Source organism: Streptomyces hydrogenans (assembly GCF_014656075.1).
In the GTDB taxonomy this organism is placed as follows: domain Bacteria; phylum Actinomycetota; class Actinomycetes; order Streptomycetales; family Streptomycetaceae; genus Streptomyces; species Streptomyces hydrogenans.
In genome coordinates this window covers 1-54,827 of the sequence record NZ_BNBS01000038.1, presented here as the reverse complement: position 1 = coordinate 54,827, position 54,827 = coordinate 1, and the positions used below count along the sequence as shown (strand labels likewise).

63 protein-coding genes and 1 pseudogene (1 of these 64 running past the window's edge) are annotated in these 54,827 nt (G+C 70.7%); 42 read left to right on the top strand and 22 right to left on the bottom strand.

Going from position 1 to position 54,827, the window contains the following annotated elements:
* Positions 1-225 carry the 3' end of an NAD(P)-dependent oxidoreductase gene (locus tag IE321_RS18070; protein ID WP_190223676.1) on the top strand. Its footprint begins 615 nt before the window's first position, so 225 of the gene's 840 nt are visible here — the last part of the coding sequence; its start codon lies off the left edge, out of view; the stop codon is at positions 223-225.
* Positions 226-232: 7 nt separating this feature from the next.
* Here IE321_RS18070 and IE321_RS18065 read toward each other — a convergent pair whose 3' ends face one another.
* From IE321_RS18065 to IE321_RS18055, 3 genes are all read right to left on the bottom strand, one after another.
* A complete protein-coding gene (locus tag IE321_RS18065; protein ID WP_190223675.1) occupies positions 233-802 on the bottom strand; it encodes a phosphotransferase-like protein in 570 nt (189 codons plus the stop codon).
* Positions 799-1,836, bottom strand: a complete 1,038-nt coding sequence (locus IE321_RS18060; protein ID WP_190223674.1) for an AAA family ATPase — start codon at positions 1,834-1,836, stop codon at positions 799-801. The genes IE321_RS18065 and IE321_RS18060 overlap by 4 nt, the downstream gene beginning before the upstream one ends.
* A gap of 204 nt (positions 1,837-2,040) precedes the next feature.
* Positions 2,041-2,475, bottom strand: a complete 435-nt coding sequence (locus IE321_RS18055) for a GntR family transcriptional regulator (RefSeq protein WP_190223673.1) — start codon at positions 2,473-2,475, stop codon at positions 2,041-2,043.
* 300 nt (positions 2,476-2,775) lie between these two features.
* Here IE321_RS18055 and IE321_RS18050 point away from each other — a divergent pair, with 300 nt between their 5' ends.
* From IE321_RS18050 to IE321_RS18015, 8 genes are all read left to right on the top strand, one after another.
* Complete coding sequence (locus IE321_RS18050; RefSeq protein ID WP_226651525.1) at positions 2,776-3,636, top strand: hypothetical protein; 861 nt, start codon at positions 2,776-2,778, stop codon at positions 3,634-3,636.
* Positions 3,637-3,744: 108 nt separating this feature from the next.
* Positions 3,745-4,170, top strand: a complete 426-nt coding sequence (locus IE321_RS18045; RefSeq protein ID WP_190223672.1) for a hypothetical protein — start codon at positions 3,745-3,747, stop codon at positions 4,168-4,170.
* 246 nt (positions 4,171-4,416) lie between these two features.
* The gene (locus IE321_RS18040) at positions 4,417-4,683 is read left to right on the top strand and encodes a WhiB family transcriptional regulator (RefSeq protein WP_190223671.1); all 267 of its coding nucleotides are present in this window, start codon (positions 4,417-4,419) and stop codon (positions 4,681-4,683) included.
* Positions 4,684-4,974: 291 nt separating this feature from the next.
* The gene (locus IE321_RS18035; protein WP_190223670.1) at positions 4,975-5,313 is read left to right on the top strand and encodes a hypothetical protein; all 339 of its coding nucleotides are present in this window, start codon (positions 4,975-4,977) and stop codon (positions 5,311-5,313) included.
* Positions 5,314-5,422: 109 nt separating this feature from the next.
* Positions 5,423-5,788 (top strand): hypothetical protein, encoded by a 366-nt coding sequence (locus tag IE321_RS18030; RefSeq protein WP_190223669.1) that lies wholly within the window; start codon positions 5,423-5,425, stop codon positions 5,786-5,788.
* A 68-nt stretch (positions 5,789-5,856) separates the two neighbouring features.
* Positions 5,857-8,124 carry a coiled-coil domain-containing protein gene (locus tag IE321_RS18025; RefSeq protein ID WP_190223668.1) on the top strand — a complete coding sequence of 756 codons (2,268 nt, stop codon included), beginning with the start codon at positions 5,857-5,859 and terminating at the stop codon, positions 8,122-8,124.
* 168 nt (positions 8,125-8,292) lie between these two features.
* Positions 8,293-8,949 (top strand): hypothetical protein, encoded by a 657-nt coding sequence (locus tag IE321_RS18020; RefSeq protein WP_190223667.1) that lies wholly within the window; start codon positions 8,293-8,295, stop codon positions 8,947-8,949.
* Positions 8,950-8,951: 2 nt separating this feature from the next.
* Positions 8,952-9,170, top strand: a complete 219-nt coding sequence (locus IE321_RS18015) for a hypothetical protein (RefSeq protein ID WP_190223666.1) — start codon at positions 8,952-8,954, stop codon at positions 9,168-9,170.
* Positions 9,171-9,553: 383 nt separating this feature from the next.
* Here the strand turns inward: IE321_RS18015 and IE321_RS18010 are convergent, their stop codons facing one another.
* Positions 9,554-9,913, bottom strand: a complete 360-nt coding sequence (locus IE321_RS18010; protein WP_190223665.1) for a hypothetical protein — start codon at positions 9,911-9,913, stop codon at positions 9,554-9,556.
* Between the two features lie 31 nt (positions 9,914-9,944).
* Between IE321_RS18010 and IE321_RS18005 the strand changes: the two genes are divergently transcribed.
* The 19 genes from IE321_RS18005 (at position 9,945) to IE321_RS17915 (ending at position 20,516) form a co-directional block, all read left to right on the top strand.
* A complete protein-coding gene (locus IE321_RS18005; RefSeq protein ID WP_190223664.1) occupies positions 9,945-10,415 on the top strand; it encodes a hypothetical protein in 471 nt (156 codons plus the stop codon).
* 24 nt (positions 10,416-10,439) lie between these two features.
* Positions 10,440-10,832 carry a hypothetical protein gene (locus IE321_RS18000; protein WP_190223663.1) on the top strand — a complete coding sequence of 131 codons (393 nt, stop codon included), beginning with the start codon at positions 10,440-10,442 and terminating at the stop codon, positions 10,830-10,832.
* Between the two features lie 13 nt (positions 10,833-10,845).
* Complete coding sequence (locus IE321_RS17995) at positions 10,846-13,056, top strand: hypothetical protein (protein WP_190223662.1); 2,211 nt, start codon at positions 10,846-10,848, stop codon at positions 13,054-13,056.
* Positions 13,053-13,535, top strand: coding sequence for a DUF6197 family protein (locus tag IE321_RS17990; protein ID WP_226651529.1), 483 nt, complete (start codon positions 13,053-13,055; stop codon positions 13,533-13,535). Before IE321_RS17995 ends, IE321_RS17990 begins: the two co-directional genes overlap by 4 nt.
* A gap of 14 nt (positions 13,536-13,549) precedes the next feature.
* The gene (locus IE321_RS17985) at positions 13,550-13,756 is read left to right on the top strand and encodes a hypothetical protein (protein WP_190223660.1); all 207 of its coding nucleotides are present in this window, start codon (positions 13,550-13,552) and stop codon (positions 13,754-13,756) included.
* A 102-nt stretch (positions 13,757-13,858) separates the two neighbouring features.
* Positions 13,859-14,194, top strand: a complete 336-nt coding sequence (locus IE321_RS17980) for a hypothetical protein (RefSeq protein WP_190223659.1) — start codon at positions 13,859-13,861, stop codon at positions 14,192-14,194.
* A gap of 168 nt (positions 14,195-14,362) precedes the next feature.
* Positions 14,363-14,602 carry a hypothetical protein gene (locus tag IE321_RS17975; RefSeq protein WP_190223658.1) on the top strand — a complete coding sequence of 80 codons (240 nt, stop codon included), beginning with the start codon at positions 14,363-14,365 and terminating at the stop codon, positions 14,600-14,602.
* Between the two features lie 28 nt (positions 14,603-14,630).
* Positions 14,631-15,059 carry an RRQRL motif-containing zinc-binding protein gene (locus IE321_RS17970; protein ID WP_190223657.1) on the top strand — a complete coding sequence of 143 codons (429 nt, stop codon included), beginning with the start codon at positions 14,631-14,633 and terminating at the stop codon, positions 15,057-15,059.
* A gap of 16 nt (positions 15,060-15,075) precedes the next feature.
* Positions 15,076-15,588, top strand: coding sequence for a hypothetical protein (locus IE321_RS17965; protein ID WP_190223656.1), 513 nt, complete (start codon positions 15,076-15,078; stop codon positions 15,586-15,588).
* Between the two features lie 118 nt (positions 15,589-15,706).
* A complete protein-coding gene (locus IE321_RS17960; RefSeq protein WP_190223655.1) occupies positions 15,707-16,363 on the top strand; it encodes a hypothetical protein in 657 nt (218 codons plus the stop codon).
* Between the two features lie 119 nt (positions 16,364-16,482).
* Positions 16,483-16,791, top strand: coding sequence for a hypothetical protein (locus tag IE321_RS17955; protein WP_190223654.1), 309 nt, complete (start codon positions 16,483-16,485; stop codon positions 16,789-16,791).
* 166 nt (positions 16,792-16,957) lie between these two features.
* Positions 16,958-17,338, top strand: a complete 381-nt coding sequence (locus IE321_RS17950; protein WP_190223653.1) for a hypothetical protein — start codon at positions 16,958-16,960, stop codon at positions 17,336-17,338.
* Positions 17,335-17,877 (top strand): hypothetical protein, encoded by a 543-nt coding sequence (locus IE321_RS17945; RefSeq protein ID WP_190223652.1) that lies wholly within the window; start codon positions 17,335-17,337, stop codon positions 17,875-17,877. Before IE321_RS17950 ends, IE321_RS17945 begins: the two co-directional genes overlap by 4 nt.
* Before the next feature lie 168 nt (positions 17,878-18,045).
* Positions 18,046-18,351: a hypothetical protein gene (locus IE321_RS17940; protein WP_190223651.1), complete on the top strand. Its 306-nt coding sequence runs from the start codon at positions 18,046-18,048 to the stop codon at positions 18,349-18,351.
* A 91-nt stretch (positions 18,352-18,442) separates the two neighbouring features.
* Positions 18,443-19,114, top strand: a complete 672-nt coding sequence (locus tag IE321_RS17935) for a GGDEF domain-containing protein (RefSeq protein WP_190223650.1) — start codon at positions 18,443-18,445, stop codon at positions 19,112-19,114.
* Positions 19,111-19,557 (top strand): ASCH domain-containing protein, encoded by a 447-nt coding sequence (locus tag IE321_RS17930; RefSeq protein WP_190223649.1) that lies wholly within the window; start codon positions 19,111-19,113, stop codon positions 19,555-19,557. The genes IE321_RS17935 and IE321_RS17930 overlap by 4 nt, the downstream gene beginning before the upstream one ends.
* A complete protein-coding gene (locus IE321_RS17925; protein WP_190223648.1) occupies positions 19,554-19,811 on the top strand; it encodes a hypothetical protein in 258 nt (85 codons plus the stop codon). The genes IE321_RS17930 and IE321_RS17925 overlap by 4 nt, the downstream gene beginning before the upstream one ends.
* A 25-nt stretch (positions 19,812-19,836) precedes the next feature.
* Positions 19,837-20,040 (top strand): hypothetical protein, encoded by a 204-nt coding sequence (locus tag IE321_RS17920; RefSeq protein ID WP_190223647.1) that lies wholly within the window; start codon positions 19,837-19,839, stop codon positions 20,038-20,040.
* Positions 20,040-20,516 (top strand): hypothetical protein, encoded by a 477-nt coding sequence (locus IE321_RS17915; protein ID WP_190223646.1) that lies wholly within the window; start codon positions 20,040-20,042, stop codon positions 20,514-20,516. Before IE321_RS17920 ends, IE321_RS17915 begins: the two co-directional genes overlap by 1 nt.
* A 67-nt stretch (positions 20,517-20,583) precedes the next feature.
* Here the strand turns inward: IE321_RS17915 and IE321_RS42025 are convergent, their stop codons facing one another.
* Positions 20,584-21,945 carry a hypothetical protein gene (locus IE321_RS42025; RefSeq protein ID WP_226651528.1) on the bottom strand — a complete coding sequence of 454 codons (1,362 nt, stop codon included), beginning with the start codon at positions 21,943-21,945 and terminating at the stop codon, positions 20,584-20,586.
* Positions 21,946-22,126: 181 nt separating this feature from the next.
* Here IE321_RS42025 and IE321_RS17905 point away from each other — a divergent pair, with 181 nt between their 5' ends.
* The 4 genes from IE321_RS17905 to IE321_RS17890 all read left to right on the top strand — a co-directional run bounded on the left by IE321_RS17905 (position 22,127) and on the right by IE321_RS17890 (position 24,173).
* On the top strand, positions 22,127-22,516 hold the full coding sequence (locus IE321_RS17905) for a hypothetical protein (protein ID WP_226651527.1): 390 nt from the start codon (positions 22,127-22,129) through the stop codon (positions 22,514-22,516).
* A 324-nt stretch (positions 22,517-22,840) separates the two neighbouring features.
* Positions 22,841-23,221 carry a hypothetical protein gene (locus IE321_RS17900; protein ID WP_190223645.1) on the top strand — a complete coding sequence of 127 codons (381 nt, stop codon included), beginning with the start codon at positions 22,841-22,843 and terminating at the stop codon, positions 23,219-23,221.
* 59 nt (positions 23,222-23,280) lie between these two features.
* The gene (locus tag IE321_RS17895) at positions 23,281-23,697 is read left to right on the top strand and encodes a hypothetical protein (protein WP_190223644.1); all 417 of its coding nucleotides are present in this window, start codon (positions 23,281-23,283) and stop codon (positions 23,695-23,697) included.
* Between the two features lie 149 nt (positions 23,698-23,846).
* Positions 23,847-24,173, top strand: coding sequence for a hypothetical protein (locus tag IE321_RS17890; RefSeq protein WP_190223643.1), 327 nt, complete (start codon positions 23,847-23,849; stop codon positions 24,171-24,173).
* Between the two features lie 211 nt (positions 24,174-24,384).
* On the opposite strand, the gene IE321_RS17885 is transcribed toward IE321_RS17890, so the two are convergent.
* Entirely contained in the window at positions 24,385-24,756 is a 372-nt protein-coding gene (locus tag IE321_RS17885) for a DUF6193 family natural product biosynthesis protein (RefSeq protein WP_190223642.1), read from the bottom strand.
* Between the two features lie 231 nt (positions 24,757-24,987).
* Between IE321_RS17885 and IE321_RS17880 the strand changes: the two genes are divergently transcribed.
* The gene (locus tag IE321_RS17880; RefSeq protein WP_190223641.1) at positions 24,988-25,317 is read left to right on the top strand and encodes a S1 domain-containing protein; all 330 of its coding nucleotides are present in this window, start codon (positions 24,988-24,990) and stop codon (positions 25,315-25,317) included.
* A 451-nt stretch (positions 25,318-25,768) separates the two neighbouring features.
* Here the strand turns inward: IE321_RS17880 and IE321_RS17875 are convergent, their stop codons facing one another.
* On the bottom strand, positions 25,769-28,366 hold the full coding sequence (locus tag IE321_RS17875; protein WP_190223640.1) for a helix-turn-helix domain-containing protein: 2,598 nt from the start codon (positions 28,364-28,366) through the stop codon (positions 25,769-25,771).
* A 128-nt stretch (positions 28,367-28,494) separates the two neighbouring features.
* Between IE321_RS17875 and IE321_RS17870 the strand changes: the two genes are divergently transcribed.
* The 3 genes from IE321_RS17870 (at position 28,495) to IE321_RS17860 (ending at position 31,098) form a co-directional block, all read left to right on the top strand.
* On the top strand, positions 28,495-28,692 hold the full coding sequence (locus IE321_RS17870; protein WP_190223639.1) for a hypothetical protein: 198 nt from the start codon (positions 28,495-28,497) through the stop codon (positions 28,690-28,692).
* Positions 28,693-29,245: 553 nt separating this feature from the next.
* Entirely contained in the window at positions 29,246-29,980 is a 735-nt protein-coding gene (locus IE321_RS17865; RefSeq protein ID WP_190223638.1) for a ParA family protein, read from the top strand.
* Entirely contained in the window at positions 29,980-31,098 is a 1,119-nt protein-coding gene (locus tag IE321_RS17860) for a ParB/RepB/Spo0J family partition protein (protein WP_190223637.1), read from the top strand. Before IE321_RS17865 ends, IE321_RS17860 begins: the two co-directional genes overlap by 1 nt.
* A 195-nt stretch (positions 31,099-31,293) precedes the next feature.
* On the opposite strand, the gene IE321_RS17855 is transcribed toward IE321_RS17860, so the two are convergent.
* On the bottom strand, positions 31,294-31,590 hold the full coding sequence (locus tag IE321_RS17855; RefSeq protein ID WP_190223636.1) for a hypothetical protein: 297 nt from the start codon (positions 31,588-31,590) through the stop codon (positions 31,294-31,296).
* 250 nt (positions 31,591-31,840) lie between these two features.
* On the opposite strand from IE321_RS17855, the pseudogene IE321_RS17850 reads away from it, so the two are divergent.
* Positions 31,841-32,326: pseudogene (locus IE321_RS17850) on the top strand (GlcG/HbpS family heme-binding protein).
* Positions 32,327-32,401: 75 nt separating this feature from the next.
* On the opposite strand, the gene IE321_RS17845 reads toward IE321_RS17850, so the two are convergent.
* From IE321_RS17845 to IE321_RS17830, 4 genes are all read right to left on the bottom strand, one after another.
* A complete protein-coding gene (locus tag IE321_RS17845; RefSeq protein ID WP_226651942.1) occupies positions 32,402-33,964 on the bottom strand; it encodes a serine/threonine-protein kinase in 1,563 nt (520 codons plus the stop codon).
* Complete coding sequence (locus tag IE321_RS42020) at positions 33,961-35,520, bottom strand: serine/threonine-protein kinase (protein WP_226651513.1); 1,560 nt, start codon at positions 35,518-35,520, stop codon at positions 33,961-33,963. The genes IE321_RS17845 and IE321_RS42020 overlap by 4 nt, the downstream gene beginning before the upstream one ends.
* Before the next feature lie 142 nt (positions 35,521-35,662).
* Positions 35,663-35,815 carry a hypothetical protein gene (locus IE321_RS17835; protein ID WP_190223635.1) on the bottom strand — a complete coding sequence of 51 codons (153 nt, stop codon included), beginning with the start codon at positions 35,813-35,815 and terminating at the stop codon, positions 35,663-35,665.
* A 210-nt stretch (positions 35,816-36,025) separates the two neighbouring features.
* The gene (locus tag IE321_RS17830) at positions 36,026-36,223 is read right to left on the bottom strand and encodes a hypothetical protein (protein ID WP_190223634.1); all 198 of its coding nucleotides are present in this window, start codon (positions 36,221-36,223) and stop codon (positions 36,026-36,028) included.
* A gap of 158 nt (positions 36,224-36,381) precedes the next feature.
* On the opposite strand from IE321_RS17830, the gene mobF reads away from it, so the two are divergent.
* Both mobF and IE321_RS17820 read left to right on the top strand, forming a co-directional pair.
* A complete protein-coding gene (mobF, locus tag IE321_RS17825) occupies positions 36,382-38,205 on the top strand; it encodes a MobF family relaxase (RefSeq protein ID WP_226651512.1) in 1,824 nt (607 codons plus the stop codon).
* Positions 38,202-38,549, top strand: coding sequence for a hypothetical protein (locus tag IE321_RS17820; protein WP_190223633.1), 348 nt, complete (start codon positions 38,202-38,204; stop codon positions 38,547-38,549). The genes mobF and IE321_RS17820 overlap by 4 nt, the downstream gene beginning before the upstream one ends.
* Before the next feature lie 594 nt (positions 38,550-39,143).
* Here IE321_RS17820 and IE321_RS17815 read toward each other — a convergent pair.
* Positions 39,144-39,632 (bottom strand): hypothetical protein, encoded by a 489-nt coding sequence (locus IE321_RS17815; protein ID WP_190223683.1) that lies wholly within the window; start codon positions 39,630-39,632, stop codon positions 39,144-39,146.
* Between the two features lie 245 nt (positions 39,633-39,877).
* Between IE321_RS17815 and IE321_RS17810 the strand changes: the two genes are divergently transcribed.
* Complete coding sequence (locus IE321_RS17810) at positions 39,878-41,350, top strand: replication-relaxation family protein (RefSeq protein ID WP_229916439.1); 1,473 nt, start codon at positions 39,878-39,880, stop codon at positions 41,348-41,350.
* A gap of 847 nt (positions 41,351-42,197) precedes the next feature.
* On the opposite strand, the gene IE321_RS17805 is transcribed toward IE321_RS17810, so the two are convergent.
* The 3 genes from IE321_RS17805 to IE321_RS17795 all read right to left on the bottom strand — a co-directional run bounded on the left by IE321_RS17805 (position 42,198) and on the right by IE321_RS17795 (position 43,874).
* The gene (locus tag IE321_RS17805; RefSeq protein ID WP_190223632.1) at positions 42,198-42,587 is read right to left on the bottom strand and encodes a hypothetical protein; all 390 of its coding nucleotides are present in this window, start codon (positions 42,585-42,587) and stop codon (positions 42,198-42,200) included.
* A gap of 191 nt (positions 42,588-42,778) precedes the next feature.
* The gene (locus IE321_RS17800; RefSeq protein WP_190223631.1) at positions 42,779-43,339 is read right to left on the bottom strand and encodes a hypothetical protein; all 561 of its coding nucleotides are present in this window, start codon (positions 43,337-43,339) and stop codon (positions 42,779-42,781) included.
* A 142-nt stretch (positions 43,340-43,481) separates the two neighbouring features.
* Positions 43,482-43,874, bottom strand: coding sequence for a hypothetical protein (locus tag IE321_RS17795; protein ID WP_190223630.1), 393 nt, complete (start codon positions 43,872-43,874; stop codon positions 43,482-43,484).
* A gap of 404 nt (positions 43,875-44,278) precedes the next feature.
* Here IE321_RS17795 and IE321_RS17790 point away from each other — a divergent pair, with 404 nt between their 5' ends.
* Positions 44,279-44,743, top strand: coding sequence for a hypothetical protein (locus IE321_RS17790; protein ID WP_190223629.1), 465 nt, complete (start codon positions 44,279-44,281; stop codon positions 44,741-44,743).
* Positions 44,744-45,041: 298 nt separating this feature from the next.
* Here IE321_RS17790 and IE321_RS17785 read toward each other — a convergent pair whose 3' ends face one another.
* Positions 45,042-46,346: a hypothetical protein gene (locus IE321_RS17785; protein WP_190223628.1), complete on the bottom strand. Its 1,305-nt coding sequence runs from the start codon at positions 46,344-46,346 to the stop codon at positions 45,042-45,044.
* Between the two features lie 464 nt (positions 46,347-46,810).
* Here IE321_RS17785 and IE321_RS17780 point away from each other — a divergent pair, with 464 nt between their 5' ends.
* The gene (locus IE321_RS17780; protein WP_190223627.1) at positions 46,811-47,131 is read left to right on the top strand and encodes a hypothetical protein; all 321 of its coding nucleotides are present in this window, start codon (positions 46,811-46,813) and stop codon (positions 47,129-47,131) included.
* 79 nt (positions 47,132-47,210) lie between these two features.
* Here the strand turns inward: IE321_RS17780 and IE321_RS17775 are convergent, their stop codons facing one another.
* The 5 genes from IE321_RS17775 to IE321_RS17755 form a co-directional block, all read right to left on the bottom strand.
* Complete coding sequence (locus tag IE321_RS17775; protein WP_226652017.1) at positions 47,211-49,166, bottom strand: DUF3732 domain-containing protein; 1,956 nt, start codon at positions 49,164-49,166, stop codon at positions 47,211-47,213.
* Between the two features lie 20 nt (positions 49,167-49,186).
* Positions 49,187-49,663, bottom strand: a complete 477-nt coding sequence (locus IE321_RS17770) for a three component ABC system middle component (protein ID WP_190223625.1) — start codon at positions 49,661-49,663, stop codon at positions 49,187-49,189.
* Entirely contained in the window at positions 49,656-50,861 is a 1,206-nt protein-coding gene (locus IE321_RS17765) for an ABC-three component system protein (protein ID WP_190223624.1), read from the bottom strand. Before IE321_RS17765 ends, IE321_RS17770 begins: the two co-directional genes overlap by 8 nt.
* A 228-nt stretch (positions 50,862-51,089) precedes the next feature.
* Positions 51,090-53,750, bottom strand: a complete 2,661-nt coding sequence (locus IE321_RS17760; RefSeq protein WP_190223623.1) for a DEAD/DEAH box helicase — start codon at positions 53,748-53,750, stop codon at positions 51,090-51,092.
* A 37-nt stretch (positions 53,751-53,787) separates the two neighbouring features.
* Entirely contained in the window at positions 53,788-54,414 is a 627-nt protein-coding gene (locus IE321_RS17755) for a hypothetical protein (protein ID WP_229916436.1), read from the bottom strand.
* Between the last annotated feature and the right edge of the window lie 413 nt (positions 54,415-54,827).

Here is a 54,827-nt window from a genome sequence, read left to right as displayed (position 1 = left end):
CGCACCGACTCGTACCTCTCCGAGCCGCAGTACGTCGCCAAGACCGCCGCGCGCGCCTGGCGCTGGGGCCCGGAGCTGGAGGAAGCCGCCAACGCACTCGCCACCGCCGGCCTCCCGCCGGAGATGCTGCGCGCGGCCGCGTCCACGCTGGCACGGTGGAACGACGCCAAGGACGACGGCGAGCTCACGCTCATCGACGCCCTGGACCGACTCGCCCGCCCGTAGCCCGCGCTCACGCCGTTGCTACTCCCGCCTGCTGCGCCAGCAGCTGGTCGATGAGCCGCGCAGCGTTCTGCGGCGACGCCACCGTGGTGTCCACGGTAAGGTCCCAGACCATCTCCGGGTGCGCGTCCTGGTCCTCGCGGGTCGCATCCCACGCCGCCAGCCGTGCCGCGGTGTCACCGTCACCGCGTCCCGCCGACCGCTGCTCGGTCGTCGCGCGCGGGCACCACAACAGCACCACTGACCAGTCCGCCGGGTAACCGTCGATCAGCGCTCGGATGCCGTTGACCTGCCCGAGGTGCACCACCGGCACCCCAGCCGCGAACGCGGCGTCGACGCCGGGCCGGTCGATCACGTACGTGTTGCCGTACCGGGCGTTCGCATAGACGACGTCGCCCGTGGCCTCCAGCTGGCGCAGCTGCTCTACAGTGCCCATCCGGTAGCCAGCCGACTTGCCCGACCCGACCTTGAGCCGCGCGAACTGCACGTACTTCGAGTTCAGCTCGGTGAGCGCCGCCGTGACGGTGTCCTTGCCCGAGGCCGGCGGACCGTACAGGAGCACCCCCTGGCGCCCAGTCACGAATACATCGCCCCCATCGCCTGCCGCGCCTGGTCCGCGAGCGTCACGGCCGTCCCCAGCCGGTTGTCGACAACCAGGTGCGGCACCGCCGGGCGCAGTTCGAGGTCGATCGTGGCCATGTACTCGTCCCACCGCTGAAGCTTCCACGCGTCCCGGGCCGCTGAGCGGAATCCGATGTACTCGCGCATCGATTCCTCATCGCAGCGCACCCACACGGGGAAGACATCGACCCCCATCGATCCCGCACGGTTCGTCAGGCGCTGCATCCAGGCCGCGTCCGTCATCTCCGCGATGAACGGCGCGGTTAGCACGGTGGAGATACCGCACTTGATGTTCGCCAGTGCCGACTGCATCAGGCAGTCGTACTCCACCGGTCGGACCTGTTCTCGATAGAGATCAGTGTGCCGGTCGTTGGGGTCGCCGCCGAGCGCGATGAGCAGGCGCTCCACGAGCGGCCGGGTGAGCGGGTCCTTGTCGAGCAGTGGCCAGCCGGTGAGCTGGACAAAGAAGCGTGCGAGCTCTGTCTTGCCGGAGCCCGCGTAGCCGCCGACCAGGATCAGGACAGGACGGTGCGGGTCGCCGCCTGTGTGCCGGCGCTTCCACGCGTCGATGATCCGCTGCTGCAGCGCGAAGTGATCGGCCTCCTCCGAGCCAGGTGCGATGCGGTGGATCGCCCGCTCGACCGCCAGAACATGGGCGCCATTGATGCGGTCGTCGATCGGCGTGAGCTTGAAGGATGTCTCCTCGCCCGGCAGGGCGTTCCGGAATCCGAGGTCCGGCTCGGTCGCCCGGTAGAGGAGGCAGTAGGCGCGCCGGTAGTGCGGGCCGGGGTAGACCTCACCGGTCTCGTGCTGCCACAGCGTCTGGGGATTCGCGGCGGGAATGCCCTTCAGTTTGGCTTGCTCGGCCACTTCGCGGAGCCGCTCGCCGGCCTTCTCCAGAGTCAGGCCGTGCGCCTCACGCTGCTCACGCAGCCGGTCCGGCCGCCACCCCGCTCGCTGCTTTCCCACCCGTTGCCCCTCCGTCATCGTCATGCCTGCGAGCCTAGAGCTCGGGCCCGAAATCCCATGTGTACACGGATGTTGAAAACCCGTGAACGAGCTCATGTACGCGCTTCGACAGCGCGCTGTGATGTCTCTGCCGAAGCACTCGCGGTGTGATTGCTCCAGCAGCGCAGCCGGATAGTGGATGAGGAGGTGCCCGGTGCACAGTCGACTTGCTTCGCGTGCGTGGCGCGATCAGGTCTTCCGCTCTCGCTCAAGTTCTTCGAGTCGAGTAGCCATCGCGTCAAGCCTGGCCTCAAGCCTCTTGACGGTGGCAGAAAGCTCGGCCGTGGAAGGCTGTGCTACGACAGGCGTCGGTCGGGCGCGAACGAATACGCCCTTCCCTGCCTGTCCGTACAGAAGGCCTTCGGCGGTCAGTTCCGTGACGGCGCGCCGGACCACGGTGCTGGAGACGTTGTACTGCGATCCCAGTTTGGCGGTCGAAGGGATCGGGTCTCCGACTGCAAGACGGCCGTCGGCGATCCGTTGGCGGAGGTCCTCCATGACGCGCTGGTACTCCGGCTGACCGTTCCCCACCACTGCTCCTTCCTCATATAGCCGCTTGCTTGAGCTGCTCATAGTGCAGCACACGAGCGTGGTGGGCACTCTGTGCAGGGTCTGGGTCGTCATGGGAACACCTCCTTGACAACCTTATACACATAGTGCACCTTGTACCTAAAGCTCGTGGTCCTCCGGGATCACCGAGTTAGCACCACTGCAGTTTCTGCAGCTCGTCTTTCCGGAGTCGGGCAGGTGGTCGGAGGCGGTAGCACGAACAAACCCCCCGGCTGGCAGGACTGCTGCACGACCTCAGCGCTGATGCGCTGTCTATCCGCCGGGACGCGGGCCGCTGGCTCGTGGACCTGGTGGGTGGAGAAGGCATCCGCCCCCCGTAAGCACCCCTCCCCCTTCTCCCACCGAGGAGTCGCCATGCCCGAGCTCGCCATGCCCAAGGCCGCCAAGCGCCGGGGCCGCACCCGTACCTCCCGCGTCAGCCCCCTCGCCCCGATCGTGCTCTCGACCCTGTCGCCCGGTCACATCGACATGCGGACCGTCGAGTCCACGCAGACCCGCCGCATCTCGCTGGTCTGCCCGGCCTGCAAGACCTGGGTGGCCGTGACCCCCCACCGCGGCACCTACCTGCTCAAGCTCGTCCCGCACCACACCGGCAAGGCCGGCGTCGACGCCGCGATCCGCTGCAGCTCCAGCAACCGACTCGTCGACGTGAACATCACCCCGGACACCTGGAGCCGCCAGTACGAGGAGTGGGCGCGCGAGGAGCGCCTCGCCGTCGACCTCACCCGTCACCGCCGCGCCACCGTCCAGACCCTCAAGGTCGCCCGGCCCCAGGAGCGTCCCGCCGACCGGCGAGCGCAGTGGGAGCGTGGGGTTCCCGCCGCCCGCCAGGCCGACGCCGCCCGCGCGGTTCCTGCCGACGCGCTCCCCACCACGCGTGGTCGGGCCGTCGACGGCCCCGCCGGCGCCCTGCCGGCCATGACCCGGCAGACCGCCGGGGACGGCCGTTCTGTCCGTGCCCTGGCCGCCGGCACCCTGCGCGTCCTGGCCGACGCCGCCCCGGGCCGTTCCGCGAGCGACGTCCTCGAGGAGTACCTCGCTCGCGCCGCCTACACGCACCTGGCCACCATCTGGCGCCGCCCCCTGACCCCGGCCGACCAGCCCGAGCACGCCAAGCTGGTGACCGCGGTCCGGGCCGAGTTGCCCGCCCCGACCCCGGGCGAGACCGCCGCCGCGTACACCGTCCGCTGCCGCAGGCCCGCGCTCGCGGCCTGACCTGCACCACTGTTCCCGGCCCCGGCCTCGGCTCCCGCACCGCGCGGGGGCCGAGGCCGGGGCTGTCTGCTCCCGTCCCTGCCCGCTCACCGCACCCTGGAGGTTCCCATGCCCGTCACCCTGACCCTGACGTCCCACCGGCCCAGCAGCGGCGAGGTGGTCGACGCCGAGACGCTCGCGCTCCTGGACGAGCTCGACGTCCCGCTCCCCGTCGACCTCACCGACGCCGAAGTCGACCTCGACATCGCCTTCGGTACGCCGCTGGAGATGTACGAGCCCGCGGGCACCGCCCGGGAGCTGCGCCGGTACGCGGCCGCGGTCCTGACCGTCCCGCCCGACCGCCGCCACGAGCTCGCCCTCGCGCACGGCGCGGAGATCGCCGCCCGCGTCGACGCCGGCCGCGACATCCTCGCCGCCGACCCCTCGATCACCGCCCGCGTCCGCGAGCGCCTGGTCGACGTCCTTCTTCCCCACGCCGCCCAACTGCGCCGGGCGATCCGTTCCGGCTGCCGCCCCGAGTACGCCGCCGCCTGACCCACCGGCCCCGGACGGACGCCCACGATCAACGGCCACCCCCACTGCGTCGAGGGGTGGCCGCTGGTCGTGGCCGGTCGTACGACCCGCCAACACGACGACAGCCCCGGTGACTTGGAACCCCCCGGGGCTGTCCAGGACCTGTATGGAGGACCTGATGCAGAACAGCATCGCATGGAACAACGGCGACTCCGACACGGACATGGACGAGGCCCTGCGCCGCGTCCGCTCGGGACGGTGACCCCCATGGACTGGCGCCACAACGCGGTCTGCCGCGACGAAGACCCCGACCTGTTCTTCCCTATCGGCACCACCGGCCCGGCCCTGCTGCAGATCGAGGAAGCCAAGTCCGTCTGCCGCCGCTGCCCCGTCATGGAGGCGTGCCTGCAGTGGGCGCTGGAGTCCGGGCAGGACGAGGGCGTCTGGGGCGGCCTGGCGGAGAACGAGCGGCGGGCGATGAAGCGCCGCGCCGCCCGCAACCGGGCCCGCACCGGACAGGGGGCCACGGCATGAAGACCCTCCTGGCCGTCCTGACCGCGCCTCTGCGGCACCTGTGGCAGTGCCCCAACTGCAGCTGCTGGTGGGAGACCGAGTCCTGCCAGAGGTGCTGACCTGACACCGCGCGTCGCTTCGCCGACGGTCGGGCTCCCGGTCACCGTGACCGCCGGCCGGGAGCCCGACTGAGGTTCCCTCCCGCTTGACCGCACGCACTGTGACCGGCCGCCCGCCTGACGGGCTGTCGGCCTTTCGCACGCCCTCTACCGGGCATCGGCTTGGACCGATCCCCTTCGACCAGGAGGCACCATGCGCACCATCCGCCGCGACGGCTGGACCGCCGCCGACTACGACTCCGAGCAGATCCTCCACCAGCTCGGACACCGCGACGCCGCCACCCGGGTCACCCGGGCCCGCCGCGCCCGCCCGCTCCGCCGGGCCTGGCGCACGTTGCGCGCCCAGCTCCACCGGCCCGCCGCCACCGAGGCGCCGACGACGGCGTCGGCGGACATCGACTGGGTCGCGGCCCGGGCGGCGGCCGACGCCGTCAACCGCGGCGACACCGCCACGGCCGACCGCATCGTCCAGGCCACCGCCGACCCGCGCGGCACCGCTTTCGCGGCGTTCCGATTCATCGACGTCCACTGAGCCCTTCCCGCCTGTCGGTTGCCTCCCCCGCCCGTCCCGGCCACGCGCCGGTACGGACGGGGCCGAGGGGAGCCGGACAGCCCGGACCACGACCCGCGAGGAGAGCTGGATGCACGCCAAGGCCCGAAGCACTACTGAGTCGGCCAAGTTCAAGGTGGGCGACCACGTCCTGTTCCGCGACCCGAGCCTGTTCTGGGCGGGCAAGCCGGACCACACCTTCGTCTGCCGCGTCGAGTACGTCTGGCTGAGCGGCGGCTACGACCTGGTCTGCCTAAACACCCGACGCAAGATCTCCCAGGCGGACTCGGACTACATGCGGCTGCTGCCCGCCGTCGACGCGATGCGCGACATCGACACCGCCCCGCTGCACGCCGACGGCGCGGCCAACGACATGACCGCGGCCGCGCTCGCCTGGCTCACCCAGCAGCACGCCACCGCGAACGGCCGGCCGGAGCTGCCCGCCCCGCGCGACTGACCTCACCCACCGAGTACCACCGCCGCCCCGGGCCTCCCGGGGCGGCACCCGACCTGGAAGGAGGCGGCGTGGCCGCCAACCGAACCCGTAAGAGGGCCAACGCCCGCACCAAGACGCCGGCCACGACGGCCGCGCAGCCCGCCGCCTCCACCCTGCCCGCCCCCGCCCCGGCCTCCGAGACGGAGACCGTCTCGGAGACGGCGGCGGTGCCGGAGACGGACTGGGTGGCGCTGGCCCGGGTCACGGACGCCCGCGACCGGGCCGCCGACATCATCGACACCGCCCGCGAGCAGGCCCTCGTCCTCCAGACGCAGGCCGAGGAGCAGGCGGCACGCACCGTCGCCGACACCCACCAGCAGACCACCGCCCTGCTGGCCGACGCGCGCACCCGCGCCGAGGCCGTCACCGCCGGCGCCCAGGAGGAGGCCACCGCCCAGCGGGCGGCGGCCACCGCCCAGGCCGAGACGGTGCGCGGGGAGGCGCAGCAGCTGCGCGGCGAGGCCGACCGGCTCCTGGCCGAGGCCCAGACCCGCGCCGACCAGCTCCTCGCCCAGGCGCGGTCGCAGGTCGCGGAGCTGACCGAGCTGGCCGCCGCCGACCACCAAGCCACCGCGACGGCGGTCGCCGAGCTGCGGCGCCTGGCCGAGGCCGACCTCACCGAGATCGGCGCCCTGGTCGAGGCCCGGCGCACCGAGGCCGGGCAGATCCTCGCCCGCGCACGTGAGGACGCGGACGCCCTGCTCGCCGCCGCGCAGAAGGAGGTCGACCAAGCCCGCGAGCGCCACGCCCAGCTCGCCAAGGCCGCCGCCGAGCAGTACGACGCCCGGCGCACCGAGGCGGAGGCGCTGCACGCGGACGCGGTCCAGGCCGCCGCCGAGCGGCGCCGCGAGGCCGACGCCCACGTCGCCGCCGCCCACACCGAGGCGGAGACCGCCCGCGCCGAGCTGCGCACCGAGCTGCGCCAGCTCGGCGAGAAGTTCGACGCCGACGCCGAGGCCAAGCGCCAGGCCCTGGCCGAGGAGCTCGCCGGGCTGAAGAGGGCGTGCGACCAGCAGCGCGAGAAGCTGCGCACCGAGGCCACGACCGTCGCCCAGGAGCTGCGCGCGGCCGCGCAGAAGGAGGCCGAGCGCATCACCGCCGAGGCCGAGCGCAAGGCCAAGGGCGTCACCGAGCGGGCGCAGGCCGACGAGGCCCGCGCCCGCCGGCTGCTGAACGAGGCCCGCGAGGCGAAGAAGGCCGCCTCGAAGTGGCGCGGCCGTCGTCAGAACCTCGGCGGCAAGCTGTGGAAGGCGGCGCCGTGGGTCGCGCTGGCCGCCGGCGTCGGTCTCGCCGCCAGCGGCGAGTACGAGCTGGCCCGCATGGTCGGCATCAACCAGTACGTCGCCCCGCTCCTGCCGGTGTCGATCGACGTCTACTGCGTCACCGCGTTCCGTACAAAGAAGGACATCGCGTCGGCGCTGATCCTGATGGCGTCGGCCAACGTGATCTTCCACCTCTCCGAGCAGGCGCACCTCGTCCCCGAGGGCGGGTCGGCCCCGTGGTGGCTGACGACGTTCGTCGTCCTGATCTTCGTGGCCGTCATCTGGCGCGTACACACCCTCATGCACAACGACGGTACGGACAGCCACGGCGGTACGGACACCTCGTCCGGTACGACCGCCGGTACGCCGGGCCGAACCGGTACGGACGGCGGAAGCGGAACGCCCGCCCGTACCGGTACGCACCGCTGGACGGACGGTACGGACAGCATCGCGTCCGGCCGTACGCAGCCCGCGTACGGCGACCTGTACGCCGCGAACAACGGCGGACGAGGCGACAGTACGGGCGCCGGACACGACGGTACGGACCCGGCACACGCCCTCTCCCACCCCGCGCACCACGATGGGGGCGAAGGGGCGCTGACCAGGCCGTACAGCGACCGTACACACGGCGTACACACCCCTCTGGACGGGGCGGCGCGTACCGGTACGGCGACCCCGAGGCGTACCGGTACGACGCACGCGGCCGTACAGGACCGCACCGGCACGGTCAGCGTCCGTACCCCGCTCGGCTCCGACGCCGTACAGGGTGGCCGTACCGGTACGGCCACCGCCTCCTCCCGCGCAACCGGAACCGCCGGTACGGGCCGTACAGCCGGTACGGACCGACCCGGTACGCCCGCCCGTACGGACGCCGAACTCCTCCCGCTCGTACAGGCGCTGCCGCGCGACGAGGACGGCTACGTCACCCTCTACCGCGTCCGTACCGACCTTTCGGTCAACCTGCCCCGCGCGGTCCGGCTGCTGAAGGAGGCCGGCCTGCTGCGGCCCGAGGACGCCGACAAGCACCTCACCTGACCCACCGTCCGGCACACACCAAGGAGGGCCAGCCCATCGGAACTGGGCTGGCCCTCTTTGCGACTGCCGGAAGCAGTCACGACCAGTACAGCACGTTTCCCCTGATCAGACCCCGCTTCCGGCACGCCTGGGCGGGCTCGAACCACACCGAGAAGGAGTTCAACAGCCATGTCCGGCATCGACTGGGACAAGGAGCTCAGCCTCATGACCCCCCAGCCCCAGCCCCCGACCCCCCAGACCCCGGCCCCCGAGGCCCCGGAGAAGCCGCAGAAGCCCGCGACCTCGAGGTTTTCCACCGCGGTCGACGGGATGCGCCGCAACACCGCGGCCCTCGCCGTGTGCGGCACGATCGCCGTCGTCGCCGTGTGCGGAACGGTCATCGCCGTCACCAACGCGCAGGCCGACCAGGCCGCCCAGGACCGTGCGCGCGCCCAGCAGGACGCCGCGAACGCCCTGGTCGAGGCCGAGGCCGACAAGCAGCGGGCCCAGATCGAAGAGGCCACCGCCAAGGCCGCGTACGAGCGGGAGCTGACCGTCTACCGCGAGTGCATGAAGGACCGCGCGGCAGCCGTCGCCAAGGCGTCCAGCTTCGAGATCTCCCGGATCCCCGAGTGCCCCGCCCCGGTCTTCAGCGGCACCTCCGCCAGGGCCCAGCAGCCCGCCGGCGCCAGCTCCAGCAGCGGCATCACCTCCAGCCCCTGGCTGTGGGTGGCGCTCGTCGGCGGCGGCGGATTCATCGCCTACAAGAAGCTCTCCACGCCCTCCGGTTCGGGCGCGGTAACCCCCGTCAGCAACAAGGGATTCACCTTCGAGAAGGGTGCATAAAAATGACGCTTCAGTTCTTCGCCCTCGCCCTGTTCTGCTGGGCCCTGTTCTTCACCTTCAAGAAGACCAAGGGAAAGCAGATGGTCGTCTGCATCATGCTCATCGTCTCCGGTATCTTCCTGCCGTACACGCCGTTCAGCGAGTCGATCCGCGGCACGCTGGAGTCCGTGTTCAACACGGCGAACACGACCGTGAACAACATCGGCTCCGGGTCGCGCTGAGTGAGCGAGCCCGGTTACCGGTTACCGGTTACAGCCCCCAGAGACCCCTCGAACCCCCCGCCAGAGGGCCCGAACCGGGGTCCTGGGGGCCTGTAACCGGTAACCGGCAACCGACATCAACCACACAGAGTCACAGAAGGGAGGGTCATGGAACTGCTCTTGCTCCTCGCCATCAGCTACGTGTTCGGCGTGGAAAAAACGCACGGGAAATACGAGCAGGCGGGAATCAAGAAACCCCCTGCTAAAACAAAAGAGAAATGGAATCCGACCCGGGCGCCGGACACGTTCCGAAACACGCCGTACAACATCGCGGCGAAAACGCATTACGGTCTGCTGGCGAGCGCTCATATGGCCGGTGGTCTGCGCGACGGATGGCGCTCGGCCTACCTCAAGAAGCCGACCGAGGCGCCTTCCGTTTCCCCTTCCGCAGACCCCTCTGCGGCGAAGTCGACGAAGGGGAAGTCAACGAAGGGGAAGCCGTCCTCGACGACGTCGGCGGGGACCTCGTCCTCCACGGCGCCGCCGCCGACGTCTCCGCCGACAACGCCTCCACCGCCGTCCGCACCCCCACCGCCGACGGCGCCCCCTCCCCCGACGGCGCCCCCTCCCCCGACGACCCCACCGCCGCCGACAACGCCCCCGCCGGCGGCACCGTCACCGCCGCCGACGACCCCGCCGGTGACGGTGCCGCCGGGCTCCGCGGTTCCCCCGGCCGGGACCGTCCCGCGGCCCCGCACCGTCAAGCTGCCCGACCACATCCGGAAGGACCCCGCGATGCAGCCCAACCCGCCCGTCCCGCACTCCGCGACCGTCGACGACAAGGGCGTCCACGTCACGACCGCCGCGGGCAAGTCCCGCACCTACAGCGGTGGTGAGGTCATGACCCTCACCCAGGTCATCGACCTCGCCGACGGCTCGGCCACCTTGTGCCAGGCCAGCACCGACACCGCCCTGGAGCTCATGGACGACGCCGTGCAGCTGGCGTCGGACTGCGAGGAGCTCATCGCCGACATCACCGCGAAGGGCGTCGGCGCGAACCTCATCGGCAAGTGCGAGGTGCTCAAGGAGCAGCTCGACCTCCAGGCCGCCGCCGCCAAGAAGGTCCACGACCAGATCGAGGGGGGCGAGGAGGCGTGCCGCACCGCCTCGGCGAACGCCGAGGCCCGGCACGGCGGGATCTTCCGGGCCGTCGCCGACTCCCCTCTGACCCGACCCGCCGAGCGCGACTTCTACAACGCCCGCTGACCTAGAGACAGGAGAGGCCCCCGCATGAGCGCCACCGAGACCCTCAAGGACGCCGCCAACTACGCGGCCCTGCGCACCAAGCTGGCCTGGCTCACCCACAAGGTCCACGCCCACGCCCAGACCGTCACCAAGCTCGCCGCCGACGTCGACGACGCCGCCGAGCAGATGCTCGACGCCGCCGAGACGATGAAGGCCCTGGCCGTCGACGACGCCACCACGTCGGAGTTCGCCGACGCGGCGCTGACCATGACCGGTGCCAAGGACGCGGCCGGCGCCTACACCTCCGCCGCCGACAGTGCCGCGGCGGCCGCCGACGACGCGAAGACGACCACCGAGAACGACCACGGTGGCATCGCCGACGCGGTCGCCACTTCCCCCGTCGACATGGCCGAAGCCGGCTTCTACGCCCAGAGTTAAGGAGTTCAGGATCATGGGGCCGACCCGAGCTCAGTTCGTTCAGTACGCGCCTGCCGCTCTCGCGGTGGTGCCACTTGCCGCCGGCCCCTGGTCCGCCCTTGCCGCCGCGGCGGCCGGAGCAGGGGCGTGGGCCGTCGGCGCCTCTGCCCCGGTGCTGCGGTCCCTGATCGCGTGCGGGCTCACGACCACCGGCTGCGGCATCGCCGCCAGCGAGGTCCTCGCCGCCGGTATGAACCCGCTGATCGCCCTCGGGCTCGCCGTCCCGGCCGGAGCGGCCGCCCTCGCGCACCACCGCAACCTCGCCAGCCACCTCCCCGCCCCCGAGCTCACGCCCGCGACCGTCACCAAGGGCGCGGGCACGGGCACGGGGCTGACGTCGCAGGAACAGGTGATCGCCGCCTTCTGGGCGGAGTACATCTCCGGTCCCACCCAGACCGAGGACCGCAAGCTCATCCAGCCCGGCGCCAACCTGGAGCAGCTCGTCCTCCAGATCGACGGCAGCCACGTGGTGTTCACCGGGATCATCACTCTGCCCCCCGGGCAGCAGGTGCGGGTCCGGGAAGCCGACATCGCCTCCGTCTACCACGTCCCCACCTCTCAGATCGAGCTGGGCGACCCCAAGCACCACGCGCCCAACGCCCTGCCGGTCACCGTGCAGCTGACGGCACCGGCGGAACAGCCGCAGATCCAGACCGGCGTCCCCACGACGCCCCAGGAGCTGTGGGCCGCGTACGTGGCCGGGCCGGAGGGCGCGATGCCCGGCACGACCCTGACCGTGACCCGTTACGACGGGCCGCTGGACTGGGAGGGCATCGCGACCCGCGACCGCCGGGCGATCGGCACCGTCAACCTCCAGGACCTCGCGGGCAACCTCGACCTGGAGACGATCCAGATTGCCCTGGCCCCCGGCGACAAGCCCAGCCAGATGGGGATCCGGGTGATGCGGGAGCACGCGCTGATGCACGGCACGATGCTCTCCTCGGTCGTCGACGAGCTGGCGATGGACGCGCGCGGCTACGTCCGCGCCGGCACCTACGTCGACGGCCGGGCCGCGCTCCTGCCGCTCGCGCAGCCCGGCTCCGGCGCCCGCCACCTCTACCTGGTGGGCGGCTCCCGGTCGGGCAAGTCGGGGCTGCTGGAGCAGATCCTGCTCTCCGCCCACCTCTCCGGCATCGCGGTGATCCTCGCCTCCCCGCAGGCCGGGACCATCGCCGGCGCCTCGCTCTCGGCCTACCTCGGGGACGGCCTGGACGAGGCGATGGGCGCACTGCGCCTGGCCTACGCGATGCTCCTCGACCGCGAAGCCCGCTACCGCAGCCCCGCTTTCCCCTTCACCGACCCCCTCATCCTGGTTGTCATCGACGAAGCGCACATGCTGCTGTCGGAGTCCTCCCCGTACCACGCGGAGGCCAAGGCGATCGTGGAACAGCTCACCCGCCGCTCGCTCAAGCGGGGCATCGGCGTGGTCCTGGCAACCCAGACCCCGCTGGCCGCGGACGTCGGCAACTCCACGGTCATCCGCTCCCAGCTCCTGATCGGCGGCGGCGCGGTCTTCCTGCGCTGCGCGCGCGGGCAGGGCTCGCTGATCGGGGCGAACGCGGTGGAGGGCGCGGAGGGCATCGACCTGTCGATGATCCCCTCACAGTGGCCCGGCCAGTACGCCAAGGTCGCCGACCGGGACATGTCCGGCCTGGCCACCGAGGTCGCCGCCGCGCCCGAGGACGGCACCTTCGGCCTGGGCTACCTCCTCACGCCCGGCAGCCAGGCCGTGCAGTTCCGCTCCCTGCACCTGGACGTGCCGCCCGTCTCCCTCGCCGGAGGCGAGCGGCCCGTCGGGATCGAGCACTGCGACGCCTGGCGCGAGCGCGACGCCATCGCGCAGACGCCGATGGTCGACAAGCGCGGCAAGAACCTGATCGGCAGCCTCGCCGACCTCCTCGCCGCCGCCTCCTCCTCGCAGGAGCTTGCGGCCCACCACAACCCCGCCGGTCTCCACGCCGTCCCCGGGCCCTCCCGGCCGGGCGGAGCACCGGCGGCCCCCGACGGACAGGAGCTGATCAAGCCGCGCATCCTCGAGCTCCTCCAGGAGCACTCCATCCCCATGACCGCCGAAACCATCGCCCGCAAGCTCGAGATCCCCGCCACTCGCGTCAAGCCGCGGCTGTCCGAGCTGAAGAAGCAGAACAAGGTCATCAACGAGAGCGGCCTGTGGAGGGCAGCATGAACACCCGAACCGAGACCGACTTCACCCCGGTCGACCAGGACCTGTACGCGGCCGCGTTCCGGCTCCTGGACCCCAACCCCAACCCCGACCCCATCCCGGAACCCGCCGCCCCCGCCGCCCCTGCGGCCCTCGCGGCGACCGCCCCGGTTCCCCTCCCCGCCACCCTGCCGATGCGCCTGACCGGCCCGGTCGAGAAGACCCTCACCGACGCGCTCGCGTTCCTCGACGCCCACGGCTGGACCCGACACTCCCTCATCAACACGGAGGGCGCCCGCTGCTCCATCGGCGCCCTGCGCGCCGCGGCCGGAGCCCGCAACGCGGCCTACCGCGACGCCGGGAACCTCCTCCTCGATGAGGCCCGGCGCCAGCACGGCAAGAAGTGGCAGACCATCCCGTCCTGGAACGACTGCCACACCGGGGCGCAGGTGCGTAGCGTGTGGGAGGCCGCCATCTGGCGGGCCCACCACCTGAACATCTGACGCTGGAGCTGCCCGTGTCGTTCTCGTTCACCAACCCGCAGCCGGACCGCAGCGGCCGTTCGTTCTCCTTCACCGACCCACAGCCGGAGGATGACGGCCGCTCGTTCTCGTTCACCGGCCCGGACCCGGCCGACATCGACAGGCAGCTCCAGACGATCACCGACATGGCCACCGAGATCCTCCGCCTCGTCGCCGACGTCCGCAGGCAGATCAACACCTGACACACCACACAGCTCGGCCTCGCGCGCCCCGCCCGGAACCTCCTTCCGGGCGGGGCGTCGCCGTTCCCTGCCCGAACACCGTCCCCTCGGGAGACCGCCACCGTGCGCCGCTACCGCTACCGCTGCACCATCTGCCGCACCACCAGCCCCGTCGTCCTCCACCCCGACGACCTCGACGCCGAAGGCGACGCCCACCGCCAGGCCGTCCACGGCGGCCACTTCCCCGACGACGAGCTCGCCGGCGAGATAGACCGCCTGGGCCGCTGGTACGCCGCCCTGTCCCCGCTCGCCGTGCTCCACGCCCGCATCGCCGACGGCCTCAGCGACCTGCGCGACGAGAAGACGCTGGGCCACTACTGGTGGGCCAGCGCGGGCGCCGCCCTCCTGATCGGCGGCTCCGCCGCCCTCATCGCCCTTGTCGTCTCTGCCGCCCTCTGACCCGGCACCGACCGCCCCGCCCGGCCACCGGCACCGGCCCGTTCTTTGGCGGCGGCCGGGACCGGTGACGGGACAGGCCGACCGGCCACCGCCCGCGCCCCGCAGACCCACCCGGTCGGCGGGGCGCAGCACTTCCCGCCCTGCTCCACCGTCCCCCGGGAGACCCCAATGCTCCGTGTGATCCGCACCCGCACCTACTGCGAGCTCCACACCCACGTTCAGGAGCTCCACGACCGCGCCGCCAGCCAGGAGCGCGGCCGTCTGGCCGCCGAGTACCGCATCACCCAGGCCCTGGACCTCCTCAGCACCGAGGACACCGAGCTGTCCACCCGCCTGAGCGACGCCCTGACCGGCGACGGCCAGTTCACCGTCGCCGCGACGAGAACCTCCACCCCGCTCCCCCGCTGACCGCCCGCCCACTCCGGGGGAGGCACCCGTGCACGCCCACGACACTGACGAGGACCTGGTCGACGTCAACCCGCACAACCCCGACGGCTCGCTGCCGGTCTTCCGGTGGCGCCAGGCCGGCCCCGGGCTCGCTACCCGCCGCCAGCTGCGGGAGATGGGCCTGCGCCCCGGCGGCCAGGAGCCCGCCGCCCGCATCGAATGCCGCGGCGGCAAGAGGTTCGCGTGGCTGTACCGGACCGACCTGGCAAAGCCCAAGCGGCCGATGACCCTCGCCAAGGAAGCCGCGCTCGACAAGGCGATGGCTGCTCGTCAGACGTGCCCCGGCCCCTGCGGCCGGCGCTACTTCCACTGCATCCCGCTCAAGACCCTGGGCTCGTGCCTGGAGTGCCACGACGGCACGCCCGCCGACCCCGCCTCCTACACCGCTCCCCCGGCCCCGCACCTGCTGGCCGCCTGACCCGAGAGGACCACTCATGCAGGCCCACCGTCCCGCCACCTTCGCCGCCGTACTCGGACTGACCCGCGCCGCCAGCGCCGCCGGCGACTTCTGGGTGCAGTCGGACTTCTGCGCCCGGGTGAAGGGCGCCTCCGACGACCACCCGGTCACCTACGAGGACCCCGCCACCGGCGACAAGACCACCCACGGCACGGCCGACGGCCGCAAGGCGTGCCTGGAGCACTGCCTGACCTACACGGCCACGCAGGCGATCGTCGCCGGGCTCGGCGCCCGCGCGCTCGGCATCCGGATCCACCCGGCCGCCGCCGCGGCCGCCCTCGCCATCTCGTTCGGCACCCATTACGTCGCCGACCGACGCGTGCCGGGTGAGGGTCTGCTGGAGAAGCTCGCCACCAGGACCGGCAAGGGCGGCTTCTACAAGCTCGCGGACTTCGGCATGAACGGGGCCTTCCACTTGGACTCCGCCTGGCACCACGGCTGGGAGACGGTCGCCGCCCTGGTCGCCACCACCGGCGCGAAGTCCCGGTAACCGGCCGCCCGCACGCCCCCCGTCCGCGCCGCCCGGCCGGGCATCACGAACCCCCTTGCTGAACCGGCCCGCTGTCCTGCGGGCCGCCCCCTCCCCGCATCTCCGAAGGAGAACCGCTGTGCGCGCTTCCGTACGCCGCTCCATCCAGGCCCTGCTCGACGGCACCGACATGGTCACCATGCTGGCCGGTGCCGCCAGCGGCGCCGTGGTCGGATACACCTACTACCCGGCCACCCTCGACGCCGACCTGCGCCTGGCCGCCACCGGCGCCGTCGCGCTCGGCGGCGTCTTCCTCTTCACCACGGTCGCCGACGCACTGCTGGCCCCGGTGCGCCGCCGCTTCGCCCAGGCCGACGCCGCCGACATGCGGGCCGCCGCCCAGACCCGCGCGGCCGAGGCCCGCGGCGTCGCCGTGCCGAGCGGCCTGGGCGAGGCGCTCGACCAGGTCACCGCGGCCGCCGAGGACGACGCCGCACGCCGCGCCGCCCAGGCCGCCTACCGCATCGACCTCAGCGACCAGCTGCTGAGCAACCCCGGCCGGTGGCGCGGCTACATCAACGGCGAGGCCAGCTACTACCTCGCCCCCGGCACGGTCCTGCACTACAGCCGCGAGGAGAGCGAGCGCGGCATCACCGAGCCCCGCTACACGCTCCTGACCGCCGACGACCCGACCCCGGTCCCCGTCACCAACGTCCGGGACATCCTCGACGACCTCGCCCCGCGCGCCCGCAAGACGGCCGAGGACCTCGCCGCGGTGGAGCCGAGCACGGTCTGACGGCTCCCTGTGCCGCCCCCTGGCCCGCGCACCCGCGCGGAGTCCGGGGGCGGTGCGGAGGACCGGACAGCCCGGCCCCGGCCGTACAACCGGCCTCGCTCACCGTGCAGGAGACGACGATGACCGCCACCGTGCTCACCGCCGAGACCCTCATCCGCCGCTACGCCGACGACATCGCCTACGTCGCGCAGCAGCCCCCGGCCACCGACCTCGCCGCCCTCATCAGCCAGCTCGACACCGCCACCCCGCGCTACGAGGCGGCCGGCATCACCGGCCACGAGGACCTGGAGACCGCCTCGTCCTACCTCGACGAGGCCCTGCGCGCCACCGGCACCGACCGCGACGTCTTCCTGACCCGGGCCCACGAGCTCCTGCGCCCGCTCGTCGGGGACATGACGCAGGAGTACCGCGCCGCCGCCGGCGACTGACCCGAACCGCCGGCCCGCTCCGCGTGCGCCCCGCCCCCGCGCCCCTGATGCGGGCGGGGCGCACCGAGCGGCGACCCTCACCGCTTCCCTCCTTCCGGCTCTCGCCGGGCCGGGCCCCTCCCACCACGGGCCCGGCCCGCTCTTCTCCCGCGTGAGGAACACCCGCATGCACTCTGTCCCCTCCGCCGACCGGCTGCCCGAGATCCGGGCCCGCCTCGCCGCGCTGCCCGACGCCGCCTGGCGGCAGCGCGCCGGCGACAGCGGTCTGATCGAAGACCACACCGGCCGTCCGGTCGCCGTCCTCGGCACCAGCGGCGACATCCCGCTCCCCGCGGGCGAGTTCATCGCCTGCGCCCCGGCCGACACCGCCTGGCTCCTCACCGAGGTCACCCGGCTGCGCTGCCGCGACGCCATGGTCACCGCGCTCCACCAACAGCTCGACCGGGCCGGCCACCTGCTCTCCACCCGGCAGATCGCCGCCGTCATCGGCCACCCCGGCCGCCCCCACCACCACGCCCCCACGGCCGCCGACAGGAGCGCCCAGTGACCACCACCGACACCGACCCGACCGTGCGGCCCGACCCGCTGGAGCGCCTCGGCGCCGTCCTGATCGAGCGCCTGGGCGCGGCCTGGGTGCCCGACACCCGGCCCGGCGACCGGGCGGTCACCCTCGTGCACACCGTCACCGACCGCAGGATCGGCGCCGACCCCTACCAGGGCCGGATCATCCTGCAGGCGTGGACGAAGGGCACCAGAGCCGTCACGCCGACCGGCGCCTACACCCCGGACCTGACCGGGCACGAGGGCCTGGAGGACTGGCTGTCGACCGGCGACCTCACCGACGCGAGCGCCGTGATGGCCGCCGTGGTCCACCAGCTCCTCGCGCAGCTGCCCGCCGAGCCCGGCGACACCGCGGCCGAGGAGGTCCTCGCGACCCAGGCGAGCGAGCTCGCTGAGAAGAGCACCGCCTTCGCCGCCCAGCTGATTCACCGCCGGCCCGTCCGGGACGCCGCGCGCGAGATCTACCGCCTGGCCGCGCAGCTCGTGGAGACGGCCGACATCGTCGATGACCACCGCGGCTACTGACCGCCCGCGCCCGCGAGGGCAACCGTTCCGGCCCGGACTCCCCGGGCCGGAACAGCCCCCCTTCCCTCTCCGTCGCGACCGCGACGGGCTTCCACGTCGCCCCGGCCAGCAAGGCCGGGACGGCGCGGTGGCCCCTCACGCACCAGACACAGGAAGGAGCTGGACGTCATGCCGAACCGCGAGTTCTACGAGGTAGACGTCCCGATACACGACCCCGCCGACCCGGCCCGCAAGGGGCTGCACGTCTTCACCGGAGAGGCGGACTCCCCCACCACGGCCCTGCGCCGCGCCCACGAGGTCTACGACGCCGCGCTCGCCGCGCACACCGCCGGCCTCAAGAGCCCCGGCAAGCAGCCGGACAGCTGGGGAGCGGCCGGGCTTCGGCCCGGCTGGCAGATGGAGTGGACGGCCGCGAAGGCCGGCCGCTGGCACAACCCGCTCAGCTGCACCACCCGCAGCGGCTTCGCGCTGTAGCTCCGCCCCGGGACAAGCGCACATCGGCGTCCAAACCAGTTCGCCTGCCCCGGGCCACCCATCCCGTACGAGACGAGAGGGAGATCCAAGTATGGACCCCGTCACGCGCGTTCCGGGCCCGATCGGGCAGCGCGCTCTCCTCATCACCACCCTCGCGGTCCCGCTCACCGGCTGGACCCTCCACGCCCTCACGCTCCACCGGCGCCTCGCGGCCGAGCGCCGCGACCCGCTAACCGGAGCCCAGCGCCGTGCCGCGTTCGAACGCCGCGCCCAGCGCCTGCTCGCCCGCCACCGGCAGGACGCCCTGCTCTGCCTGGTCGACCTCGACCACTTCAAGGGCCTGAACGACACCCACGGCCACGCCGCCGGCGACGCCGCGCTCGCCGCGACCGGCGAGCGCCTCGCCCGCTGGGCCGGACCCCACGGAGTCGTCGGCCGCCTGGGCGGAGACGAGTTCGCCGCCGCCACCCGCGTCGGTGACGGCGCGATCGAGCAGCACCTCCAGGCCCTCGTGGACGCCCTGCACGAGCCCGTGCCCACCGACGCCGGGCCCGTCGCGGTCGCCGCGTCGGTCGGCGCCGCCGTCCCCGACTACCTCGGCATCCACGCCCTGCCCGCCCTGATGCGCGGCGCGGACGTCTCGATGTACCGCACCAAGCACTCCGGCCACTACGGCTGGGCGGAGATCGAGGACCTTCAGACGCCGACCGTCAACGGCCGCCGGCAGGGCCGCCCCGGCACCGCGCTGGAGCGTGCCGCATGAGCGACTCGACCCTTCCCGACGACCCGGGCACCTGGGTGCGGGGCATCACGGTCCGCCAGCCCTGGGCCACCTGCCTCCTCGCGGGCAAGAACGTGGAGAACCGGCCCGTGCCCTGGTCCTGGCGCGGCCTGGTGCTGCTGCACGCGGGCCTGCAGATCGACCGGCCCGCCCTGCGCGTGCCGCTGGTCGCCCGTACGATCCGTGGCCGCGACCTGCCGACCGGCGCGGTGATCGGCGTCGCTCGGCTGACCGGCTGCCACCAGGACCCGGACGGTACGCCGCCCTGCACCGAGTGGGCGGAGCCCGGCCGGTGGCACCTGGAGCTCGCCGATGTGCAGGAGCTCGCCCTGCCGATCCCCGCACGCGGGCAGCTCGGGCCTTGGAAGCCCACCGAGGGCCTGGTCGCCCAGATCCTCCAGCAGCTGCCCGACCTGCGGCCGTGAGAACCCGCCGTCGACCCGCACCCGCACCGCCCGAGCCGCCCGCCGCGCCCGTCCCGCTCCTGGACTGGCGCGACGGGCCGCACTTCGCCTGGCACGAGCGGTGCGTGCTGTGCCGGAAGACCACTCCGCTGAGGTCCCACGCCGGAGAAGCCGTGCACAAGACGTGCGTGGAGCTCTGGAACGCGGAGCACCCCGGCGAGACCCGGTTCGTCTCCGACCCGCCCAAGGGCGGCAAGGGCAAGGACCACGCCTGAACTTCCCCTTCAGACGGAGGCACCCATGAGCAGCACCGAACGCGATGTCGACCACACCCTCGCCTACCCCGAGCCGCCGGCCTCGCCGCTGTGGCACCGCCGCGGCCCGCAGGCCCGCCCGCTCACCGACGCACAGCGCCAGCGCAATCGCGAGCTCCTGGTGCTCGCTCAGCGCACCACCCGACCCCGCTCCCCTCGCACCACCGAGACCCTGGCGGAGGCCAGCTGATGGACACCAAGCACTGCGCCGTCGATGGCTGGGTCGACGCGATCCCCTCCCCCGGCCTGCGTGGCACCGCAACCTTCGACCTGATCGTCCCCACCGACCTCGACGCCGTCGACGAGGACATCCACGACACGGTCGTCACCTGCACCAGCGGCGACCCGAGGATCGTCCACGAGCTGCTGAACCGGATCCAGCCCGGCGACCTGCTGCGTGTGACTGGCACCCTGGTCCGCCCGCCGGCGCCCGGCGAGCCCGCCCTGCTCGTCGTCGACGCCCTGGAGATCCTCGACACCGCGCTGATCCCGGTCCTGCGGGAGATGGTGCTCGACCGGTACGGCGACTACTGCGTCATCTACGACGCCGACATGGAAACCGTGCCCGTCTTCACCGTGCTCGGGCACTGGGTCGGCCTGGCAGACAACCCCGACACCATTACCGCCCTCATCGACCTCTACGAGCGCGCGAACGGCGGCGCCTGATGAGCCCGCCTGCCGACCAGTCCCTCGTGGTCACCGACACCACCTGGGGCCTGGGCCTCTCGTGGGGTCACAAGCCGGCAGCGGTAAGGATCCGATACATCTGGGTCGGCCGCAGCACAGAGTTGGCAGCGGCGTCGTCGGCTACCTGGGGGTCCGGGTCACCGAGCAGCCGTTCCAGCAATACGTCCGTGACGTTGGGGTGACGGGCGACCCCGCGGCGCAGGAAGGGCTCGGTAGCGGCGGCGAGCTGCTGAAGGTGCGGCAGGGGCAGTTCCGGGTCCTCCAGGGCGAGGTAGCGCACGTTCGGGCTTGGCTCGTCGACGAACGTGCGCAGCACGTCACGAGGGAAGTTGGGGTGGTCGACGAGCAGCGGTCGGATGTGCAATACGTCGCCGTGAGCGCGGACCAGTCCTTCCAGAACCTCCGGTGGTGTGTTCGGCCGACGGGCGGCAGCACGGCGGACTGCGAGTTCCGGGTCGCTGTCCAGCCGACGCCATGCCTCTTCAGGCAGGTCGTGACAGGAGGCCAGTGCGCACCGGAATGGTGTGTACGGGCAGTCCAGGTAGGACATTTGCTCATCGAGAGGCGCCTCGCGCAGCCAGCCCGGTTCGGCGAAGTTCCAGCTCAGAGCCACTTCCGCCTCGATGCTTCCGTCCGCGCGTTCGGCTTCTACGAGCGCATACAGTCGCTCCCGGGTTTCGGCGTCCACATGCCGGCTCAGCGCAACCGCGACCCGCACGAGCGGGTCGTCGATGCCCAGGAGCTGGGCAACCATCTCTGCCGATAGATGAGGGTTACCGGCGACAGCCTGATGGAGCTCCTTTTCCTCGTGCCGCATGAGCTGCGCAAACTGTTCCGATGTGAGGGGGACATAGCGTGCCAGGCTGGTGCGCACTGCGGGGTCGGCAAGGCAGCGCTCCCTCCACTCAGGCGGGACACCCGGATTCCTGTGCTCGGTGGCGGCTGAACGGACCTGCGGATCCGGGTCAGCGAGTAGATCCATTTGCACGGTGAGAGGCCGGTCGTGCCAGGTTCGTGCGACTGCGGCACGCAGGCTCGGACTCGGCGCGCTGGCGAGCATCATCCGTGGCTGGCCATAGGCTTCCTCCAGGTCGACGATGCCGATCTGCACCTTGCGGTCAACCATGTCGCGGACAAAGTCTGTGAACGCGTTGCGGATCGCCGGATCGGGGTGCTCGGCAATCCTTCGGCGCATCTCCGGGGAGATCCGGTCCCCGTGAAGGGCCACAGCGGTGTTGCAGTCGCCTTGCGCCAGCAGAGCATCGACAACGACGTCCTCCAGCCGCCCGCGACGTTGCGATATCCCGTGTCGGCCGGCCTTGTGTGTAGCCAGACGTACCAGGACATCCTGAGGAGCCGACGGGTTCCGCCCCAACCCGGAGAGTTGCGGGTGATCAAGGCTTGTCATGCGCTCAACCTAGTCGGGCCGCTGCGTGCCAGCCTCCCATCGGTCCTTGGTCCGGAAAAGGGCAGCCAGCCTCACCGAACTCCTCGCCCGAGAGCTGCGCGCCCGCGGCCGCCAGGTCAACGTCGAGCCTCCACGTCCTTCTCCCCCGTGTCCTCAAGCCGGCCGATACCGGGGCGAGCGCGTGACCGCCACCGGCCTGCACGATCTCGTGACCAGCGCGGGCGATGACGGCACCATGCACCCTGCGGAACGTATCTGGATCCCCAGCCAGGACCCGGCTGCCCTCGGCTTCACCCTGATTCTTGGCGGCCTGCACATCACCAGCCTGCCTGCCCCGGACGCCGACGACGGTGACCACCCCGCTCTGTTCCTCCTCTGCGGGCGCCACCGCTGGGCCACCACCATCCACGCCGCCGCCCTCTGCATGCAGCGCGTCCACGCCTGGACCCGCTGGTGCCTCTACCCCGGCGAGCCCGGCGCCGTCCCGGTCACCACCATGCGGCACCCCGCTGCCGCAGCAGCCGTACCCAACCCCGACCTGGAACCCCAGTCCGCCACCTGGGCCCACTGACAGCGCACCATGATGAAGGTCGCCGCCTCCGCATCTTCGCGGAGGCGGCGGCCCTTTTTGGTTTCGCGGGTGGTCTCCCTGGCACTCACGTCAAAACCCGGTTTTGAACGGCTCGATCACGTAGCCCCCAGGGAGGGCGGTCACCTGGTGGCGTCCTGACCTGTCTCAGCGGAGATGCACCGGTCTCAGCGGAGATTGACGACTGGCCTTTTCGTCTCACCGAAGTTTCACCAGGCAGGGCTGTCCCGCCTCAGGCGAACTGGCCCTGCCGTGGTGATCTGGTTCGCCGGTCCGGCTGTCAGTGAGGCATGGCAGGCTGCGCCCATGAGCTATGACCTTGCCGTGTGGGAGGGCGAGCGGCCGGCGGATGACGCTGCTGCGGCCCGGTGCTTCCGCAGTCTGTATGACCGCTTCATGGACACGGAAGAGGCCGCGGTTCCTCCGTCTGAACGCATAGCGGCCTTCGTCGGCGCGCTCTTGGAGCGGTGGCCTGACCTCACCGAAGACGACGATGACACCTCACCGTGGTCAACCGCTCCGCTGATCGGGGAGGCCCGCGGCCCGTTGATCTACTTCCCCATGCGCTGGAGCATGGCCGACGAGGCATCCGCCCACGCGGCCGAAGTCGCTTCGTCCATGGGCCTCAACTGTTTCGACCCGCAGGCACGGAAGCTGCGCCATTTGTCCTGTCTCACTGAAGGTTGACCGGTGAGGTGTTGTCTCAACGAAGCGTGATCGAGACATCTTGCCGGCAACCTGACGGTGTGGATGACTTCACCGAGCAAGGGCTTCGCGACGTGATCACCGCAGCGGAATCACCGGCCTGGTCTGTGAGGGCTGCGGCAGGACGACGTCTGGCGGCAGCGCCTCAGATTGAGGGTGTCGCCGGTGTCCTGCACCGTCTCTTGCTGGACGCTCAGGACACCGGCGTGACCTCGGAGACTGCGTTGGCTCTCTTGGCTCGGAGAGATCTGGCCGGCCTGCGGGCCGTGCTCGCTGCACGTGCAGTCGCCTCCGACCAGGGAACGGCCGATCAGCTCGCTGCGGAGCTTGACTGTGACCCACGCTGGGCGACCGGAGAGGACGGCGATGAGCTGATCGCGCAGCTCCGGACCTTGGCAGCTGACCAAGATTCCGATGTCCGCAACGAAGCCCAATTGCGACTTACAAGCCTGTGCTGATCGGGAGGCACTGCCCAATCTTCGATGAGATCGGTCAACCTTCGGTGAGACAGGACAGTCCCCCGCTGAGTCCTCGCCCGGCCAGAGGCTGTCCCGTCTCAGGTGATCTGGCCCGTCTACGAGGCGGCTAGCGGGCGATACTGCACGTCGTGGATCGCGAAGACCTGGCTGCTGCCCTCGAACAACATGGGACCGATGCCGCCTGCGAGGCCGCCCTAGCTTTGCGTGCTGGGGCGACCTTCTCGGTGTGGGGCGAAGCGGCGCTGCCAGCCAGCCGGTTCCTCAGCGTCTGGGCGTGGCGGGCTCAATGCATGGCGGAGGACGGCATTGTCACCCGCAAGGACTTCGAGCAGGGACTGCCAGCACTTCAGCGCCTGGGAGATGCCCCAGTCGCCATGGGACGAGTGGATGCTACCGAAGGCACTCGCCTGATCTTTCTGTCCACCGATCTGATCTCATGCGTTGCCGTGCTGTAGATCGGCATGAACTCATCCGGACCAGAACGACTGAGACGCCACCCGACATCCAGGCTTCAGGGGCCAGAGCGTCTGAGATTTTCGGTAGTCGGCGTCTCAGCTGATCTGGTCGCCGCAGGTCACAGCTCCGTCCAGGGGCCACATCAGCTGAGACGGGACACTTCGACCCGTCTCCGCGAACTTCGGCCGCCTCTGCAGCTGCCCAGTCCGGTCAGTCGATGGGGCTGTCCTGCTGAGGCCAAGGGCCTTCGAAGGCCGGCCCGCAGCCATCGGGCAGATGAGCCACCACCAACGCAGCCGCCTCCTGCGGTGTAAGCGACTCGCCCAGCACGCCATCCACGCGTATCGGCGCGTAGACGATGCACCATTGCGCGTCGCCCACGATGTACGGCAAGTCGTTGCTCCACGGGTACTGCGTGTTCCGGTGGAAGGAGAGCGCCCCGTGGCTCGGAAACGGGAACAGGGCCCGCAGCCGAGGCTCGGCATAGGCGGCCGCAATGACGGCAGGATCTCCCCGCCGCGCCCCCGGGCGCCCTTCCAGTATTCCGCGCCAGGTCTTCTCGACCACAGTCTCTTCAGTCATTCCGTGATCATGGCGCCCGCGCTCGGCGGCGACAACCAGCTCTGCCCGGGCGGCCAAACTTTGACGAGTCCTACCGAGTTTCGCTGAGACGGGTCTTCAAAACCCGGTTTTGAAAACGTCGCGGCGTGGCCCCCCCGGGCAGTACAAGGAGGGGACGGGGAGCTGGCCCGCCTCAGCGAAGACGCACCGGTCTCACCGAAGGCTCCCCTCGCGAACTGGAAGACTCGTTCCATGGCCGAGCAGCTGACGAAGTGGTCCGTTACCGCAGGAACCGTGATCCACCACATGCACTACGGGCTCAGGGTCCAGATTCCGTCCGGAGAGATCGGTGTGGTCGACCGCGTCTACATCGACGATGACTACGTCAACCCAGCAGACTGGCCATCGATCGGCTCGGTGATCGCAGTCGTCGGGGCCGGCTATGTCGGCCCTCAGCTTCGGCTGAGCAGCCGCCCGACGCACATCGAGGAGGCCAAGGCCCGTATGGCGGACAACCATCATTCGGCAGCCCAAGCCGAAGCCGAGAACTTTGGACCTGACTACAGAGTCCGCTCAAGCTGACCCTGCCCCGGAAGATGCGAGATCCACCGAGAATCGCCTCTGCGCCTTCCCCGGTCTCATGAAGCTTGCCACCACGAAGTAACCGCACGCCCCACACAGTCCGAGGGACACTCCACCCTCGGCATCCTGCTCCTCCCCCGCCACGACGGGGTCCGCCCCTGGGACACCAACATCATCCGTGTCCACGGGCACCTCGACCTGCCCGACGACGAACCCCACCTTCACCGGCAGGCATGAAACCGCACCCCCAGAGCGGGACATAGGACGCCGCCGACTGACCCCCGCAGCAGGGAACAATCAATGTTCGAGGTGCGGCGTTGGCCAGACCGTGCGCATGTATCGCTCCCCTCATGGGCGATGTCTGGCCACCTCGTCTGTCGGCGTGCCGGAGCCATTCGTATGGCTGCCTGTGAGCGAGGGGCTGGCAGGGCAGGGCAGCGTCCCCGCACGGTCAGAAAGAAGTCCATGGCGCTGTTGGTGTGCCATCCGGGTCCAGCCCATAGGGCCACAACCTGATCAGGTCATCTTCCGCATCGTAGGAGGCGCCGTGGTCGGCGGCTTCCCGGTAGAGGGTTTCGGCGCCCTTCAGATCCCCGGCTGCCTCCCGCATCCGGGCTATCACGGCCAGTGCGGAAGAGGCGCCGTGGTCGGCGGCTTGCCGGTAGAGGGTTTCGGCGCCCTTCAGGTCGCCAGCCCTCTCCCGCATTTCGACCAGCCTGACCAAGGCATAAGGGGCGTAGGTAGGGTTGTCGTGGTCGACGATTTGCCGGTAGAGGGTTTCGGCGTCGCTCAGGTCCCCAGCTCGCTCTCGCATCCGGGCTATCGCGGCCAGCGCTGAAGGATTGTGGTGGTCGGCGGCTTCCCGGAGGACGGCTTCAGCACCCTTCAGGTCCCCTGCCTCCTCCCGCAGGCGGACCAGTCTCTCCCAGGCGTAAGGCGCGTACGTCGGGTCGTCCTGGTCGGTGGCCTCCTTGAGGAGGGCTTCGAAGCCCTCCAGGTCCCCGGACTCCTCCCGCATCCGGGCCAGCTCGGCCAAAGGAGAAGGGTGGCCGTGGTCGGCAGCTTCCCGGAGGAGGGCTTCGGCGCCCTTCAGGTCCCCGGCCTTCTCCCGCATCTGAGCCAGCTTCTCCCAGGCGTAAGGCGCGTACAACGGGTCATCTTGGTCGGCGGCTTGTCGGTAGAGGGTTACGGCGCCCTTCACGTCCCCACCCTCCTCCCGCATATGGGCCATGCTGATCAGGCCGTACGACTCGCCTTGGTCGGCGGCTTGCCGGTAGAGGGTTTCGGCGCCCTTCAGATCCCCGGTCTCTGCCCGCCTCCGGGCCATTTCGGCCAGTGCAGAAGACTCTCCGTGGTCGGCGGCTTCCCGGTAGAGGGCTTCGGCGCCCTTCAGATCCCCGGCCTTATTCCGCATTCGTGCCAGCCTGACCAAGGCGTGAGCGTCACCATGGTCGGCGGCCTCCCGGTAGGCGGTTTCGGCGCCCTTCAGGTCCCCGGCCTTCTCACCCCTCCGGGCCAGTTCGATCATGGCGGTGGTGCTGCCGTGTGCGGCGGCCCGGTGGCGGAGGTGGTGGGCCCACTGCCGGCGTAGTCGTGTATGCGCCTCCTGGGTGAGGTTGTGGAGGTCGTCAGGGTGGGTGAGGTGGGTGTGGGCGGCGTGCCAGAAGGAGGCGGGTGGGCACAGGTGCGAGCGGGTGGTGCGGCCGTGCTGTTCGAGGTAGTCGGCGAGCCGGACCGTCGGCCCTACGGATTGAGGCGAAGAGGCTCTGCGTTCCGTGGGCGGGACAGGGCGTCTTGCGGGGCGGGGTGTGGTGGTGCGCAGAGCGGATTGCTTGCCGTGGACAGGCTGGGCGAGCTCGGCGTAGGCGTGTTCGGCCCAGGCGCCGGTGAGGTCGTCGTATTCGGCGTCGGTGAGGTAGTCAACGGCGGCGTCGGTCAGGAATGCCTGGGGGAGGTGCGGGCTGACACCGAGGCGGCGGGCGTCCATGGCCGCTTCCAGCAGGGCACGGGCGGGAGGGCTGGCGTTGTGGAGCTGGTGGAGGAGTTCCGGGGCTCCGGCCAGGTCCTGGGTGAGGCGTCCGTGCTCGCTGGCGCGGGTGAGGGCGTCGGCCAGCAGCGTGTCGCCTCTCTGGGCGAGTTCGGCGGCGGTGGCGAGGGCGGAGGCGTCGAAGGCTTCGGGGACGGTCAGGGTGCGGCCGGCGAGGAGCTCCCGGACGCGGCTGTGCGGATCGGGAGCGTCGGGGGAGGGGAGGGCCCGGTACTGGTGGGCGTATTCGGGCCACAGAGTGCCCAGGACGAGGACGGGCCCTCGTTCGGGTGTGACGAGCAGGTGGTGCAGGGCGGCGGCGATCCGTTCACCGTGCTCCCGGTCGCCGAGGTAGTGCTGGGCTTCGTTGAGCCACACCACCGTCCGCGGCCCGACCCGGTGCAGGTCGTCGAGCGCGGCTTCGGCGCGGGTCGGGTCGAAGGGGTGCCACAGCCGCCAGCCTTCGGCGGCGAGCGGCTGGACCGCTTCCCAGCAGGCCCGCGTCTTACCCGTCGATGACGAGCCCACCACAACCACCATCCGACTGCCGCCCGCGACAGCCTCCGCCACCGCCTGCGCCAGGACCTGGTCGTGCTCCCGCCGGACGTACCCGGGAAGCATCCGGTTTCCAGGACCTCCCGTTGTGCCTGTGGCCGGCAGTGCGGGGCTGGCGGGGTGGACCTCCAGGTCGTGCGGGTCCCACTGCCCGATCAGTCGCCCCAGACCTGCATCATCCGCCCCGGACACAGCCGACCTGGCCACCAGTGGGGCCGCCACGGCGGAGCGGCGCAGCTCCAGCAGTTCCTCCACGTCAAGGCGCAGGGCGTGTGCCAGGGCTGCCACCGTCTGTTCTGACGGCACTGGCCCGCTGTCCTGGAACGCCTCCGACACTGTCGTGCGCCCCAGGCCGGCCTGGCGGGCGAGCTGCGTCTTGGTCCACCGGCGCCGGGCCAACTCGTCGCCGAGCCTCCTGCGCAGCTCGGCAAGAGCCGCTTCCTCGCTCCGCTCGTTCTCGTCGTGCACCTGCTCGTTCCCCCCTTGGGCCGCGGTGTTCGCCGGTGTTCATCTTCGTCCGGCGCGAACCCCGGCGAACACCCATTGCGCGACCTTCGGTCACGTCAGCACCTCACACCGTTTTTCGGGAGCCTGTCGTGACCCTCGCCCTTATCCTCGCCATCACCACGCTCGTCCTCTTCATCGCAGTCGCCGCCGCCGGCGGCGCGGCCAAGCTCGCCCGTCTCGACGGCGCCACTTACCCCGCCGCCCTCACCCGCGCTGCCGTTGCCTTTACGGCGATCCTCACCCTCGCTGCCGCGGTCACCGGTGCCTTCGCCGCGGTACTGACGTGACCCCGGTGCGGCGGGGTGCGTAGGAATGTGCCTGTCCCGACGGTGCGGGGCAGGCACATCTGCGTTTCGGTTACTTCTCTGGTTCCTCATCGGTGCCCGCGTTTCTCCCCGTGCCCCCATCTTCAGCGGGGGAGGAGCAGTCGGCATTGGTCCCGGCATCGCCTCGGTCGGGCGGGCCTCGCCCGTATCGCTGGCGGCTTGCCTTCGTTCCCGTGGTTGTGTTCGCGCTCGGCGGCGTGGGTTCGTCCCCCGGTTCCCTGCGCATTCATTGGTCTGTGTGGGGGCTCGCCGACGAAGATCGAAAATGCTCAATGCCCCGACGGCTGTGCAGAGGGTGCGGCTGCTGGGGAAACCGGGCGTCATCTTCAAAACCGGGTTTTGAAGGACATCCGCAGGGGAGTGGTGAACCCCTGATACAGGACGTTCAAAACCCGGTTTTGAAACACGACTGCCTTCAGTACCTCCCGGTAGGGCGATACATGGCATCCTGTCCCGGTCCGCTAGTACCAGCCAGTCCGGCTGGGAAGCATACGGAGCATCAGGAGTACCACCCATGGCACGGATCACCGCGCTCATCAACCGCAAGGGTGGAGTCGGGAAGTCGACTCTCACCGTCAACACCGCGGCCATCACCGCCCACGTTCTGGGCGCAGCCCCTGAGGGCGACCCCCACTACGTCGCAGCCGTCTCCGCCGACCCCCAGGGCTCCACCACCTGGTGGTCGGAACGAGTCGGCAACGAGCTGCCCTTCTCCTTCGAGCAGATCAACTCCAAGGACGACCTGGAGCTCTTCTCCGCTCTCAAGAAGTCCCGCAAGATCAAGCACGCCTTCATCGACACCCCGGGCTGGATGGACCTCCCCGACGACGAGAAGGAAGAAGCCGGCGACCCGTTCGGCAAGAGCACCGCGGCCGACGCCATGCGCGCCGTGCTGGCCAACGCCGACGACATCATCATCCCCATCGAGCCCGAGCCTCTCGGGTTCATGCCGACCCGCGACACCATCGAGGAAGTGGTCAAGCCTCTCGGCATCCCCTACCTCGTCGTCATCAACAACTGGGACCCCCGCGACGGCGAAGCCGACCTCGACCAGACCAAGGACTTCATCCGGGCCCAGGGCTGGAACCTGGCCAACACCGTCGTCCGCCACTACAAGGTCCACACCCGGGCGGCCCTCGAAGGCACTGTCGTCACCCAGTACAAGAAGAACCGGGTCGCGATGGAAGCCCGCGAGGACTTCTACCAGCTCGCCCTCGAGCTCGGCGCCGGCAAGAAGGGTGCGCGCTGATGGCGGCGAAGAAGCCCTGGGCCGATCTTCTCGACGGGCCGGGCAAGCCCGGCAGCAAGCGAGCCACTGCAGACGAGCCGGTCAAGGCAGAAGCACCGCCGACCACCGTCTACATGCACACCCTGGTCGGCAACCCCGAGAACCCGCGCACCGACGCCGACTACAGCGACGACGACTCCGACTTCCGCGAGCTGAAGGAGTCGATGAAGTCCGTCGGACAGCTCCAGCCGGCCGTCGCCATGTCCCGCGAAGCGTTCCTCCGAGTCAAGCCTGTGCACGGTCAGGCCCTCGGCGACGCGCAGTGGGTCGTCATCCTCGGCAACCGGCGCTTCCAGGCAGCCAAGCAGCTCGGCTGGACGAAGTTCGAGATCCGGGTCCGCGACCGCCTCGGCAACGAAGACGACGACAAGCTCGACGAAGCCGTCGTCATCGAGAACATCCACCGCAAGAACATCCCTCCCTACAAGGAGGCCGAGTTCCTGCAGCGCATGGTCGAACGCCACGGCTCCCAGGAGAAGGTCGCGGAGCGCATCGGCAAGTCGCAGATGTACGTCTCCAACCGCCTGGCTCTGCTCAACCTGCCGCCCGAGCTCCAAGACGCCGTCGACACCAAGCAGCTCAAGGTGAAGACGGCCGAGAAGATCGCCAAGATCCAGGACCCGGAACAGCAGAAGGCCATCGCTGCCGAAGAGCTGCGCAAGGCCCAGGCACCGAAGGCCCCGCGGAAGCGCACAGCCACGCCAGTGGCTTCGCCCGTTCAAAACCCGGTTTTGAACCCCGCGCCGGAAACCGCGTTGAGCAGCGGGGGAGGGGTGGCTGTAGTCTCCCCCGACGCCGGCGAGCCCACCGTCACCGTTCCGGAACCTCGGATCACTAAGTCCGCGGGGGCACCGGCAGCTGCCGAGGTGCCGTGGCATGACGGCTCTGCGCTCATGGATGCAGCATTCGTCCGGCTGGACCCGGCCCAACGGAGCGAGTTCATCCTTCACTACTTCAGACGCAGCCAGGGTGTGGAGGCCGTCATCGCTGATATGCGAGGAGACCTCGCCCCGCAGGCTCGCGCCTCGCTTGCAGGCATCCTTCAGCAGGTTGCTGCTGGCCTCCTTCGAGACGCGTAGTTCAGCCAGAAGCCCCCTGCTCTTTTCGACCGAAGAAGAGCAGGGGGCTTGCCCACATCAAGACACTGGTGACCGGACTGGCCTCAAGCCTCAACCTGCAGGCAGCCTGGGATCGTGCGCCGGATGACATCCGACAGGGCCTGCAGTCTGGTGAGCCAATCCGAGACGGTCGGCGCTCCTGCAAATGCGCTGCCCTCAAGGCCGTACCAGGAGCTCGTGGGACCCGATCCGGCGCCATATGACGTGCTGCTCCCCGGCGATCCGTGCTCGGCTGTACGACCACATCGCGCGCCCGTTCGGCGCCCTGGCCGGCTCGAAGACGCTGGGTGCGCTGCGGACGCCCTTCACGCGGAGGCCGGCGCGGAAGCTCCCATGTCCGGTGCGTAGGTCGTCGACGAAGGCGTTGACGGCCTGGCGGAAGCGGCGGCGCTGGGCGGGGGTGAGGCGGTCCAGGTCGGTGGTGGAGCGAGGCAGGGCTTCGTGCGTCGGCACGGTCTCCTCCAGGAAGCACGAAGCCCTCGGCCGGTAGCCGGGGCATGGGTGTCTCACTGGGGGGTGAGGGAGTCGGTGACGTGGTGCGGGACGGGGCGCCTCCCGCCATTGGGCGGGGGAGCGCTCTGTAGCTGTCTGCCGGTGCAACGGAGCCGGTCGTTGTCGTTTGTTGGGGCTCGCGGGGCGTGGCGCAGTATTCACACGGCCCAGGTCAGCTCTCGTAGCGGGCACGCATCAGGTCGGCCCACGCCTGCACCCGGGTCATGTCGCCGGCGCGTTCGGCACGGTCTCCGCGAACGCTGCGGCCCCGCCGCCGTGGCCGCGGTCGCCAAGGCCGACGCCAAGAACGACAACACCATGCGCTCCACGCACCTCACCATCGAGGCCGCCGCCGACGCCGCCGAGAAGGAGAACCAGCAGATCTCCGTTGCGGTCGTCGACCGCAACGGCAACACCATCCTCGCCATGCGCGGTGACGGTGTCGGCCCGCAGTCCTTTGAGTCCACGGTGAAGAAGGCGTACACCGCCGTCTCCTGGAACGCCCCGTCCTCCAGGCTGGTCAAGTGCCTCGCGAACGTCCCAACCCTGAAGGACATCCCGGGCACCCTGTTCCTGGGCGGTGGCGCCTCGGTGACCGCCAACAGTGCTCCGATCGCGGGCTTCGGTGGCGCGGGTGCCCCGTCCACCGGCCTGGACGAGAAGTCGCCAGGCCGGCGTCGCCGCTCTGGCGAAGTAGTCCGGCGCGGCAGTCCCACCGATCGGTGACACCGAGCGCGGGGCCCGCCCTTCAGGGGGCGGGCCCCGCGCTCCGTCATGTCCCGGCCGCGCCCGGCACCGCCGCCATGGCCTTCTCAGCGATCTCCGTCGCCTCCTGCTCGCAGGTGCCAGCCGGGTGTCGATCGCCGCCGAGCCACACGTCCACCACGAGGTTTGCCGTTCGGACGGATAGTCCGCAGTTCCACCAGTCATCGGCGGACAGGGGGTCCCAGTACGCCGCGTCGGCGAAGGCGAGGCCCGGCGCGGGGCGCCCGGCCTGCGCGGCCTCCTCGAACTGCTCCGCCTGGACCTTCGTGGCATTCTCCGAGGTCCCCACGGAGCGGCGCAGGTGCCAGCGGACGTCGGCGTGCCGGATGGGGTCCCAGCCGCCCGCGAGGAGTTCGTTCCTGTCGTACCAGTAGCAGCGGGTCTCGGCCCACGAGGAGTTGTCACTGGTGTTGTCCTCGTTCGCCCGCCGCTCCGTCAGGGGGAGCTCCGTCGCCGCCTCCGCGCAGCTCGGCATCGTCAAGTACCGGTCGGGCGGCCCTGCGCCCTCGTCCTCCCACACGTACCACCAGGCCCCCGCGCCGCCGCCGAGTAGGCACAGGGCGACCGCCGCCGCGACCAGGGACCGGCGGCCCTTCCGGCGCGGGGCGGGGGCGGACAGTTCGGTGACGACGGCGGTGGCCGCGGGCGGCGGCGGGACGGACGCAGGCCCGGAGCCCCCGGTGAGGAGCCCGTCGATCTCCGTCCGCTGTTCCGCGATCGCCGTGTGGACCGCCGGCGGCCAGTGCCGGGAGACGGGCGCCGCGGGCCCCAGGGCGGCGAGGAGCCGCGCGGGGGCCGGCCGGGCCGCCGGGTTCTTGGAAAGGCAGGCGCCGACGAGGCCACGCAGTTCCGCCGGTACGGCGTCGAGTGCGGGCTCGGCGTGCACGACGGCGTACAGCTCCTGGAGGGTCGAGGGCCCGGCGAACGGGCTCCTCCCCGTCGCGGCCAGGACCAGGACCGAACCGAGCGAGAAAACGTCGCTCGCCGGGGTGAGCTCCCGGCCCTCCGCCTGCTCGGGCGACATGAACGCGGGCGAGCCGACCACCAGGCCCGTCCCGGTCAGCTCGGTGAGGTTCCCGCCCTCGGCGGCCCGCGCGATGCCGAAGTCGATGACCCGCACCCCGTCCTCCGCGAGCAGCACGTTCTCCGGCTTCAGGTCGCGGTGGATCAGCCCGGCCCGATGGATCTCGTCGAGTGCCGTCGCCAGACCCACGGCGAGCCGGCGCACGCTCTCGGCGGGCAGCGGGCCCGAGCGGGCCACGGCAGCGCCGAGCGAGGGGCCGGCCACGAACACGGACGCGAGCCAGGGCACGGCCGCCTCCGTGTCGGAGTCCAGGACGGCCGCCGTGCAGGCCCCGGAGACCCGGCGCGAAGCCTCGGCCTCGCGCCGGAACCGGGCGCGGAACCCCTCGTCGGCCGCGAGCCTGGCGTGCACCTGCTTCACGGCGGCGAGCCGCCCGTCCGGCGCGACACCGAGGAACACCCGCCCCATGCCGCCCCGGCCCAACTCGGCCAGGAGCCGGTACGGGCCGGTCCGCTGCGGGTCCGCGAGACCAAGCGGGCGGCTCACCGGGACTTCACCGCCGCCATGGCCTGCCGCCCGACGTCCGTGGTGACGGCCTCACAGCGGCCGACCGGGTAGACGGGGCCCTGCACCACCAGGAAGAGCACCAGATTCCCGTCCCGGCCGCGAAGAACGCAGTACTGGTCGCGGGGCTTCTCCCAGAGGGCCTCCTCGGCGAAACCGAGGGAGGAGTCCCGCAGGGTGACGCCGCGTCGGTAGAACTCCTCGTAGTCCTCTTTCGCCCGCTCGGTGCCCGTACGACCGCCGGCGCTGTCGTGCTGGTCCCAGGTGGCGTTGATCCGGTCGCCGGAGCGGGTGATCCACGTGCACTGTGTGGACCGCGTCCCGTTGTACGGGGTGACGCGCATCGGAGAGCCCATGGTGGGCCGCAGGGCGAATCCGGCGGGTACCTTCACCTGCGCGGACACCTGCTCGCAGGTGGGCAGCGCCCCGGTGTACCGGTCGGGTACCTCGCTCAGCGGCACGTCCCCCGGCGTCGGCACCGGCTCCGGAACCACCAGGTAGTACAGGTCCGCCGCCCAGCCCGTCGCCGCGCTCACCGCCCCGGCGACCACCAGCACCCCGGCGGCGACGGCCGCGGCGACCGGCCTCCGCCGGCGCCGAGGAGCCGGTCCGGGTGCCCGCAGGGGCAAGGACGGGGAAGCGGCGGCCGGGGCCGTACGGACGAGCCGGTCGACCTCCGCCCGCTGGGCCGCGATCCGGGCGTGCACGGCCTCCGGCCAGGGGCGGGCGGCACCGGGTACGGCCCCGAGGAAGGTCGACACGGCCTGCGGGGTGGGCCGCAGGGCCGGGTCCTTGGCGAGGCAGGCGCCGATCAGCCCCCGCAGGCCCGGCGGCACGGCCGACAGGTCGGGCTCCTCATGGACGACGGCGTGCAGGACCGAGGGGACCGAGTCGCCGTCGAAGGGCGGCTTCCCCGAGCAGGCCACGGCCAGCGTGGCGCCGAGCGCGAACACGTCCGCGGCGGGCCCCGGTTCCCCGCCCGCGATCTGCTCGGGGGCCATGAAAGCGGGGGAGCCGATGAGGGCGCCGGTGTGGGTGATCCGGGTCGCGGCCTCGGCGGCCCGCGCGATGCCGAAGTCGATGACGCGGACGCCGTCCTCGGTGAGGAGGACGTTCGAGGGCTTCAGGTCCCGGTGGACGAGCCCGGCCCGGTGGACGTCGGCCAGGGCCCGGGCGAGCCCGGCGGCGAGCCGCCGCACCGTCTCCTCCGGCAGCGCGCCGACCGCTTCCAAGGCCTCGCTCAGGGTGGGCCCGGGCAGGAACAGGGAGGCGAGCCAGGGTGCGGGGGCGTCCGGATCGGCGTCGACCACCGGTGCCGTGTACGCCCCGGAGACCCGCCGTGAGGCGTCCACCTCGCGCCGGAACCGGGCGCGGAACCCCGGGTCGTCGGCGAGGTCGGCGTGCACGCGCTTGACGGCGACGAGCCGCCCGTCCACCGCCACCCCCAGCAGGACCCGGCCCATGCCGCCCTGCCCGAGCAGGGCAACCATCCGGAACGGCCCGACATGTGACGGATCGTCGGATCCCACTGCCTGCATCGCCGCCGCCTCCCCCGAGGAACCTTCCGGAAGAGGGGTCTCCCAGAACTAGAACAAGATCCTAGTTCATGGAGGGGGTGAGCCGACGGGGCGCCCTCGACGCGTTCAGTGCGTCCGCACTGGGCCGTGCGCGCGGAGGGCGTCAGCGAGCGCGGCGGCCGGTGCGGAAGCGGCCGCGGCCGGTGAGTAGGTCGTCGACGAAGGCGTTGACGGCCTGGCGGAAGCGGCGGCGCTGGGCGGGGGTGAGGCGGTCCAGGTCGGTGGTGAAGCGGGGCAGGGCCTCGTACGTCGGCACGGTCTCCTCCAGGAAGCACGAAGCCCCCGGCCGGTGGCCGGGGGCGGGGCCTCACCCGGGGGCGAGGGAGTCGGTGACGTGGTCCGGGTCGGGGCGTCTCCCGCCGTTGAGCGGGGGCGCGCTACGTAGCTCTCTGCTGGTGGAACGGAGTCTGTTGTTGTCGCTTGTTGGGGCTCGTGAGGTCGTGGCGCAGCATTCGCACGGACCCGGTCAGAGGCCGTAGCGGTCGTTCATCAGGTCGTTCCACTCCTGCGCGCGGAACATGTTGTTGGCGCAGTAGCGGCAGTGGGGCAGGTAGTCGGTTCGGGTGGGGTACGGCACGTGAGAGCGGACAACGACGGTCGGGCGCAGTGTGAGGGGGCGGCCGCACAGCGGGCAGAGGTCTCCGTGGAGCAGTTCGTTAGTCATGCGGCGGACTGTGCACACACCGGTGGCTTACCGTCTCGGGCTGGCTCGCGGCCCGCCTGGCGGGCGCCCCGGTAAAGATCTGGTGATGCCCTCCCGCCCGGCGGGACCAGCCCCGGATCACGCTTCTCCGCAGGCCGGCACGCGGGTTCCATGGGTCGATGATCAGCAAAGCGGAGGTCCGCCCCGGGGCCGGGGTGCGCTACCTGGTCCGTGGCGTGATGGTCGGCGACGGCCACCGTGCGGCGGGGACGCCGCTGCGCGCCGCCCAGGACGAGGCCGGTGTCCCGCCCGGCGTGTGGAAGGGCCGGGGCCTGGCCGCGCTCGGCCTGAAGGCGGGGGACGTGGTGAGCGAGCGGCAGGCCGAGCTGCTCCTGGGGGAGGGCCGGCACCCGGACGCCGACCGGATCGAGCGCGAGCTCCTGGCGCAGGGGAAGAGCCCGGCCCGTGCCCGGCGGGCGACCGTGCTGGGCAGGCCCATCGAGCACAACCGCTCGCCGAAGACGGAGAAGGCGAAGGAGCGCACGCCGTGGCTGGCGATGGACCTGGTCTTCCGGGCCCCGTCGACGGCCCACATCGCGTGGGCGCTCACCGACGATGAGACCCGTCTCGTGCTGGAGTCGTGCCAGGACGTCGCCCGGGACAGGACGCTGGTGTGGCTGGAGGAGTCGGTCGCGCAGATCCGGTGGGGGAGCGGCGGCAAGCACCGACGGCCCGTGAAGGACGGGCTGGTCGTCGCGGTGTTCCGGCATTACGAGTCCCGCGCTGCCGAGTCGAAGCCGCTGCTCCACGACCACGCGGTCGTCTCGATCCGCGCCCGGCGGCCGGACGGGGAGTGGGGCAACCTGTCGGCGGACTCTCTGATGGCCAACGTCGTCGCGGCCGACACCCTCTACACCCTGCTGTTCATGGAGGAGGTGACGGCGCGGCTCGGGTGGGTGTGGGAGCCGCGCGAGGTGACCCCGGGCCGTCGGCCTGTCATGGAGATCACGGGGATCGACCGGCGGCTGATCGGCTGGCAGTCGACCCGGCGCCAGCAGATCGAGGACGCGCTGCCCGTTCTCATGGACAAGTACGAAGAACGGCAGGGGCACCCGCCGGGGGAGAAGGCCGGCTACGCGCTGGCGTGCCAGGCCGCCGACCAGACCCGCCCGCCGAAGCGCACGGAGCTGCTGTCGCTGACCGAGCTGCGGACGCGATGGAGGGGCTCCGCGATCCGGGCGTTCGGTGCCTGCACCGTCTACCGGCTTGCCGAGCGGGCGCGGGCGGCGGCCGCGGCGGTGCGGGCGCGGGTGCGGCCGGTCGTCGACGTCGTCCTGGCGGCCGTGGACACCGTCGCCGTGGTCTACGTGATGCGCGGCGCGTTCGCGCGCCACCACCTGCTCGCCGAAGCCCGCCGCCACCTCTCCTACACACTGCGCGGCCGACCCCACGAACCCGGCCTGGACGAACGGATCGTGCAGGCGGCCGTCGACGACTACACCCGCCCCGTCGGGTACGGCCGGAGGATGACCGCCGACCTGCGCGCCCTGTACCCACGCGACACCGAGGACCAGGCAGTGCTGCGCCCGCTGACCCGCAAGCGGACCGCCCCGCCGTACGAGCGGGCCCGCCTCGCCGCCGGCGCCCTGGCCGCCCGGGTCCGCGCCGCGCGGCGAGCCGAGCGCCTGGGCTCGCGCCCCCGCCCGTACAGCGTCGCGGTGCCCGCCGCCTCGAGGTCGTCGCATCCGCGGCCCTTCCGAGACGGCCGGAAGGACGGCCGCCTCCCGGAGCCGGAGACCGGCGTCGACGCGGTGGAGCAGACCCGCCAGACCCTCGAAGCCGCCGCCGCGAAGGTGGCCGCCACGCTCCAGGACAGCCAGCGGGCGCGCGAAGCCGCTCACGGCCCGCGTCCGCAGCCCGCCCCGGCGACGACCCCGCCGCAGTACACCCAGCAGCCCGGCACCCAGCACACGCCGGGCCGAACCACAGGAGGAGTCAGGTGAACACCCCGGAAGAACGCCCCAACCCCGACGAAGCCCTCGCCCTCGCCCGCGCCGCCCGCGAGCAGATGGCCGCCGCGCTCGACGAGGACCAGGAGCCCGACGTCGACGAGCCCGTGGGATGGCAGCCGATCTGGAAGCGCCCGCGGAAGCCGAAGTCGAAGGCGGCGAAGAAGAAGGAGCTGCGCGAGCAGCGGAAGCGACTCCAGGAAGCCGCCAAGCGCCGCCTCGCCGCGAGGAACTCGCGCCGGCCTCGCGCCCGGCAGAGCCGGATCGGCAACGCGGCCGCGCGCCGCGATGCCCGCGCCCTGTCCCGGGTGCGGCACTCCAACGCCTGGCTGTGGTGACGGTGCCGGGCACCGTCCACTGAGTGGAGTCCACCCGATGTCGCGCATCGCCACCGGATGCAGAACATCGGGTGGGCTCCACTCAGTGGCCTTCACCGATGGGATCCACCCGGTGGAGTCCACCGAGTGGATCCCACTCCGGTGCGCCGGACGACGATGGACTCCACCGTGGTGCGCACCGTGATGGTGCGCCACCGCGTCCGGCACCGCACCACTCCGACGATGCCCCGCACCCTCGCGCGCCGGTGCGCCGCACCTGATGCTCCGCACCGCACCGGTGCGTTTGCCGCCGGCCGACCCCTTGTCCGGGTGCGGCCGGACGCGCGTGACCCCCTTGTCCGGCTCCGCTACACCCCCCTTGTCCAGCTCTGCTACCACGACGTCTTCCCTTGACATCGGCCGTTTCGGCTCGCGATCAGGTCGCGGTCAAGGGGGTGTGTGATAGGGGAGCCCGTTCAGCCGTGGCGCGCCCCGGCGCGGTGCGGTGGTGCCGGTGGAGCGGTGCGGCGCGGTGCAGTGGTGCCGGTGGAGCGCACCATGGTGGAGCGCCGAGGATGCGCGCCGCACCGCACCACTGCCGTCCTGGAGGTACGGCTACGCGGTGGTGTGGTGCGTCGGGTGCGCCCCGCTCGGTGCGGGATGCGCCTCAAGGGCCTGGCCCACGCCGACGACCTCCAGTTCGTACAGGGCGTCGGAGACGTCCTCACGGTCTTCGTTGGTGAGGATGTGCGCGACGAAGTCGATGACTGCGCGGGCGATGCCTTCCGCAGTGCACGGCCCGGCCTGCCTCGACCAGTTGCGCAGGGTGGCCACGAAGACCCGCCCGACGGCCTCCAGGGCGAAAGAGTCGTCGCACGGGTCCGGGTCGAGACCGCACAGGGCGGTGACCGGGACGATGATCCGCTCGGCGACGTTGACGAGCATCGAGGGCATCTGCGGATGGGCGTCGGCGAACTCGGCAGCCGCCTCGGTATCGCCAGCCTGAACGGCCCGGAGGTACCCAAAGGCGCTGATTGCCACCTCCGGTGTCAGCGGAACGAGCGGCACGCCGGGAACCTGGGACAGAGGCGGGTTCTGAATCATGATCACGGACAGCTCCTCACATACGGGCCGCCCCGCTGATCGCGGCGGCCTCGAACCCGATGCTCGGGCTGCGGGCCTGTGGACAGAGTCCGGCCGCCGACGGAGGAGAACTCTCCTCTCCGGGACTGATCACGATGCGGTCACGGCGGAGGGGTTCTTTGAACCCGCCGTCACACCGAGCCCGAAAACCGCACCTGTAGAAGGTGAATGGCGGGACAGGCCCGCCCCACCTCCAGGAGCATCCTGTGGCGAGCACCGAGCCCGAGCAGCCCTTTGACCCGGCCGGACAGGCCCCCTCCGTGGACCCCTCCATCACCCCCTCCGCGCCTCGCGCTCGGCGACCAGACGTTTCCGCAGGTCAGGCCCGGCGGACAGGGGGTCGTCGCAGCGCCGACATCCCTCATGTAGATGTAGCAAGGCGTCCTACTCACCGGAAGAACTCGACCGAGCCCCGGCGCCGGGAGCTCCTGCAGGCTCTCGGGATCTTCCAGCGGGCTACGCCCGACCAGCTCTGGAAGCTGACCCGCCCGGGCAACCAGCACGACAAGCTCACGCGGGACAACCTCCTGGACCTGGAGGACCACCACCTGGTGCGGATCGAGACGGTCCGGGGAGACCAGCGGCAGGTGTGGGTGCTGACCAAGCGCGGACACGACGAGGCGAAGCTCCTGCTGGAGCCGAAGGGCATACGGGTTTCGGCACTGCGGGAGAAGAAGTACGACCCGGTCACGGGGAAGCTGCTGGGCACCGGCTACGGCGAGCACGCCGCGGCGGTCACCTCGACGGCCGCCGAACTCCACCAAGCCGGGATCGGCCACCGGCTCGGCTTCCAGACCGAGATCGGGCACCGGCTCGCCGACGGCTACGTGCAGCGGGCGGACCTGGTGGTGCGGGCGCCACAGGCCGGGGTGCCCGTACTCCTGGTGGAGGTCGACCGCCGCTCCGAAGACGCGCACGACCTGGTGACCAAGCTGCGCCGGTACTGGGAGTGGGGACGGCAGCTGGCGAAGGACGCGGACAAGCGCACCGTGGACCTGGTCCGCTCCCGGCCGGACGCGATCGAGCGCGTCGACCACGAGCAGCGGCTGTGGCGCCGCGTCTACCCGCCGACCGGCCGCGAGGGCCTGGCCCCCCTCGCGTTCGTGTTCGCCGACACTACCGAGACCAAGGTCGCCCACACGGTCGCCGTGCTGGAGGAGGCCGGCCGCTACTGGGCGCCGCGCCGGTACGACTCCCTCTACGAGAAGGCCATCACCGCGCGGGACTACCGCCAGGCGGTGCCCGTCGTCGTCACCACCCTGGAACAGCTCCAGGAACACGGCGCCGGTGCGGCAGTGTGGCGGCGCCTGGGACGGACCGGGGAGCAGACGCTGACGGACGCGCTCGACAACCCCGACGGCCACACCCTCTACCGCGCACAGGAAGCCCGCGCGGACGCGGATGACAAGCGGCGCCGGGCCGCTGAACGGGAGGCGCAGCGGCCGGTGTGCCGGCGGTGCGGGCGGAAGTTCAGCGACGAGCGCTGGGAGGAGAACACCGTGCACCGGACCGCCGTCAAGGCCGGGGACAGGTCGGCATGCGGCCCGTGCCGCGTCGACGACGTCGCCCGCCAGGAGGCCGCCGCCGAAGCCGCCCGCCTCGAGGCCGCCGCGCCGCCGGAGCCGCAGGACGGCCCCGAGGCGAAGAGGGGCCGCGGCTGGCTCCGCCGACGACCCTGACGATCCCCTTCGCCACCGGCCACGCCCCGCCCTGCCCGCACCGCTGTGACCTGCGAGGGTCATTGCTTGGGTCACTCACCACAGCGTCTGACGCAAAGGGCCGGCCTTGCCGCGCCCGGGTACTGACCCGGGCACCTGGTGCGCGTACGGCTTAGGTTGCGCCACCGGTTGCGCAGTAGGTTGCGCCACCGGTTGCGTCACCAGTTGCGCGGTAGGTTGCGCCATCGGTTGCACGCCTCACCGAGTCGGCCCCGCGTCTGCGCAGGCCAGGGGCCGTGGGTCAGTCGATCTGGCCGCCGACACCTCCCCTGTGGGGGCAGGGGAGGTGTTCTTCTTTTTTCTCACGGCGCGGGGGCGGGCGAGTCGGGGTGACGAGCACCAGGGGGCTGCGCCGTTTCGGGACTCCTGCATGGTGGATGTGCCGCTGGCGCGGAGCAGGGGGACCGATGTCGCGAACCTGAGGTACACCGGAACCATGACGGCCCAGGAAGCGTTCTGCGTGCGCTGCGGTAGCGCAGATACCCGAGTTACCCGCCTCGACCGGACCAGCGCGGGAGGCACCTGCTTGCGCTGTAACAAGCCCTTTCGCGCCACACCGTGCCAGAGTTGCGGAGGCTTCCCCATCGACGGCTCCTTCGGCGTCCCCGGCATACGGTTCGAGAACTTCCCGAGACCGTGGGCTGCTGGGACTGCGGTCACGAGAACCCCCTGTGCGACCCTGGCCCGGAGTAGGCGGCGCCAAGCCCGCCCTCGCTGTGGGGCGGGCTGCATGGCGCCCGGCCCGGTGGGTGGAACGGACACCGAAGTCCGCGTGCCACCGCGCGGGACGGGCGGGCCTACCCGGCGCTCACTGGCCCGAGGAGGCCCTACACAGGGCTGTATGAGACGCAGCCGAGAAGAGACCGCAACCCAGGATCTGCCGGGCGACCTGTGGCACGCCCTGGCCCAGCTCCACCACACCCACCCCGACCCCGTGGGCCGCGTCGGGCCGCTCGCCCGCCCGGCCGGGCTGCTGTCCTTCACCGTGGCCGCCGACGCCATCCTTGCGGCCCGGGTGCAGCTGACCGGCGTGGAGACGATGCACGAGGTGAACGACATGCTCCGCGCGATGACCGGTGACCTCCCCCACGCCCACTTCACCGGGCCCGGTGTCGCGCTGGAGGTCACGCTCGGCAGACGGCAGGAGCTCCCAGTCCACGAGGCGCACGCGGTGGGCCTCACCCGGCTCTTCCGCCACGCCGCTGGCACCATCGGTGCCCGCAGTACGCCGGGCGGCGGCCGGTGCTTCACTGCGGCGGGACCGGATGCACCCGCCCCCTGTGGGAGCCGGCGGCCGGGCACGAGTGAGCGGCACGCGAGAAAGAACGCCCGTGTCCCGCGCCGCCCTTCCGGACGGTGGGGGACGCGGGCGGGCGCAGGGACCCAGGCTTACGCCGGTAGGGGCGTCGCCTCCGGGCGCAGCGCTGCGAGCGGAGAGCGCCGGCTCTTCTCCACCGTGCGCAGCTGCTCCCAGTCGACCTCGGGGTGTTCGGCGGGCACTGTGTGGACGGATGCCGTGGTGTAGGGCGCGACGTCGACGGCTCCGGCCCGGCTGGTACCGAAGCGGACCTCATCGCCTGCGGGGAAGCGCACCCAGCCGAGCCGGACCATGTGGTCGAAGTCGGTACGGCGGAGTCGAAGGCGGGCGGTGGCCTGCTCCGGACCGAGCGGGGTATCGGCGGCGATCAGTTCCGCCAGGTCCTTGCGGCGGCAGACCTCCGCGACCTGGTCGGGATGGTGCAGCGTCTCGTCCGGGTTCGCGCTCAGGCCGACCGGGAGGCCGCGGTCGACGAACCGCCGCACCACGAACGCCGTCACGTTCACCGGATCGCCGTGAAGAGTCTGGTTCGGGGTGCCGAGCACGTCGGCGATCCGGTCGGCCACAGCACCGCCGGAGATCGGCGGGGAGGGCACCGCGGCCCTGATGACGTCGGCATTCAGCGCCTCCACGGCGGCCCGGGCCCACTGGTGGGACGACCACTACGGGGCCAGGACCGCGTACACGGGTTTGGCGACCGGAGTCGACGCCACGCGCTGGCGGCCGCCTACAGAACCGAGGGGCGGCCCGGCTGCCGGGCCGCCCTCAGGCTGCCTACTCGTTGAACCCTGCGGAGTGGGTGCAGGTGCTGCGGTTGGGCCACGGGCCCGACGGATAACTTCCGGAACAGACGCTCATGACGTAATGACCGTTGTTGCCGATGTCGTGCACTGCACTGTCGCAACCGGAGTCACCGCCGTCCGACAGCTTCAGGACGAGCTTGTAGCCGCCGGTGGTGTAGAACGAGTCGTACCAGAGTTCGCCGTAGATGCCGTGCCCGTCCCCTCTGGTGTCGCAGACCTTGAAGATGTCGCCGTCGTCGACGTGCTTCATGGAGCCCCCGGGGATCGAGAGTGTCAGATCCGCCGCGGAAGCGGGTGACGCTACCGCCCCGACCAGTACGACGGCGCTCGCGCCGACCACACCCATGCGCTTCAGTACAGACATAGGTCCCTTTCCGTTCTCGGACAGGCCACTCATTACGGCGCGGAACGCTACCGCAGTTCACGGAAGTTGACGCTTCCAGCCCCGGATCCGCACCGAATCAGCAGATCTTCCCCGGCCCCGCCCGGTACTGACCCGGCGCGGGGTACGCGTACCGCTCAGGTCGCGTCACCGGTTGCCCCCCTTGCCGAGCCGGCCCCGCGTCTGCGCAGGCCAGGGGCCGTGGGTCAGTCGATCTTGCTGCTAACACCTCCCCTGTAGGACAGGGGAGGTGTTCTCCTCCTCTCTCATGGCGCGGGGCGGGCTGCCCGGCGGGCGGAACAGGCCCCGAAGTCCGCGTGCCACCGCGCGGGACGGGCGGGCCTACCCGGCGCTCATCGGCCCGAGGAGGCCCTACACAGGGCCGTATGAGACGCAGCCGAGAAGAGACCGCACCCCAGGATCTGCCGGGCGACCTGTGGCACGCCCTGGCCCAGCTCCACCACACCCATCCCGACCCCGTGGGCCGCGTCGGGCCGCTCGCCCGCCCGGCCGGGCTGCTGTCCTTCGCCGCGGCCGACGACACCGTCCTCGCGGCCCGGGTGCAACTGTCCGGCGCGGAGTCGATGCGCGAGGTGAACGAGACGCTCCGTGCGATCACCGGGGGCATGCACGCCCACTTCACCGGCCCCGGCGTCGCGCTGGAGGTCACCCTCGGCAGACGGCAGGAGCTCCCGCTCCACGAGGCCCACGCCGCGGGCCTCACCCGGCTCTTCCACCACGCCGCCGGCACCGTCGGTGCCCGCAGCACGCCGGGAAGCGGCCTGTGCTTCCACTGCAGCGGGACCGGACGCGCCCGCCCCCTGTGGGAGCCGACGGCCGGGCAGGCGTGAGTGGGACGCGGGCGGGCGTGCGGACCTCGGCGGCTTACGCACGAGGTGACGCCGAGCAGGGCGAGCACCAGGCGCTGCCCCTCTCCCCGGCCTCCTTCAAGCTCGACCTGTGGTGAGTGGGGGCGGCTTCGCTCACCACACGGGTTGGCGTGGGGTGACCTGTGAGGTTGGGAGGGCGTTTTCCTTGGCGGGAGTGTTTTGTGTGCGGCTGTGAGGGGCTTACTAGGGGCGTCTGCGGGCGAGGTTCAGGGCGGCGTTGTTGGCGATCCGTGGGAGAAAGTACGGGCCGGTGTCACCCCTACAGCAGGAAGTCGACCGCGCAGTTGATGCGCTTCGAAAGGTCGGAGGCCGTGTACCAGGAGCTCGGCTGCAGCTCACGCAGGCTTTTGACCAGGTTGTACTGGATGCGACGTTGGTGGGCTCCGATGCCTTGGAAGATCCACGGGACCATCTTCAGCATATGGATGTCGGTGTTGCCCGGGGTGGTGAGCCAGCCATTCGTGATCGGGAAGAAGCGGTCGAAGGCTTCGAGGGCCGTGGGAATCTCGTCGGCGGGGATGCCGGAGTACTTCGCCATCCACTCGAACTCCTCGCCCGTCCTGTCCTCAAGGTAGAACCCTCCCCACCCCCACAGGAACTGCTGCCAGAAGGTCGCGTACCGCGCGAAGTTCGGCTGCTCTCGCAGCCATGCGATGCCGTCGTGGAACGTGCCCGGCAGGACGTGGTAGGTCAGCCCCTGAAAGAAGAACGACTTCCCATCCTCCGACATGCGGAACTCGGGAGGGCCGTCGGGATGCGCGAGTGCGTAGTCCACGGCGGCCTTGAGGATGGCGAGCCGGGCCCGGTGCTCGAGGTACATGCACGCCTGGAGTTCGGGGTGCTTGCCGTACCGGATCGCAGCCTGACAGCTCGGACTGTCGCTCGCGACCGCGTGCGGGTCGAAGTCTGCGCCGTCGATTTCGCGTGCGTAGCCCAGGGTCAGCTTGGGATGCTCGCCGTACGCCTCGTAGAGCAGAGCCAGCGACTCCTCGGGGGCCCTGGCGAAGAAGGTGCCGTTGTTGATCTGACGGTGGTACGTCTTCGCGGCCTTGGCCCCTTCGTGCCCGGCGCGCTCCTGCTTGTGGATGAGCTTGACGAACTTGCGCTCGACTCCGTACGAGTGCCGCCACAGACTGATCAGCCGCGGATCCGCGAAGGAGCCGTACCCCTTGTCCGTGAACAGCTGCGGAGCGGCTTCGAAGTCGTCGAAGCACACGACATCCAGGCCTAGGGGCTTCATCTTCCGCGTAGCGGACTCCCGGTCATCCCACTGGGTCATGAAGAAGGCCCCATGCTCAAGGTCCAGGTACTGCATCCACCCCACCACCTTGAACAGGTCTGTGAAGCCCCATCTCCCGCCCTTGACCTCGATCAGCCGTCGCAGAGCCTCGTCCGCTCCGTAGTAGGTCGCGAAGATGTCGAGCTCGAGGATGTCGGCCGGATCCCTCTCGATGATCTGTTTCTCCACGAAGTGACCGGACGCCTGGAACAGCGCGGCGATGTAGTCCTCGAGGTCCTCGCCAGCCTTCGGGATCTCCGGCAGAGTCACGACCTTGTTGCCCATCAGCAACCCCCTTTGTACCGGGCGACCCTATCGGCGCAACGCAGTCACCAGCCACGCCTTTCCGAAGGTCCCGACGGTAAGAGAACATCCATGAGGGTTGCACCGGAAGGGGGCTAGAGGGTTGCCTCCACAGGCGTACTAGGCGGGGACCGCAGATGTGACTGGAGGTGGGACCCCCGAATCCGGTGATCTTCCATTCGTGCAGGTCAAAGCCCATGGGCAAGCCCTCTTCGGGAAACGACACCTCTTACCTCGCGATAGCCGAGGGGGGAGATCTATCCGTATCCCGGGCCAGCCGCCGCGCGCAGGGGGACATGTACCGGTATGGCTCGTGAACGGATCCAGTGGCCCCTCGTTGTGGAACGGACGCGGCAGATCGTGGACGGATACGCGCCGCTCAAGGTCACGTTGCGACAGGCGATGTACCGGCTCGCGGCCGAGGGGTGCTGCCGCATACGCCGCCGATGTACCGGCGGCTGTCCTCGCAGCTGGCCCAGGGCCGCCCCGAGGGCCGCTTCCCTGACCTGATCGACACCGTCCGCGAAGACCACGTCCCGCCGGCCTGGCCGGACGCGGACGCTTTCGTGCGGGAGATGCCCGACTGGTTCCGCCTGGACCGCACGGCGGGCCAGGAGCAAGCCCTGTACTTCGCTGCGGAGAAGGACACCCTGCGGCAGCAGCTGACCGGCTGGCTCGAGTTCGCGGGCATCCCCGTGCTCGTAGTCCGCGGCTTCAGCTCCCAGTCCTACGCCGACATCGTCTGTGACCGCGTCGCCCACGAGTAGCGCGAAGCCCACCTTGCCGTGGTGATTTCGACTGCTCCGGCGAGGACATCGAGCGGAACTGGGTGGAGCGGACGGGCGGCTAGTTGGTGTGTTCGTCGATCCAGGCCTGGGGGACCAGAGCGTCGCCGTTGCGCCAGTTGTAGCGCACACAGTCCTGATACCACTGGTCGGACAGGTTGGCGTGGTCGCTGACGATGAGCTGGAAGTTAGGTGCCAGGTCGTTGGTAAAGCGGTACATCAGTTCGAACATGCCGCGGACGGTGTTGCGATCGGCGTCGGAACGAATGAGATCGGGGTTGCCGCTGTCCTTGGCGACTTCGGAAGGGTAGAAGGGCTGGGTGACCTGGTCCAGTAGGAGCATGCGGGGTACGGGCCGCTGGTGGAGGGTGAAGTAGCGGTGCAGGGCTAGGTGCGCGACGAGGTGGTAGCCGACCCAGTTCTCGCCGCTACCGATGCGCAGCAGAGGGACGATGCCGTCGTCGGAGTCGGCGAGGACCGTCAGTTTCCGTACGTCGAGGCGGATGCTGCGCTTGCTGTGCTCGAGATTGAGTGTCTGGGCGTAGGCGGTCATGTCGGTGCTGATGTAGTTCAGGGCGTGATCGAGCCGGTCCTGCATGGCGTCGGTGTCGAGTTCGGCTTCGAGGTCGTCCACTTGAGCTTGGGCGAACGCTGCGGCTGATCGCAGCTGCAGGAGACTGCCTTCGTAGGTGTCCCCGGTGTCCGGGAGCTGGCTGAGGTGTGCGTCGATCCGGCCGCGCAGGAAGGCCTGCTCCTCGGCCTGAGCGCGGAATCGGTTCCGGCTGGCTTCCAGTTCGGCCAGGGCGTTGAGAGCTCCTTCGACCCCGCGGAGTTCCTCGCGGGCGGTGTCGGCCTGGTCGGTGAGTTCCCGCAGCGTCTGCTCGCGGCGGGGCCGCACGGTGTGCACGGAGGTGAGCTGGCCGCGGAGATCTTTTAGGGTCCGCTGCATGTCCTCGACCGCATGGTCGGGCTGAGGCAGGTCAGAACCGCACAGCGGACAGGCCATGTCTTCAGCGTGTGAGCCGGTGTCGGGGAGCAGGTCGATGGCGTGCAGGCGGGAGATGCCGCGCTGCACAACCTGGGTGTAGCTGTCTTCCGCGGCTTCCTGCCGTATGAGGAACTGTCGCTGCTCGCCGATCTCGTCCAGCTTGGCACGTAGCTGGGTACGGCGTTCTTGCAGCGCTGCGGTGCGCTCTGTGTGGGAGTGTTCCTCGCCGGTGGCTGGCGGTGGGAAGCGGACCGCTTCGCGCAAGGCGTCGATCAGCGCCTCGCGACTGTCGAACTCGTCGTCGGCTGAGATCAGTGCTGCCGTGCGGGCTTGGGCCAGCAGCTGGTGCAGGTGGGCATCGATGTCGCCGTCGGCGATCTCGGCCACCTTCAAGTCTTGCTGCCGGCGTCGCAAGAGCCGCCGGGCGGTCGTCAAGCCGTGCTGCTTTTGCGCCTGATCTTCGCCGACAGCGCCGAGAAAGTACGGCAGGGTGGAGGTCAGCCGTGCTCCGCCGTCTCGTTCGCCCTGCCGGTGGAACAGGATGCTGCGTGTGGTGATCTCGTCCTGGTTCTGCAGACACAGCGGCACTGCGTGCCCCAGGTGAACGGCGAACGGCGTCTGCAAGCTCCCGGGCTGGGGTTCGCTGCGGACGTCGCCCAAGCCGATTCTCCGTCCGAGCTGCTGGCGCAGTTCGTCGGAATCGCAGTTGTTCGCGAGCCGCTCGTAGGGCAACGGCCGCAGGGCGGAGCCGAACTCGAGCATCGCTGTGGAGACGGACTTCTTGCCTTTGGCAGGAAGCCGGCGCGCCACGAACGCCCGGGTGTCGGGCAGCTGGAGCAGCACGGCCACCCATTCGACGGTCCTGGTGATCGGACCGACCGAGACGGGGGCGTCGTCCCTGCCCAGGCAGAAGTCGACGATGTCCAGGATGATGCTCTTCCCGGTTCGCGAACTGCCCGTGATGATGTTGAGCTCGCCGAGCCTGAACGTCAGCTCGCGCACCTTGCCGCTCTTGCTGTAAAGGATCAAAGACCGAAGCTGCACAGTGATCAGACTCTCACGCCCAGTAGCGCCAGGAGGGTAGAAGGCTGATCTACGGTCGCCGCCCACTTGCCCACCAAGCGGGCCGATTTCAGCATCTCCTGCAGTTCCCCTTCGGCACGTCGTGTGGAGAAGGGCATGGCGTGCACGGCTCCAGCCTCCACCTGGATCAGACCGTGGCGCAGAGCGAAACGCAGCCCCTCACGGAGTACGGGCAGCGTTGAGTCAACCCGGGCGCCAAACCCCGCCAGAAGGGCCGGATGACGCCCGGCCCACGTCGGCAAGTGCGTTCTGATACTGGACGGCAGCGCTTCACGCGTGGAGCGGTGCAGCACCAGCACGGGAAGGACCAGTGCCAGCGGCCAGACCATCGCGCGCCCGCGCTTGAGCTCGTACTCCTGTGCTATCGAAGCCTGCACGAAACTCACCAGCGCCGGATTCAGAAACGCGGCGAAGGCCTGCGGCTGGTGTGCGCGGCTAGGCATGTACCGTGCCGATGGTCAGGTCCTGGACCCTCTGCAAGAACTCGGGATGCCACCCCACCCGGGCTTCATCCGCCAGGCAGTGATGCTGGCCGCGGTGAAAGAAGACCTGGTCGTACTGGTCCCTAATCCTGACCGTCACGCTGTCCAGCACCTGCCACAGCAGCTCTTCCCCCGAATCTTGCCGATCCTGCTCGCTCGCATCCGCTGGAAGCCGGCGGACCATGCGGGCAAAGAGCCGCTCCCACTCGTCGACCAAATCGGCCTGATAGCGCTCCAGTTCATCTAGGCCGATCAGGTCATTGTCGGCCCAGGCCACTGCTTGGTTATAGGCGCGGTAGTAGTCCATCATCGCCTTCTCAAGCTCCCGCCGGCCAAGGTTGACCCACCGCAGCTGATGGACGAAGAACCGCTCGCTATAGTCCACGCCCTCCTGCTGGGCAGCCTGCCAGTCGCTCCGCTCTACCAGAGTAGGGAGACGATCCGCGGCGTAGTCATCCCGGATCTGCTCAACCCGACGATGCACCATCCCCACCGACACGCTCGTCCGGCGCTTCTGCAGCATCTCGACGACCTGGTCGTACCACCATGCCCACAACTGCTCCATGAACGTCGCTTGCGCACCCTCGTCGGATGGGAGAGTAAACAGCAGCCACTTCCTCACAGCCGCATCGAGATCGTCGATGCCGAGGGTGCCGTCGATAACACGCATGCGTTGAACGAACGTCGCACGCTCACCAGCCGATAGGGCGAGGAAGCGCGCCCTAGCCTCAGCAGTCTTCTCCGATTTCGACGCTGCCGCAGCAGTCTCAAGCCGTCGCAGAGCCACACCAGGCTCCCTGCTCGGGCTGCGCAGCGCCGCTGCTGCCGAACCTTCGCGAGCATGCTGGGTGGTGACGAGCGTCAGCCACGGCCCCTCTACATCACCGGGATCATGGGTATCCATCCACGATCGGATCGTGCGCCACAGATCGTCATCGCGATCGCCCAGAGTGCGGGTCGAGCGCTGATGAAGCTTGGTCTGCAGCAGGTCGACAGGACGGTCGGCTACCTCCCACGCCACGTCGTCATGCAACTCGAGACTGATCGCTCCGTCAGGTCGTTCCGATGACCCCCGAAACAACTCCAGCAGCGCCCACTTCGCCTGGTAGAGGTAGCCCAGTGCAGAGGCCGACGCGTCGTGAGACACCTGAAAGACCATGATCCAGTCTCCTCACGCAACACGTGCTGTGTCTACCTGCTTGCACACAGTCGAGGTCGAAAAGCTGCATCCCAAGGTGGCGTGGGCCATCCCCTCGGGGCCGGATGCGTGCGCGCCGCGAGCCTGGGCCCGCAATCAGGAGTGAGCAGGGTGATCACCAATACCTTGACACCCTGGCTTGGGTTCACCGTCAGCATGGGCCCACTCCGGCAGTCAACGTCAAGCCGCTCAGTCAAGGCCGAGAGCGGCCAGAGCAGCGAGTTGATCGGCATCCAGCCGACCCCTCCTTGATTTCGTGTTCGAGACCCATACGCCCAGTTTCACGGCCACCGGCTCCGTCTCGCCGTCGACCACGATCTCCTCGGCGTGGCCGCGCGGCACCGGACGGTCGACGCCCTCCCGTTCCACCCACTGGGCGAGGGCTGCCAGGCCGCGCTGGAATGCCTGCTGTGCCTTGCTCGGCCCCTTCGTCCCGCGGCTGGCCGCAGGGGCGGGGTCGGGCGCCTTGTCGGGCTGCACGCCCAGCTTCGCCAACCGCTCCTGCTGCTCGGGCAGAAGCTGCCTCCAGGTGCCCGGTTCCTGCTGCCTCCACCTCCAGGTGCCGATGTCATCGCCGTCGAAGACGACGCCGGGCGCGATGTAGGGCAGCACTCCGTCGGCGTCGACGAGGTCGGCGAGAACGCGGTAGTGCCGTTGCCAGTTCAGCGGCCACGGGCAGTCCCAGTCCTCGTCGATCGCCGCCAGCTGCTTGGCGCGTTCCGCGGCCCGCTTCGGGTCCTTGCTCAGGCCGCCCTTGCGGCGGAGGTTGGCCATGTGCTGCCCGATGGGCACCATCTCCTCGCCTTCGCCCCACACCGCGTCCTGCCGCGGCGCGAGGTGTCCGGTCGCCCGCCGGTACGAACGGAGCGCGGCGAGCTTGGCTTCCCACGCCTCCTGGCCGGGCTCCCAGACCATCCCGGCCTCCGGGGTGTCCAGCAGCGTCTTGCGCCGGTCCTCCAGCTCGCCGGCCCTCAGCGCCTTGCGCTGCTGGTGCACCCAGCGTCCGAGGGGGAAGTCCTTGGTGACGCCGACTGCGACCTCGACGTCGTAGGGGACGGTGTAGAGGCCGGTGATCTCGTTCTCCTTCCGCCACCGGATGAGGGCCTGGTAGCCCTCCAGCCACACCAGTGACTCCGGCCGGTACACCCGCGTCCGGAGGAAGGCGGCGATGGTCGCGGCGTCGCGCGGGCTGGAGAAGTGCAGCAGGGCCGACTCGGCAGCGGCGTCGGTGCCGTCGTCCTCCTGGTCCTCGCCGTCGACGGTGTCGTCAGCGCCGACGATCCGCCCGTCCTCGTCGCGCCGCAGGTGCACCTTGCGCTTGCCGCTCGTGAGCGCGCGGGATGCGAGTTGCTCGACCAGGCGCTCGTCGTGCGAGCGCAGGCCCTGGAGCACGGCGACGAGGGGCTTGAAGCTGGCGGAGGCGACCATGTCGGTGGGGTCCTCGCCGGGCCCCAGGAAGATGGGCACGATGATCCTGGCCACCTTCGTGCTGCCGTCGCGGTTGAGCCTCAGCGCGCGCCCGATGTTCTGCACGATCTCGACCTGGGAGCCGCGGGTGTCGGCGAAGCACACCGCCTCGACTCCACGCTCGCCGGTGATGTCGACGCCCTCTCCGAGCACGCGCACGCTGGCGAGGAAGGCGCGGTGGACCCGGTGCCCGGTGGCGTCGATGCCGTTGGCGAACTGCCGCAGGACTTCCCGGCGCTCGGCGACGAGGTGGTCGCCGCACAGCCACGCCGACCACACCCGGTCCGGGGGTACGTGGCGGCCGGCCTCCAGCTCGTAGAACTCGGCCTCGATCGACGACGCGGGCAGCTTCTCCGCGGCCGCCAGGTCCGCGTCGGAGGCATCGGTGACGTACAGCTCGGCCGCCGTCTCGGGCAGTTTCTCCGCGAACGCCGCGGCCTCCTCCACCTTCTGGTGGAAGGTCATGACGGTGCGCAGGTTCCAGGCGGCGGCGTGCTCCAGGAGCGCGGTTTGCAGCAGCGCCAGGCGCCGGCCCCGCCGCGCCTCCTCGGACTCGCCGAGAACGGGGGAGGGGTCGTGGATTTCCAGGACGTCGATCTCGAACCCGGCGAGGATCTCCCGCTCGATCGCCTCCGACAGTCCGAGCTCGGCGAGCCACGCGCCGTAGGTGCCGTCCGGGTCGTCGGCCATGGTCGCGAGCGCCACCTCCTGGCCGTCCGCGCCCTTCTGCGGCCGGGGCGCGGCGAGGATACGCGGGGTCGCAGTGAGGTACAGGCGGAAGTCGGTGGGGATCCGGGCGTTGTCGTGGATCGCCGCCCACGGACGGCCAAGATCACCGGCGGTGCCGTGGGCTTCGTCGACGATGGCGAGGTCGAAGCCGTCCATGCGCTGGCCGTAGAGCCGTTCCCCGCCCGCCAGTGCGGCCTCCAGCGGCCCGCGAACCTTCCCCCGGCCCGTCGGGTCCTCCGGGTCCTCGCGGTCTACCAGGGAGGCGTACGTGGCGAACACGACGACCGGTCCGGCCCCGGCCCACAGGGCGAGCTGGATGGCGTTGGTGGTGGTCCGCACCCCCAGTCCGCCCAGGACAGGGTCGTTCTCCAGCGAGCACACCGCGACCATCGGGGCCCGGTGACCCACCAGGCGCCACGCCTGGGCGGTCTGGACGAGCAGGTCCAGGGTCGGGACGGTGACGAGGATCCGCCCTTCCGCGAACGACTCCAGCGCGCACGCGGCGGCCATGATCGTCTTGCCCGAGCCGGTCGCGGACACGATCGTGCACCGGGCACCCTGCGGAGGCACAGATGATCTTGCAGGAAATCCCACCCACCTACGAAACGCGGCGCGCTGGTCTACCTGGTGTTCCTTGAGCGGAATCACTGACATTCTCTCGCCTCCCCTGAGCCTGAATTCCCGTGGTTTTTCAGATGGCCGCGTGCGGCGTGCAGGCCGCACTCGCGTCGTTCCAGATCGACGCGTCCGCCTTGTGCCAGTCGCCGGGCTGGCCGTCCTTGAAGGGCGGCTTGTCGTCCGGGTCGTAGTGCCCGGCCTCGAGCGTGCAGACCATGACGTCCCCGTCGCTGTTGACCGTGCGCGCGGTGCACAGACCGCCGGCCTCGCCCAGCGCCTCCAGGACCCGGCGTCGCGCCGTGGTGTGCGGGTGCGTGGCCGGCAGCACGGTCTCCCGCACGAACGCCTCCAGGCGCACCAGGTCGGCCCGCTCGAGCTGCCTCACGTCCGCGATATGTACGGCCAGCTCAGCGGCCCCCGCCGACCGGCCGCCGCGCCGGGACCATCCCCGGTCCGCGATGTCCACCAGGGCCTCGCTCACGGTCCTGACGCCCTCGTCCCAGCCGTCCTCGAACAGCGGGCCACGGGAGGCCGGCGTCATCCCGTCCAGCTCCACCACCTCGCACTGCGCCCCGGCGACGGCCCCGGCCTCCAGCGCGGCCACCAGGTCGTCCGCCTCACTCGCGGGCACGCCCTGCGCCTGCAGGAGCGCGAACAGCCTCAACCGGGCGTTGACGCCCGCCGTCTGGTACTCCGTCACCCGGCACACAGAATCGCTGCTCAGCGCAGGGTCAGGTCCGGTAGATTCCTGGTGACCGGTCATCTGCGGTCGTTCCTCTCGGAATTTATGGAGGTTCCCCGGTGGTCTGGGGGTGTCCTGTGTTTCCGCCAACGGTACATGCTGCATCAACCTGATGCAGCATGTACACTGAAACCCACACGAACGAGCGACCCCACCCCTCTCCTAACCAGCCAGGCCCGTATCGCGGGCCCAACGGTTCTGGAGGCGCAGCCGGAAGGACCGTCAGGCGGGGGAGCGCAGCGGACCCGCCAGCCAGGTTGGAGCGAAGCGGAAGCCTGGTAGCGGGACGAAGTCCCACTGGTCCGGGAGCGCAGCGGACGGACCATCACCGAGCCTGCGCAGCAGGCTCGGTGTGCGGGTGGCGTAGCCAC

Coding starts and splice junctions, on each gene's coding strand:
- IE321_RS42020 (WP_226651513.1), bottom strand. CDS start 35,520: ATGCAGGCAGTGGGATCCGACGATCCGTCACATGTCGGGCCGTTCCGG.
- IE321_RS18045 (WP_190223672.1), top strand. CDS start 3,745: ATGCCCGTCACCCTGACCCTGACGTCCCACCGGCCCAGCAGCGGCGAG.
- IE321_RS17930 (WP_190223649.1), top strand. CDS start 19,111: ATGAGCGACTCGACCCTTCCCGACGACCCGGGCACCTGGGTGCGGGGC.
- IE321_RS17880 (WP_190223641.1), top strand. CDS start 24,988: ATGGCCGAGCAGCTGACGAAGTGGTCCGTTACCGCAGGAACCGTGATC.
- IE321_RS18000 (WP_190223663.1), top strand. CDS start 10,440: ATGAGCGCCACCGAGACCCTCAAGGACGCCGCCAACTACGCGGCCCTG.
- IE321_RS17830 (WP_190223634.1), bottom strand. CDS start 36,223: ATGACTAACGAACTGCTCCACGGAGACCTCTGCCCGCTGTGCGGCCGC.
- IE321_RS17940 (WP_190223651.1), top strand. CDS start 18,046: ATGCCGAACCGCGAGTTCTACGAGGTAGACGTCCCGATACACGACCCC.
- IE321_RS17860 (WP_190223637.1), top strand. CDS start 29,980: ATGGCGGCGAAGAAGCCCTGGGCCGATCTTCTCGACGGGCCGGGCAAG.
- mobF (WP_226651512.1), top strand. CDS start 36,382: ATGATCAGCAAAGCGGAGGTCCGCCCCGGGGCCGGGGTGCGCTACCTG.
- IE321_RS17770 (WP_190223625.1), bottom strand. CDS start 49,663: ATGCCTAGCCGCGCACACCAGCCGCAGGCCTTCGCCGCGTTTCTGAAT.
- IE321_RS17975 (WP_190223658.1), top strand. CDS start 14,363: ATGCTCCGTGTGATCCGCACCCGCACCTACTGCGAGCTCCACACCCAC.
- IE321_RS17760 (WP_190223623.1), bottom strand. CDS start 53,750: ATGTCAGTGATTCCGCTCAAGGAACACCAGGTAGACCAGCGCGCCGCG.
- IE321_RS17915 (WP_190223646.1), top strand. CDS start 20,040: ATGGACACCAAGCACTGCGCCGTCGATGGCTGGGTCGACGCGATCCCC.
- IE321_RS18020 (WP_190223667.1), top strand. CDS start 8,293: ATGTCCGGCATCGACTGGGACAAGGAGCTCAGCCTCATGACCCCCCAG.
- IE321_RS18005 (WP_190223664.1), top strand. CDS start 9,945: ATGCAGCCCAACCCGCCCGTCCCGCACTCCGCGACCGTCGACGACAAG.
- IE321_RS18030 (WP_190223669.1), top strand. CDS start 5,423: ATGCACGCCAAGGCCCGAAGCACTACTGAGTCGGCCAAGTTCAAGGTG.
- IE321_RS42025 (WP_226651528.1), bottom strand. CDS start 21,945: ATGACAAGCCTTGATCACCCGCAACTCTCCGGGTTGGGGCGGAACCCG.
- IE321_RS17990 (WP_226651529.1), top strand. CDS start 13,053: ATGAACACCCGAACCGAGACCGACTTCACCCCGGTCGACCAGGACCTG.
- IE321_RS17885 (WP_190223642.1), bottom strand. CDS start 24,756: ATGACTGAAGAGACTGTGGTCGAGAAGACCTGGCGCGGAATACTGGAA.
- IE321_RS17785 (WP_190223628.1), bottom strand. CDS start 46,346: ATGGGCAACAAGGTCGTGACTCTGCCGGAGATCCCGAAGGCTGGCGAG.
- IE321_RS17815 (WP_190223683.1), bottom strand. CDS start 39,632: ATGATTCAGAACCCGCCTCTGTCCCAGGTTCCCGGCGTGCCGCTCGTT.
- IE321_RS17865 (WP_190223638.1), top strand. CDS start 29,246: ATGGCACGGATCACCGCGCTCATCAACCGCAAGGGTGGAGTCGGGAAG.
- IE321_RS17900 (WP_190223645.1), top strand. CDS start 22,841: ATGAGCTATGACCTTGCCGTGTGGGAGGGCGAGCGGCCGGCGGATGAC.
- IE321_RS18050 (WP_226651525.1), top strand. CDS start 2,776: ATGCCCGAGCTCGCCATGCCCAAGGCCGCCAAGCGCCGGGGCCGCACC.
- IE321_RS17765 (WP_190223624.1), bottom strand. CDS start 50,861: ATGGTCTTTCAGGTGTCTCACGACGCGTCGGCCTCTGCACTGGGCTAC.
- IE321_RS17935 (WP_190223650.1), top strand. CDS start 18,443: ATGGACCCCGTCACGCGCGTTCCGGGCCCGATCGGGCAGCGCGCTCTC.
- IE321_RS17950 (WP_190223653.1), top strand. CDS start 16,958: ATGCACTCTGTCCCCTCCGCCGACCGGCTGCCCGAGATCCGGGCCCGC.
- IE321_RS17955 (WP_190223654.1), top strand. CDS start 16,483: ATGACCGCCACCGTGCTCACCGCCGAGACCCTCATCCGCCGCTACGCC.
- IE321_RS17920 (WP_190223647.1), top strand. CDS start 19,837: ATGAGCAGCACCGAACGCGATGTCGACCACACCCTCGCCTACCCCGAG.
- IE321_RS17780 (WP_190223627.1), top strand. CDS start 46,811: ATGTACCGGCGGCTGTCCTCGCAGCTGGCCCAGGGCCGCCCCGAGGGC.
- IE321_RS17995 (WP_190223662.1), top strand. CDS start 10,846: ATGGGGCCGACCCGAGCTCAGTTCGTTCAGTACGCGCCTGCCGCTCTC.
- IE321_RS18015 (WP_190223666.1), top strand. CDS start 8,952: ATGACGCTTCAGTTCTTCGCCCTCGCCCTGTTCTGCTGGGCCCTGTTC.
- IE321_RS17790 (WP_190223629.1), top strand. CDS start 44,279: ATGAGACGCAGCCGAGAAGAGACCGCACCCCAGGATCTGCCGGGCGAC.
- IE321_RS17795 (WP_190223630.1), bottom strand. CDS start 43,874: ATGTCTGTACTGAAGCGCATGGGTGTGGTCGGCGCGAGCGCCGTCGTA.
- IE321_RS18060 (WP_190223674.1), bottom strand. CDS start 1,836: ATGACGATGACGGAGGGGCAACGGGTGGGAAAGCAGCGAGCGGGGTGG.
- IE321_RS18055 (WP_190223673.1), bottom strand. CDS start 2,475: ATGACGACCCAGACCCTGCACAGAGTGCCCACCACGCTCGTGTGCTGC.
- IE321_RS18035 (WP_190223670.1), top strand. CDS start 4,975: ATGCGCACCATCCGCCGCGACGGCTGGACCGCCGCCGACTACGACTCC.
- IE321_RS17965 (WP_190223656.1), top strand. CDS start 15,076: ATGCAGGCCCACCGTCCCGCCACCTTCGCCGCCGTACTCGGACTGACC.
- IE321_RS18040 (WP_190223671.1), top strand. CDS start 4,417: ATGGACTGGCGCCACAACGCGGTCTGCCGCGACGAAGACCCCGACCTG.